Raw genomic sequence first — 57671 nt, 5'->3', positions numbered from 1 at the left:
CCTCACCGGGTGCCGCCCTGGAAGGCGCTGGCAGCCAGGTCTCCAGGTGCGCCTGGATCTGCTCGGTGACCTCCTGGGCCGGGCGGCCGGCGTCCACCAGCACGAAACTCGGGTATTCGGGCAGGGCCCGGTAGGCGGTGTCAGCCGCGGTCAGCCAGCCCATCGTCTCGTGATCGGTGCCGCGTTCCTCGATGCGCCGGTAGGCCTCCGCCGGGTCCACGGCCAGCAGGAAGGTCACCTGCGGCGTCGGAAAGAGCCGGTAGCCGGCCCGTGCGAGCCGTTCCCAGCGTTGCCCACCGTGGGCCCGGATGCTCGCGTACTGGCAGGCCGAGTAGCGGTCCATCACCGCCGTCCGGCCGGTGAGCAGACAGCTGATCAGGGCTACGGCGATGGCGAGCCAGCGCAGCACGGACTCCACCGCCAGCACACCGTCGCGCCCGACCAGCCGCTGGGCGTCGGGCCGCCCGAGCCGGTTGGCGAGCCGGCCGAGCCAACGACGGCCGCTGGCGTTGCGGCGGTATTTCGCCGGGCGGCCGGCCGCGTTCAGCGCGTCGGCCAGTCGGTGAGCCTGAGTGGTCTTGCCCGAGCCGTCGATGCCGATGAGGGCGACAGTGCGCAACCGGGCCCTGCGTCGTCGCATCCCCGATGATCTGGCCACCCTCGACAGGTTATCCGACCCGCGCACCCGGCCCGTGAGGTATGTGATGGTTTATCCCTGTTGACACCCGACCGGGACACCCGCAGGTGTGGCCGACCGGAATGCCGGGTACCGGAGTTCGTATCCAACCGCCGGTCCACCAACACGACGACGGGAGAACCAGATGGCTGAGCGCGGAGACGAGAGTCTGGTGCACACCCTCAAGAAGGTCGCCGCCGTGCTCAAGCAGTCCGAGATCCCGTTCGCCCTGGGCGGCAGCTTCGCCGTCTACGCCCACGGGGGCCACTCCAGCGAGCACGACGTCGACTTCCTGATCCGGGAGGTCGACGTGGAGAAGGCACTGGAGGCCCTGGTCGCCGCCGGGTTCGTCGCCGAGCGCCCCCCGGAGGACTGGCTGGTCAAGGTCTTCGACGACGGCCGGATGGTGGACCTGATCCACCGGCCGATCGAGACACCGGTGACGGAGGAGACGTTCGCCGACACGGTCATCCGGCCGGTGGACGCGATCCAGATGCCGGTCCTGTCCGCCTCCCAGCTGATGGTGCACAAACTGCTCAGCTTCTCCCAGCACTACTGCGACTTCGCCCGCGGCCTGCCGCTGGCCCGCTCCCTGCGGGAGCAGATCGACTGGGAGCGGGTACGCAAGGAGACGGAGCACTCGCCGTACGCCGAGGCGTTCCTGGTGCTGCTGGACCGGCTGGAGGTGGTGCCGGCCGCCGGCACCCCGACCGGAGAGGGGACATCGTGACCCACCAACGCGACATTGGTGCCGGGCCACCGGACGAGTACGTCGAGGCGGAGATCCAAAGGCTCCTCGCCGAGGACCCCGCCGTCGCCGAACAGGGGATCACCGTGGTGCGGCGGGAACGCGCCATCGTGCTCTACGGCGAGGTGGAGAGCCCACACCGACGCGAGGAGATCCTGCGCCGGGTGTCCGAGCGCTTCCCGGACGTCCCGATCACCAGCGACATCGGGGTGATCCGCGTCGAGGCGCCCACGGAGATCGAGCAACTGCCCTGAGGGAGGTTCCATGGTGATCCGGATCGCCGCCGTGGGCGACGTACATCTGGACGAGGACGTGGTCGGTCGGTTCCGTCCCGCGTTGGAGGAGTTGCCGGAGTGTGCCGACGTGCTGCTGCTGGCCGGGGACCTGACCCGGCACGGCACCGAGGCCGAGGCGCGCTGCGTGGCGGAGGAGTTCGGTGGGTTGGCCGTGCCGGTGGTGACCGTGCTGGGCAACCACGACCACCAGTGTGACCAGGTGCCGCAGGTGGTGAAGGTCCTCGAGGACGCGGGCATCACCGTGCTGGAAGGCAACGGCGTCGTGCTGGACTGCGCCGGCGGTCGGCTCGGCATCGCCGGCGTCAAGGGCTTCGGCGGCGGGTTCGCCGGGCGGTGCGCCAGCGACTTCGGCGAGCCGGAGATGAAGGCGTTCGTCCGGACCACCAACGAGAGCGCCGAGGCTCTCGGCACGGCGCTCCGTTCGCTGGACTGCGACATGCTGGTCGCGCTCACCCACTACTCCCCGGTGCCGGACACGCTGGCCGGTGAACCGCTGGAGATCTACCCGTTCCTCGGCTCGTACCAGTTGGGGCAGGCGATCGACTCGGCGCCCACGGCGCTGGCCCTGCACGGGCACGCGCACGCCGGCACCGAGCGCGGCACGACCCCCGGCGGCGTACGCGTCCGCAACGTCGCGCACCCGGTGATCAAGCAGGCGTACAGCGTCTTCCACGTCGGCGATCAACTCGACACCGACCAGGTTTCCCCGATCGGCCAGTCGGGTAGTCAGAGGTCATGGAGCTGATTCTCTGGATTCTCGCAGTCGTACTCGTGGTCGCCGGCATCCTCGCGCTGTTCCGCCGGCAGATCCTGTGGGGCATCGTCCTCATCGTTGTCGGGCTGTTGGTCGGCCCGGGTGGTGTCAGCATCTTCAATTAGCGTGCGTACCTCCTAAAAAAACCGGGACCCGCCGGGGTCGCCGCGACCGGAGCTCCGTCCTCCCGACAGGAGCACCGGCCGGGGCGATCCCGGCGCTTTCTTGTGGGCGCTCCCGCCCCCTGATGACGGTGCCGGATGACTTGTGCGCCCTACCGCCGGTTTGACCTGACGCTGGATGGAAATTATCTCGACCATGGAGACATCCCAGGACGCGTCGAGGACCTCCGGCCGGCGGCGGTGGTGGGCTCTCGTGGGCTTCGCGGCGGCCGTCTTCGTCGCGGCCGCGATCGGCGGTCTGGGGGTGCAGGGCACCACCGGCGAGTACGCGAGCCTCCAGCAGCCCAGCTGGGCACCGCCCTCATGGCTGTTCGGCCCGGTCTGGTCGCTGCTCTACGCACTGATCGCGGTGGCCGCCTGGCTGGTGTGGCAGCGGGTCGGCTTCGGCCCCGCCCTCTGGGCGTGGACCGCCCAACTGGTGCTCAACGCCATCTGGACCCCGCTGTTCTTCGGCGCGGGGCGATATGGGCTGGCGTTCGCCGAGATCGTGGTGATGTGGCTGGCGATCGGGCTCACCGTGGTGCTGTTCGCCAGGGTGTCGCGGGTGGCGGCGGCGCTGCTGCTGCCCTACTGGGCCTGGGTCACCTTCGCCGCCGCCCTGAACCTGTCGATCTGGCAGCTGAACTCCTGACCTGACCGGTCCCCGACGGCGGCGCCCGCCGGGGACCGTGGCCGTCCCCGGGTCAGCAGCGGGGCACGCCGGGGATGTATCCGTCGGACCCGGTGTACACGTACGCGTCGGCGATGAACCGACCGCTGCCGATCCGGTCCCAGATCGAGCTGGTGCCGTACGTGCCGGTGACCGTGGTGCCGCTGGTCTGGCAGGCGATGGTCACCCGCGTGCCGTCGGCGACAGTGCCCACCGAGGCGTACCCGGTGCCGGGGCCGGAGCGGACGGTCAACGGGGTGCCGCTGGTGTCGACAGTGCCGTTGCCGCCGCCCGAGGAGCACCCGTTGTTGCTGGTGTAGGTCTTGGTGCCCCAGTACAGGGCGAGGGTGCCGTTGAAGCGCACCTTGATGTCGGCGCCGTCGAGGCGCTGCTCGTAGTGCAGGTGCGGGCCGGTCGACCCGCCGGTGGTGCCGACCCAGCCGAGCACCTTGCCGTAGCCGACCGTCTGCCCGACGGAGACGTTGAAGCCGTTGAGGTGGGCGTAGTAGGTGCTGTAACCGCCCCCGTGGTTGATCCGGACGTATTTGCCGTAGCTGGTGCCACCGAGGTCGGTCACGCGGTCGACGGTGCCGGGCGCGCTCGCCACCACCGGGTCGCCCTGATCGTCGGTGCGGTTGAAGTCGACGGCGTTCGCCGGGCTGTGACCCGATCGGGTCTGCCCGGACCAGGACTGGCCGCACGGGAACGGCACCTTGAAGGTCGGCGCGGCCAGCGCCGGGCTGGCCGGCGCCAGGACTCCTCCGACGAGCACACCCGCCACCAGCAGGCTGATCCACCGCTTTCGCATACAGCTCCTCCTATGTCGAAAACCTTCGATGGGGTGGCCCTAGCCTGACAGATATCGTCAATCTTCGAAAGAGTCGGGGATCCGCCGCGGGAGCGCGCCCACGAGGCAGCCCGCAGGTTTCCGGATTGTTACTCGCTCGTGTCTGACAGGGGGTGGACCGGACCGGATGCAAGCGCTTACATGTGTGCACGCCCAATCGGACCGGCGACGGGTCACCAGCACGACCGCGCCGGCTAGGAAGGAGGACGGCATGGCGGTCTTTACCAGACCACGCCAGGCCTTCGTGATCGCCGGCGTACTCGGGCTGGCGCTCAGCGCCACCGCCTGCGGTACCGGCGACGACAAGAAGAGCAACAACGCGGGCTCCGCGGAGTGCGCCGCATACGACAAGTACGAGGGCCACGACGGCAAGAAGGTCTCGATCTACGCGTCCATCCGTGACGCCGAGGCGGACCTGCTCGAGCGCTCCTGGTCGGACTTCACCAAGTGCACCGGCATCGAGATCGACTACGAGGGCAGCGGCGAGTTCGAGGCGCAGCTCCCGGTCCGGGTCGACGGTGGCAACGCCCCCGACATCGCCTTCGTGCCGCAGCCCGGCCTCGTGAAGCGTTTCGCGGACGCCGGCAAGCTGAAGTCCCTGAGCGCCGACACCAAGGCCCTCGCCGAGCAGAACATGCCGGCCGACTGGCTGAAGTACGGCACCGTCAACGGGACGCTCTACGGCGTGCCGCTCGGCGCCAACGTCAAGTCCTTCGTGTGGTACTCGCCGAAGACGTTCAAGGAGAAGGGCTGGGAGGTTCCGACCACCTGGGACCAGCTCATCGCCCTGAGCGACAAGATCGCCGCCAGTGGCATGAAGCCGTGGTGCGCGGGCGTCGAGTCCGGTGACGCCACCGGCTGGCCGGCCACCGACTGGATCGAAGACGTGATCCTGCGGACCCAGGGCCCCGAGGTCTACGACCAGTGGACCACCCACGGGATCCCGTTCAACGACCCGAAGATCGTCGACGCGGTCGACCGCGCCGGCACCATCCTCAAGAACGACAAGTACATGAACGGCGGCTTCGGCGGCGTCAAGAGCATCACCACCACCTCCTTCCAGGAGGCGGGCGTGCCGGTCACCAACGGCAAGTGCGCGATGCACCGGCAGGCGTCGTTCTACGCCAACCAGTTCCCCGAGGGCACCAAGGTGGCTGCGGACGGCGACGCGTTCGCCTTCTACTTCCCGGCCATCGACCCCGCCAAGGGCAAGCCGGTGCTGGGCGCGGGCGAGTTCGTCGTCGGCTACGCCGACCGTCCCGAGGTCCAGGCGGTGCAGACCTACCTGGCTTCGGCTGAGTACGTCAACAGCCGCGCGAAGCTCGGCAACTGGGTCACGGCGAACAACAAGCTGGACATCGCCAACGTGGCCAGCCCGATCGACAAGCTCTCCGTCCAGATCCTCCAGGACAAGAGCGGCACCTTCCGCTTCGACGGTTCCGACCTGATGCCGGCAGCCGTCGGCGCGGGAACGTTCTGGAAGGGCATGGTCGAGTGGCTGAACGGCAAGGCGACCGCCCCGGTGCTCCAGGGCATCGAGAGCAGCTGGCCTAAGTGATCCCGGCGGTGGACCCGAGAGGGAGGGTTGATGGAGTTCGACTTCGCCGATCAGCAGCCGAAGCTCCTCATGCTGATGTACGGGCTGGTCGCCTTCGTCGTGGTGGTGGGCGGTCTGCTCCTGCTGCTCGACGTGGTGCCGGCCTGGTTCGCCCGGCGACGGGAGGCACAACTCGTCGCCGTCTCGGCGAGTGGAGCTCCACTCCCCCGCCGAACCAAGCCGCGGGAGGGGCTCTTCGCGCTCTTCTTCCTGCTGCCGACGCTGCTGCTGCTCACCATCGGCCTGGTCGTGCCAGCCATCCGCACCACGGTGCTCTCCCTGATGAACAGGGACAGCACCGAGTGGGTGGGGTTGGACAACTTCGGCTGGATGTTCTCCGACGACGCGATCGTCCGGGTCCTGATCAACACCCTGATCTGGGTGCTCCTGGTCCCCCTGGTGGCGACCGGGTTCGGCCTCATCTACGCCGTACTCGTGGACAAGGCCCGGTTCGAGTCCGTGGCCAAGTCACTGATCTTCCTGCCGATGGCCATCTCCTTCGTGGGCGCCAGCATCATCTGGAAGTTCGTCTACGCCTACCGAGGTGAGGGCGACCAGATCGGTCTGCTCAACCAGATCGTGGTCAGCCTCGGCGGTGAGCCCAAGCAGTGGCTGCTCGAATCGCCACTGAACACGCTGCTGCTCATCGTCATCATGATCTGGATCCAGGCCGGTTTCGCCATGGTGGTGCTCTCCGCCGCGATCAAGGCGATCCCCGGCGACATCGTCGAAGCCGCCCGGCTCGACGGGGTCAGCCCGTGGCAGATGTTCTGGCAGATCACCATGCCGAGCATCCGACCGGCGCTGATCGTCGTGATGGTGACCCTCACGATCGCCACGCTCAAGGTCTTCGACATCGTCCGGACCTCGACGAACGGCAACTACGACACCAGCGTGATCGCCAACGAGATGTACAACCAGGCGTTCCGGTACAGCGAGAACGGGCGGGGTTCCGCACTCGCGGTCTTCCTCTTCATCCTGGTCATCCCGGTCGTGATCTACCAGATCCGTAACCTCCGTCAACAGCGGGAGGGCTGAGATGACCACCGCAACGCCAACTGTCGCCGCTGGCACCCAGAAGACCGACGGCACCCCGACCACCACTGGCGGACGGGTCCGCAAGCGGCTGAACAGCCGCACCGCCACCCTCGTCTCAGTCATCATCGCGGTGGCCTGGACCATTCCGACCTTCGGCCTGCTCGTCTCCTCACTCCGACCGGAAGACGAGATCAAGACCACCGGCTGGTGGACGGCCTTCACCAACCCGCAGTTCACGTTCGACAACTACCAGCAGGTCCTGTTCGGGCGGTCGTCGTCCTCCGGGCAGCTCGCCGGGTCCTTCATCAACTCCCTGGCGATCACCATCCCGTCGGTGCTCTTCCCGCTCGCCTTCGCCTGCCTGGCCGCGTACGCGCTGGCCTGGATCAACTTCCGCGGCCGGGACTGGGTCTACATCGCGATCTTCGCGTTGCAGATCGTGCCGCTGCAGATGGCCCTGGTGCCGCTGCTGAGGTTCTTCTCCACCGGGGTCAGCCTCGGCGGCGTCACCCTGATGCCGGCCTGGGACCTGGTCGACGAGCAGAAGTTCGCCCAGGTGTGGTTCGCGCACACCTGCTTCGCGCTTCCGTTCGCCGTCTTCCTGCTGCACAACTTCATCTCGCAACTGCCGGGTGACCTGATGGAGGCGGCCCGCGTCGACGGGGCCACCCACCCGAAGATCTTCCGCACCATCGTGCTGCCGCTGATCACCCCGGCACTCGCGGCGTTCGGCATCTTCCAGTTCCTCTGGGTCTGGAACGACCTGCTGGTCGCGCTGATCTTCGCCGGCGGCAGCAACGAGACCGCCCCGCTCACCGTCCGGCTCGCCGAGATGGCCGGCACCCGGGGCAACGAGTGGCAGCGCCTGACCGCCGGCGCGTTCGTCAGCATCGTCGTACCGCTCATTGTTTTCCTGTCCCTGCAGCGCTTCTTCGTGCGAGGTCTGCTCGCCGGCAGCGTCAAGGGCTGACCCGCTTGCCCGCCGCCGCCTGGCCCCTCGGGCGGCGGCGGGCGCTCCGGGCACCGAGCGGGGGAACCGTGACGAGGATTGATGATGTGGCCCGGCTGGCCGGAGTGTCCACGGCCACCGTCTCGCGGGCCCTGCGCGGGTTGCCGACGGTCTCGGCCGCCACCCGACGCCGGGTGCTCGCCGCCGCCGAGCAGCTCGACTACGAGGTCTCACCGAGCGCGTCCCGGCTGGCCGGGGGCCGGACCGGCACGGTCGCGGTGGTGGTCCCCCGAATCACCCGCTGGTTCTTCAGCACCATCGTCGAGGCGGTCGAGGAATACCTCCACCAGTCCGGCTACGACCTGCTGCTCTACAACCTGGGCGGCCGGGAGCAGGTCCGCCAACGGGTCCTGCGTACGGCCAACCTGCACAAGCGGGTCGACGCCATCATGCTGGTCGCCACGCCACTGCGGCCGGCCGACATGACCGCGCTGGCCGCCCTGGAACTCCCCGGGGTGACCATCAGCTCGGGAAGCAGGGTGCCCAACTGGCCCTGCGTCCGCATCGACGACGTGGCCGCCGCCCGGGCCGCCACCCGGCACCTGCTCGACCTCGGGCACCACCGCATCGCGCACATCTCCGGTGACCCGGACGACGAGCTGGCCTTCACCACCCACCTCGACCGCCGCCGGGGCTACCAGGCGGCACTGCGCGCCGCCGGTCTGCGGCTCGACCCGACCCTGGACGTCGAATCCACGTTCACCATCGACGGCGGCACCCGGGCCACCGAGGAGCTGCTGGCCCGCGGCGAGCCGCCGACCGCGATCGTCGCCGCCTGCGACGAGATGGCGATGGGCGCGATGACCGCGCTGCGCGACGCCGGACTGCGGGTGCCGCAGGACGTCAGCGTCATCGGCATCGACGACCACGACCTGGCCGGCGTGCTCGGGCTCAGCACCATCGCCCAACCCGCCGCCGAGCAGGGCAGACTGGCCGCACGGATGTTGCTCGACCCGCTCGAAGCCCGACCTCCGGGCCCACTCCTGGGTCACCAGGGCACCGACGGCGCCACGCCGGTGATCCTGCCCACTCGGCTGGTGGTCCGGGACTCGACCGCACCACCCCGGGCACACTGAAGAACTTCAACCATCGCCGCCGGCCGGTGGCTGGCGGCGATGCGGCCGGCAGGAGCACCGCCGGCAGTCCACCCACAGCTCGACACGGGAGAAGACTCTGAACACCGATCCGACGCAGCAGACCCCCTCCGGTCACCCGATCACCGGCTGGTGGACCGAGGCGACCATCTACCAGATCTATCCCCGCTCGTTCGCCGACTCGGACGGGGACGGCATCGGTGACCTACCCGGCATCACCGCCCGCCTCGACCACCTCGTCGAGCTGGGCGTGGACGCGGTGTGGCTCTCCCCGTTCTACCCGTCGCCGCAGGCCGACGCCGGCTACGACGTGGCCGACTACCGCGACATCGACCCGCTGTTCGGCACCCTCGCCGACGCGGACAAGCTGATCGCCGAGGCCCGGTCCCGCAGCCTGCGGGTGATCGTGGACCTGGTGCCGAACCACACCTCGTCCGCGCACCGCTGGTTCCAGGCCGCCCTGCCCGCCGCGCCCGGCAGCCCGGAGCGGGCCCGGTACATCTTCCGGGACGGCCTCGGCCCGACCGGTGACCAGCCGCCGAACGACTGGCAGAGCGTCTTCGGCGGCCCGGCCTGGACCCGGACGGTCGACCCGGACGGCAAACCCGGCCAGTGGTACCTGCACCTGTTCGACACCGGCCAGCCGGACCTCAACTGGGACAACCCGGAGGTCCACGCGGAGTTCCTGGACGTCCTGCGGTTCTGGCTGGACCGTGGCGTGGACGGCTTCCGGGTCGACGTGGCACACGGCCTGATCAAGCAGGCCGACCTGGCCGACTGGCAGGAGCCGCAGGAGATTCTCTCCGGCAACGAGATCGACAAGCCGCGCCCGCCGATGTGGGACCAGGACGGCGTGCACGAGATCTACCGGCAGTGGCGGCAGGTCCTGGACAGCTACCCGGGCGAGCGGGTGCTCGTCGCCGAGGCGTGGGTGGAGCCGGCCGAGCGGCTGGCCCGCTACGTCCGCCCGGACGAGATGCACCAGGCGTTCAACTTCGAGTACCTGCTGGCCGCGTGGACCGCACCGGCCCAGTACGCGGTGATCACCCGCTCGTTGGAGGCGACCGACTCGGTCGGCGCGCCGACCACCTGGGTGCTGTCCAACCACGACGTGGTCCGGCACGCCTCCCGGCTCGGCCTGCCGGTGGGCGGCGGCCGGCCCAACGGCATCGGCACCGGCGACCCGCAGCCGGACGCGGCCCTCGGCCTGCGCCGGGCCCGCGCAGCCACCCTGCTGATGCTCGCTCTTCCTGGCTCGGCGTACCTCTACCAGGGCGAGGAACTGGGGCTGCCCGAGCACACCACGCTGCCCGACGAGGCCCGGCAGGACCCGACCTGGGAGCGCAGCGGGCACACCCAGCGTGGCCGGGACGGCTGCCGGGTGCCGATTCCGTGGGAGGCCGACGCCCCGTCGTACGGTTTCGGGCCCACCGACGCGAGCTGGCTGCCGCAGCCCGCGCTCTGGGCGGAGTACGCGCTGGACCGCCAGCGCGACGTGCCCGGCTCCACGTACGAGCTGTACCGCGCGGCGCTGCGGCTGCGCCGCGAGCACGGGCTGGGTCGCGGCACCCTGGAGTGGGTGTCCTCGGGCGACGAGACGCTGACCTTCCGCAACGGTGAGCTGACCGTGCTGACCAACTTCGGTGCGGCCCCGGTGCCGCTGCCGACCGGTGCCGAGGTGCTAGCCACCAGCGCACCCCTGAACGACGACAACGCGGTCCCGACCGACGTGACGGTCTGGCTGCGCTGACCCTGACCCGAGTCCGTGAGGGGCCAACATCAGGGATGTTGGCCCCTCACGCTCGCCCGAGGCAGCACTTTCGGAGATGTTGCGCGGATCAGGGCGGGCGTGCGGGCGGGGCGGGCGGTGGGGGCGGCGCACGCGGGTCAGAGGCGGTCGGCGCGGGTGTGCAGCAGGTCGTGCACGTTGTCGATGTCCTCGGGTGAGGTCCGCGAGGCGAGCCAGTACATGACACCGGTGGGGATGAAGAAGAGCTGGAACGCGGCCAGCCCGACGGCGAAGTTCAACGGCGGCGGGAATGCCGCTCGCAGCCCCTGGAACGCCACCCCGACCAGCCCGTTGCCGGCCGCGCGACCAACCCCGTTGACCAGGTTGCCCAGGCTGTAGACCGTGCCCCGGTGCTCGGGTGGGTTGACGTCGGCGATCAGCGCGAACCAGTTCGGCGAGTTGGCCGAGGTCAGCGCGAGCGCGACGATCGCGGTGAGCAGGCTCAGCCCCACCGACGGCTCGGTGAAGACGCTGGCCAGCACCGCGCCGACGACCGCGCCGCCACTCGCGCCGTCCGGCACGTCGATGGTCACCGGGACGAAGAACAACACCAGGTAGAACGGCAGCGCCGCGAGGATGCCGACCGCGGCGACCAGGGCCCGCCCTCTCGGCGTACGCCGCTGTGCCGCGTCGCCGATCAGGCCGCCCACGATGGAGAGCACCCCGCCGAGCTGGAACAGTGTGGCGAAGACGCTGCCCACGACCACCGCTGTCGACGTCGAATATCCCTGGGCCTCGGCCCGTTCGGCGAAGAGCACCGGCAGCCAGACCAGCGAGCCGAAGGCGGCCTGCGCGGTAAGGCCCTGCAGGATCAGCCACCGGTTGGTCCGTCGGGCCAGGATGCGCGGTAGGTCGGCGCGGCTGATCCGATAGTCGTACTCGGCGCCGGCGTCCAGCCTGCCAGCCAGTTCCGGCTCGCTCTGGCCACGGCGGACGTCGTACGTGAACAGGTACGCGAGGGTGGCCGCCAGGCCGACGCCGGTCAGGAGCAGGAACGGTCGCCGCCAGTCAGCCGCCCCGAGCAGCCCGCCGAGGAGCGTGCCGGCCAGGGTGCCGATCCCCTGGGACAGCCCCCAGAAGCTCATCACCAACCCCCGCCGGGTCGGTGAGATCAGGTCGGTGACCACCGAGAAGCCGACCGAGCCGACCGCACCGAGGCCGACCGCCGCGACCAGTTGTGCGGCGAGGAACGTGAGGTAGCCGCCGGCGAGCGCGCTGCCGCCGGTGCCCGCCGCCCAGAGCAGCGTGCCCACCATGAGCAGCGGCTTGCGGTTGGTCCGGTCGCCGACGTACGCCCAGCCGACCGCCGCCACGGCGCTGACCAGGAAGCTGACCGCGGTGACCAGACCGAGCAGCCGCCCCGACACGGAGAACGCGTCGGAGATCGGGCCGTACAGCGGCGGCACCAGCCCGATCGCCACGTTGTCCAGGGAGGCGAGCAGCACGAACACGACGACGCTGTACAGCCGGTGTGCCGGGCCACCGCCCCGGCCAGGCGGGCGTGGGCCGGACTGCGCCCGCCCCTGGCCGGGCCCGCCACTGGTCACCGTCATGACCGGCAGCCAACCAGACTCCGTCGAGCAGGTCGTCACGCGGGTGGGTGCCGGTCACCGTCGACCGGCACCCACCCACGTCGATCCCGACGGTCAGCGCCGGTCGAGAACCAGTCCGCGAGCCGCGGCGTACTGCTCACGCACCGCGGGGACGGGCTCGGCGGCGTACTCCTCGGTGCCCTCGACCGCCCAGACCGGCGGCGTGGGACCGCCCAGGGCGACCCAGGCGGCCTGCCGGGCGGCGCCGTCGGCGACGTACTCCCCGGCGGGCGGGACGACGACCGGGCAGCCGAAGACCTGCGGCGCGATCCGACGGACCGCGGCCGACCTGGCTCCGCCGCCGACCAGGATGACCCGGCGGGCGGTGGCACCCTGCGCGGTCAGCGCGTCCAGGCCGTCGGCGAGGGCGCAGAGCATGCCCTCCACGGCGGCCCGGGCCAGGTGCGCGGGGGTCGACGTGCGCAGGGTCAGGCCGTGCACAGCGCCGGTGGCGAGCGGACGGTTCGGCGTTCGCTCACCCTCCAGGTAGGGCACCATGACCAGCCCGTCCGCACCGGCTGGCGCGGAGAGCGCCAGCTCGGCCAGCTCGTCCAGGCTGACCCCGAGCATCGCGGCGGCGGCGTCCAGCACCCGGGCCGCGTTGAGCGTGGCGACCAGCGGCAGGAAGCGACCGGACGCGTCGGCGAAGCCCGCCACCGCACCGCTCTCGTCGGCGGCCGGCACGTCGGCGACGCTGAACACGGTGCCGGAGGTGCCGATCGAGACGATCACGTCACCGGGCCCGGCGCCGACGCCGAGCGCGGCGGCGGCGTTGTCCCCGGTGCCCGCGCCGAGCAGCGCGCCGCCCGGCCCACCCAGCACGTCGGACAGCTTTCCCGCCGACTCCGCCGGACCGAGCACCTCGGGCAGCACCAACCGCCGGCCGAAGCCCCGCTCCAGCAGGTCCAGTCGGTACTGCCCGGTGGCCGGCGACCAGTAGCTGGTGCCGCTGGCGTCACCCCGGTCGGTACGCAGCGCGTCCAGCCCCGGTGCGCCGGCCAGCCGCCAGGTCAGCCAGTCGTGCGGCAGGCAGACGGCCGCCACCTGGGCTGCCCGCTCCGGCTCGTGTGTGGCCAGCCAGCGCAGCTTGGTGAGGGTGAAGCTGGCCACCGGCACGCTTCCGGTGGCCTCGGCCCAGAACCGACGCCCGGCCGCGCCGCCGCCGGCCTCCTCGACGAGGTCGGCGGCGGCGTCGGCGGATCGGGTGTCGTTCCACAGCAGCGCCGGGCGGACCACCCGGCCGTCCTCGTCGAGGCACACCATGCCGTGCTGCTGGCCGGCGACCGAGATCGCGGCCACGTCGGCCAGCCCACCGGCCTGGTCGGCGGCACTACGCAGTGCCTGCCACCAGGCTTCCGGGTCGACCTCGGTGCCATCCGGGTGCGGCGCCCGGCCCTGCCGGAGCAGGGCACCGGTCTCCGCGTCCCGGATGACCACCTTGCAGGACTGGGTGGACGAGTCGACGCCTGCGACCAACGGCATGGCGGGGCCTCAGCGGGCGCCGAGCAGGTGCTCGACGGCGAGCTGGTTGAGCCGGACGAAGGCGTAGCCCCGGGCGGCCACCGCGTCGACGTCGACATCCTCGAACGCGGACCGGTCGGCCAGGAACTCGTCGTAGCTCTCGCCCGCGCCGAGCGTCGGCGTGTTCAGCTCGCCGACCTTGCTGGCGGCAAGTGCCTCGACGACCTCGGGGTCGGCGCGGAACGCCGCTGCCCGCTCCTTGAGCAGCAGGTAGGTGCTCATGTTGGCCGCCGCCGAGGCCCAGACACCGTCCATGTCCTCGGTGCGGGAGGGCTTGTAGTCGAAGTGCCGGGGGCCGTCGTAGGTAGGCCCGCCGTTCGGGCCGCCGTTCTCCAGGAGGTCCACCAGGGCGAACGCGTTCATCAGGTCACCGTGACCGAAGACCAGGTCCTGGTCGTACTTGATGCCACGCTGGCCGTTGAGGTCCAGGTGGAACAGCTTGCCCTGCCAGAGCGCCTGGGCGATGCCGTGGGCGTAGTTGAGCCCGGCCATCTGCTCGTGACCGACCTCCGGGTTGAGGCCCACCATCTCCGGGTGCGCCAGCTGGGAGATGAAACCGAGCGCGTGCCCGATGGTCGGCAGCAGGATGTCTCCGCGCGGCTCGTTGGGCTTGGGCTCCAGGGCGAACCGCAGGTTGTAGCCCTTGTCGATGACGTACTGGGTGAGCAGGTCCACCGCCTCGCGGTAGCGGTCCAGCGCGGCGCGGACGTCCTTGGCGACGTCGTACTCGGAGCCCTCGCGGCCACCCCACATGACGAAGGTGCTCGCGCCCAGCTCGGCGGCCAGGTCGACGTTGCGCAGCACCTTGCGCAGCGCGTACCGGCGGACGTCGCGGTCGTTGCTGGTGAAACCGCCGTCCTTGAAGATCGGGTGGGTGAAGAGGTTGGTGGTGACCATGGGAACCACGAGGCCGGTCTCGTCGAGAGCCTTGCGGAACCGGGCGATGTGCTGGTCACGGGTGGCGGCGTCGGCGCCGAACGGGATCAGGTCGTCGTCGTGGAAGGTGATGCCGTACGCGCCCAGCTCGGCGAGCCGGTGCACCGCCTCGACCGCGTCGAGCTCGGGGCGCGTCGCGTCACCGAACGGGTCGCGGGCCTGCCATCCGACGGTCCAGAGCCCGAAGGAGAACTTGTCGGCGGGAGTGGGACGGGGTGCCATGAGCGACCTCCGGGTGGTGGTGTTGTCCGCTATTTGTTCAGCCATTGAATTATTTGCTCGCCCTATGGCACTGTCAAGGGGTGAGCCTCACCCACGCCCCGGCCGGCGCAGTCCGTCAGGGCAGTCTGCGCGAGCTCAACCTCGCCCTGGTGCTCGGCCGCATCGCCGCAGCCCACCGTCCTCCGTCCCGGGCCGACCTGGCAACAGCGACCGGCCTGACCAGGGCCACCGTCTCCGCGGTGGTCGAGGACCTGCTCGCCGGCCACCTGGTCAGCGAATCCGACCCGGCGCCCCGCTCCGGCGCCGGCCGTCCGGCACGCGGGCTGGTCCTGGCCGACCAGGGGCCGGCCGGGCTCGGCCTGGAGGTCAACGTCGACTACCTGGCGGTGTGCGTGGTGGACCTCGCCGGCCAGGTCCGCCATCGCACCGTGCACCGGGCCGACCTGCGCCCGGTGGCCCCCGCCGACGCGCTGGCCCAGCTGGTCGAGATGGCCGTGGCGGCCCGCGACGACGCCACCGAGCGGGGCCTCACCCTGGTCGGGGCCGCGCTCGCGGTGCCCGGCCTGGTGGACGACGCCGGGATGGTCCGGCTCGCGCCCAACCTCGGCTGGCGCGACGTGCCCGTCCCCGCACTGCTCGCCGAGCATCCGCCGCTGGTCGAGCAGGTGCCCGGCGTGCCCGTCCTGGTCGTGGACAACGAGGCCAACCTCGCCGCGCTCGGTGAGCTGCACTCCCGGCCACCCGGCCCGTCCAGCTTCCTGCACATCTCCGGAGAGGTGGGCATCGGCGCCGGCATCGTGCTGGACGGGGCGCTGTTCCGCGGCGTGCGCGGTTGGAGCGGTGAGATCGGGCACCTTCCGGTCCACCCCGAGGGCCGTCCGTGCCGCTGCGGCGGGCAGGGCTGCCTGGAGCAGTACGCCGGCCAGGAGGCGATCGTGACCGCTGCCGGGCTGGCCCGGGCGGAGCTTCCGGCGGACACCGCGACGGCGCGGCTGGCCGAGCTGGCCGAGGCCGGCAACGCCGACGCGCTCCGGGCGCTGCACGACGCCGGAACGGCGCTCGGCGTCGCGGTGGCCGGCGTCGTGAACCTGCTCGACCTGGACACCGTGGTGCTCGGCGGCGGGTACGCGGCGCTCGCGCCCTGGCTGTGCCCTCCCGTGCTCGCCGAGATCGCCAGCCGGGTGCTGACCGCCGCCTGGTCGCCGGTCACGGTCCGGCCGTCGACGCTCGGCGCGGAGGCCGCCGCGGTGGGTGCCGCCGGCTCGGTGGTCCGCCGGATCGTCGCCCAGCCCGCCGGGTGGCTGGCCCGCTCCGGCTGATCGACACTGCGCGCTGGGCGTCTGTCGGTGCGGATCGGTATCCTTGCCCCTCAGCAACGATGCCGTGTGAGGAGTCGAGAAGCAGCATGCGCACGAGTCGTCAGACGCGAGCCGGCGTGCGGCGGTGACCACGACCCGGCAACCCAGCGGCACTCCGCTGCCAGCCGACCCGCCGTTGGCCCGCGAGCTGCTCGACGGTCTCGCCGAGGCGGTCCTCACGACGGACGAGACCGGCCGGGTCACCCTGCTCAACGCCATGGCGGCGGAGCTGCTCCCGGAGATCACCGTCGGCACCGAGCTGTCCCGCTGCCCGGTGGCGGCCCTGGCCCGGGCGGTCGCCAGCGACGCCGACCACTTCGACGCCGACCACCGGGGCCGACGACTGCGCGGTGCCCGGCGACAGCTCGCCGGCTCCCGCTTCGCGTGGTACGTGCGCGACGCCACCGAGGAGCACGCCCGCGCCGACGCCCTGCTCGCCGAACGCTCCCGCACCGCCTTCCTCGCCCAGGCCGGCAGCCGGCTCGGGCTGTCCCTGCACCGGGACCAGGTGCTCCTGGCAACCACCACCCTCGCGGTTCCCTACCTGGCCGACGTCGCCGTGGCCCTGCCCCGACCGGCCGCGCCGGCCGAGCCGCACGCCCGCTGGATCCGGTACGCCGACGGCGAGCCCGCCCCGGTCAGCGGGCTGGCCCCGGCGACGCTGACCGACACCGTGCCCGGGCTCGCCGAGGCGCTGACCGGCGACCTCACCGAGCCGAGCCGTTGGCGCGACACCGAGCTCGCCGACCTGGCCGCCATGCTGCCGCCCGGGTTCGGCCACCCCGGCATGGTGCTGGTCAGCCCGATGCTCGGCGCCGAAGGGTCGGTCGGCGCTCTGCTGCTCGTCCGACGGGCCGGGCGGGCCGACTTCGACCCGCGCGACATCGAGCTTGCCCGGGAGTTCGCCGCCCGGGCGGGTGCCGCGCTGGCCACGGCCGACCTCCATGGCGAGCAGGCCCATCTGGCCCGGGTCCTGCAGGCCAGCCTGCTTCCGCCCGAGCTGCCCTCAGTGCCCGGCGTGACCCTGGCCGGCGGCTACCGGGCCGCCGGAGACAGCCTGCGCATCGGAGGCGACTTCTACGAGGTGTTCCCGCACCCGCGCGGCGCCCTGTTCGCGCTCGGCGACGTGTGCGGCAGGGGCGTGGGCGCAGCCGTGCTGACCGGCCGGGTCCGCCAGTCGTTGCAGACGCTGCGGCTTGTCGAGCAGCGCCCGCTGGAGCTGATCGACCTGCTCAACCGGGCGTTGTTCGATGCGCCGGACGCGGCGCGGCGCAGTCAGCTCACCACTCTGCTGCTCGGTTCCCTCCAGCGCGCGCCCGACGGGGTGGACATCCGGATCGCCGGCGGGGGCCACCCGGCACCGCTGCTGGTCACCACGGACGGCACTGTCACCCCGGTCCCGGTCGGTGGCATGCCGGTCGGGGCGCTGACGGCCCCACGGTTCGCCGAGACCCGGGTGCACCTCGACCCCGGCGACCTGCTGCTGGCGTACACCGATGGGGTGACCGAGGCGCGCGGGCCCCGCGACGGGGTGATGTTCGGTGAGGCCCGGCTGCGTGCGGCGGTCGCGGCGGCGGCCGGGCAGCCGCCGGCGGCGCTGATCGACCGGGTGCTCGGGGCGGTCGACGACTGGTTGGACGGGCAGGCCCACGACGACGTCGCGATGCTGGCCGTCTGTGCGTCGGTGCCGGCGTGAGTGGGCCCGGCCGGAATGTGCGCGACCCGCTCACGGCCGCACCAGCCCGCAGCGGCGCGATCAGGCGGTTCGCGCCACCGGTGGGCCGCCGGCCGGCCAGTCCCGGGTGGGGCCGACCGAGCGTTCCTGGTCACCCGACGAGCCGGCCCAGGCCCCACGGGTCTGCAGGCCCGGATCAGTGGGCAGAGACCGGCCACCTGGCCGGTCCGGGCCCGGCCAACCCTCCTGCTCCGCCGGCTCGCCCAGTGCCGACGTGGCGTGCGCCTGCTGACGGCGACCGACCTCGTCGAATTCCCGCATCCCGCGCAGCAGCGCGTCGCGACCCTCCGGGCTCATCCCCGCCAGCACGGCCCCGAGCTGTTCCTGACGATCCGCCCGCAGCTCGGCGAGGAGCCGGCGGGCCTCCGGGGTGAGGTGCAGCGAGATCTCCCGCCGGTCGAAGCGGCCCGGCTCGCGCTCCAGCATGCCGGCGGCGACCAGCCGGTCGCAGAGGCGACTGGCTGAGCTGAGCAACATGTCGAGCTGGGTGGCGAGCCGACGCAGGTTGATCCCGTCGGACTGTTCCACCACCATCACGGCCCGTAGCTGGGCGCCGGAGACACGACTGGCGGTCCCCTCCCGGGCAGATTCCCAGATGCCCAGCAGGCTTGCGGCCACCGCGTCCAGCGCGGCAGCCATACTCGTCTCGGGGTCCGTCGGACCGCTCACATCGGCCATGGTGGGCCGAGAATACTCCGAACCCGCTGGTGGTCGAGCTTTAGCAAGGGAGCGACGATGAGCGAACCGGTCAGTCAGGCACGGCGCGCCCTGAACCAGACACCGGCCGACCGGCTCGTCATTGGCGTCGGCGAGGTGCTCGGCCGGTCGTACGGGATCACCGACGTCGAGCTGTACCAGGTCGACTACCGGCTCGCGGAGCTCCTGCCGCTCGGCGACGGTGAGCCGATCGACAGCCCCGGGCACCCCGCCTGGCGGGCCTTCGACCACCAGTCACCGATACTCACCGACGGCAACGGGTGGTTCCCGGTCACCATGCGTGGCGAGCGCCGGGGGGTGCTGTGCCTGTCGCCCGTCCCGGACGACCCGGACGTCCTCGCCGCGCTCGCTGAGATCGCCACGGCGCTCGCCCACGAGGTGGCGGCGGTATCCGCCGGCACCGACGTCTACCGGGCGGCGCGGCGCAGCCAGCGCCTCACCCTGGCCGCCGAGATGCAGTGGGACCTGCTTCCCGGCCGCAGCCGGATCCGACCCTCGTTCAGCCTGGCCGGGCAGTTGGAGCCGGCGTACACGGTGCGCGGCGACAGCTTCGACTGGTCCGACGACGGAGAGCGGCTCTGGCTGGCCACCATCAACGGCACCGGTGAGGGCGTCGCCGCCTCCCTGCTCACCTCGTTGGCCACCCATGCGCTGCGCAACGCGCGCCGGGCCGGGCTGAGCCTGGCCGACCAGGCCGCCCTCGCCGACCAGGCCATCTACGACCTGCACCGGGGCGAGCAGCACCTCTCCGCGTTGCTGATGGAGCTGGACCTGCGCTCCGGGACGATGGCCGTCGTCGACGCGGGCTCACCCCGACTGGTCCTGCTGCGCGGCGGGGACGTCACCGAGCAGCCCCTGGAGGCGCAGTTCCCGCTCGGCATGTTCGAGGCGACCGACTACCACGAGCAGAAGTTCCCGCTGGAGCGCGACGACCGGCTCTTCGTCGTCAGCGACGGAGTGCTGGAGGCCACCGGGCAGCACATGCGCTACGGCGAGACGGCACTGGACCGGTTCCTGCGCCGGACGGGGCCGATGGCGCCACTGGACGCCGTCCGGTCGCTGATCGGTGACCTGCGCGCGTTCGTGGCCGGTGACCTGGTCGACGACGCGGTGGTCGTCTGCCTGGACTGGTACGGCCCGCAACCCTGACCGGCGCGGTCAGTACGCCCCGCGGCCGTTCAGCACCGCTCCGAAGGTCTTCCAGAGGATGGTGAGGTCGGCGGCGAGGGACCAGTTCTCCACGTAGTAGAGATCGAGCCGGATGCCGTCCTCCCAGCTCAGATCCGAGCGACCGCTGACCTGCCAGAGGCCGGTCATGCCCGGCTTGACCAGCAGCCGCCGGGCCACGTCGCCGTCGTAGCGGGCCACCTCCGAGGGCAGCGGCGGGCGGGGCCCGACCATGCTCATCTGGCCCAACAGCACGTTGACGAGCTGCGGCAGCTCGTCCAGGGACCACTTGCGCAGCAACCGGCCCACCCGGGTGACCCGGGGATCGTGGCGCATCTTGAACATCAGGCCGTCGGTCTCGTTGCGAGCGGTCAGCTCGGCGAGCATGGCGTCGGCGTTGACCACCATGGTGCGGAACTTGAACACGCCGAACTCCTGCCCGCCCCGGCCGACGCGGACCTGCCGGAACAGCACCGGACCCCGACTGTCCACCTTGATGGCCAGGGCGATGAACGCGATCAGCGGCAGCAGCAGCGCCAACGCCAGCGACGAGACGGACCGGTCGACGAGACCCTTCACCAGCTTGCGTGCCCCGCGGAACTCGGGGGCCTCGACGTGGATCAGCGGCAGGCCGGCGACCGGGCGGGTGTGGATCCGCGGGCCGGCGACGTCGGTCAGCGCGGGCGCCACGACGAGGTCGACGCCGGTCCCCTCCAGCTGCCAGCCGAGGCGACGCAGTCGGGTCGCGGTCAGCTCGCCCGACGCGGTCACCGCGACGGTGTCCGCGCCGATCGCGGTGGCCGCCTCCGGGATGCCCCGGAAGGACCCCACCACCGGCACGTCGCCCAACCTCTGCGCCACCGGTGCGAGCAACGCGTCCGGGATGCACGCCCCGACCACCTGGTAACCGGCGTACGGCTCGCGGCGCAACGTGTGCACCAACTCCAACACGTGGGCGGTGTCGCCGACCACCAGCACCTTGCGGGACCACCCGGCGCCCAGTGAGCGGGCCCGGTGCAGGCGCTTACGGGCGGCGAACCGCGCCACCTCCAGCCCGACGGTGCCCACGGCGAAGGAGATTCCGAGGAAACCCCGGGACACGCCGAAATCGGCGATGTAGCCGACGATGGCGATCGCACCGGCCAGGCGCAGGCTGGCGGAGCTGACCCGCCGGTACTCGTCCGCCCCGTAGCCGATCACCCGGTCGTCGTAGCAGCCGAGAAACTTGAGCGAGATCAGCCAGGCCAGCACCAGCCCGGGGGCGACCAACACGTACGGGACGTCCGAGCCGGTCGGCTCGTCGTCGCCGAAACGGGTGACGTAGCCGACGAGCAGCGCGATGATGAGGATGGTGGTGTCCAGCACCACCAGAACCCGGACGTAGGACCGTTCGTCGGCGCGCGCCACCAGACCAGCAGGACGGCCTTTCGGCCCCGCCGACGTGGCGGGGGTCAACAGTGTCGCCGCGGTCACCGGCCCTCCCACTCTGTTCAGGATGGCCCCGGCCGACGGGTCGGTCCGGAGGCGGACCGACTATGCCGGAACAGTCGACATCCTGCCTTGACAACTATGACGGCCGATTGCTTCGGACGTATTGCCGTCACTTTTCTTCAACACGGTGGCCAAAAAGGCCTGCCACACCGGATCGACGGTACGGCAGGCCCTCTGGCGTCTGAGCGCCGGCTCAGCGCGGTGCCGGCGGACGCCGGGCGATGGCGCTGAGGAAGATGCTGCCGATCTCGCTCGGGTCCTTGGTGACGAAGACGTCGCCGCCGGTCACCTTCGTGATCGACTCCAGCTCGGCCTTGCTGACGCCCTCGCCGATGCCGATCATGATGACCTGGACCGGCCGCTCCGGGTCGGCGATTTCCTTGAGCTTGGCGAGCAGCTGCTGCTGGTTGAGGCCGTTGTCGTCCTCGTTCTTGCCATCGGTGAACAGCACGATCGAGTTGACCCGGCCGGGCTGCCAGTCCTCCTGCACGGCCTGGTACGCGGCCAGCATCGTGTCGTAGAGGCCGGTGTCGCCGCTGGAGGGCCTGATGGTGGCGAGCGCCCCCTCCAGCTGGGCCCGCTGACCGGAGAGCGGTCCGATCGGGATCAGCTGTCGGTAGTCCCGGTTGCCGACCAGCTTCGTGGAGAAGGTCCACAGGCCGATCGACCAGGAGTCGTCGAAGAGGCCGAGGCCGCGGCGTGCCGCGTCCACGGTGACCTCCTCCCGGCTCCGGTTGCTGGCGGAGGGCACCGGCTCCTTCATCGAGCCGGAGACGTCGATGACGGCCAGCATCCGACCGGACTGGGTGGCGATCGACCAGCTGGAGACGACCCGCTGGATCGCAGCCGGGTCGAGGCCACCCGCGGCGGTGCCGCCGTTGGCCGGTGCGGTCGGCGCGCCGCCGGACGGGCTGGGGGCACCCTGCGGCGCCTTGAAGCCCTCACCCCAGTTGCCGTCCGGCGCGCGCAGCGACTGCGCGGCGAGCCGGTTGCGGAAGGTGGGGCTGGTGAGCAGCTCGAACAGCACCCGGGCCGCCGACGCCTTGCTCGGCTCGATGCCGGGCAGCACCGCGTACGGGTAGTCCAGCGGCATCGGCGCCGGCTCCATGTAGAGCGCGGCGAGCGGCACCGGTGGCTTCTTGCTGTTGTAGGCGATCACGTCTTCTTCGGACAGGGCCGCCGCGCCGAGACCGCTGGCGATGGAGGTCGCGTCGTTGGCGGTCGGGAAGCGGGCCAGCAGGTCGTTGCGGAGCGAGGAGCGCCCGGTGGCCAGTGCGCGGAGCGCGCCGACGGTGTTGCGCTGGGCGTCGGCTCCGCCAGCGCCGTTGGCTGCCGCCGTGAGCGACATCAGGCCGGACAGGCCTGCCGCGTCCCGGGTCGGCTCGACGATCCCGGTCCGCAGCGGCGCGCTCGTGTTGTTGACCTGCTTGAGCAGGTCGGTCCAGTTGAACTTCTTGTCCGGCCAGCCCAGCCGGGTCGCGATCGGCTCGGGCATCGCCACGACGATGGGGCTGCGCGCGATGGACGCGCCGTTGGTCGGAGCGAACGCCGTCGCGTCCTTCTTCAAGCGCAGCAACCAGGTCGAGGAGTCGGGCACCCAGACGTCAGGGCTGACGGCGGTGCCGCTGGCCTGCCCCACACCGGCCAGGACCGCACCGTGCTTCGCCGCCACCACCGCGGCCACGTCCACCGGGTCGGAGGCGGAGACGTCCACCCGGATGCAGGTGGGGCCTACCGCGGCGCCGTCCTTGACCCACTGCGACGCGGCGGCGTCCACAGCGGGGGCCAGCTCGGAGGCGACCGCCACGGCGAGCCGGATCTCGCCCGAGCAGTCGGGCTGGATCAACTCCCGATAGCCGAACCACACACCGGTCGTGACGACGAGCACCGTCGCCGTCGCGGCGGCGGCTGCTAGGTGGAGTTTCGAACGCATGCGATGGCGGCCTGCTGACACGGTGACCATCTTGCGTACAAGGTGCCCTCTCTGCCACATCCGTTCGGACTAAAGTTACGCAGGAGAAACAGTTGACCTCCATTTAGCAACACAGAGTGATGCACCGGCCCCGGGGCGTTGCCTAATCGGTGCCGCCCTCGCGTTTCGGCGGCGCAGATTCAGGGCAGCACGCACGTCGGGCTCGGCACCAGCACCGGTTCCCCGACCGCCTCCGGGACGCCGGTTTCGAAATCTCGCCGCAAAACGCGCACCATGTCTGCCCGCTCGTCGGCGACATAGACGTGCTCGCCGATCAGCGCGAAGTGCCGGGGCCACTCGCCACCGGTGTCCACTTCAGCCACCAGCTCGGGCAGATCCCCGGCCAGGGTGAAGACCGCCAGGGTCCCCACCCCCCGGTTGGCGACATAGAGGAAGCGACCGTCCGGGGCCACCGCGACCTCCGACGGCTGGACATGACCGGACCGCTCGCTGGCCTCGACCCGACCGCGCTGGTGCAACGCGCCGTCGTCGGTGAGCTCGTACGCGGTGACCGAGGCGTCCAGCTCACCGACGAGGTAGCAACGTCGTCCGTCCGGGTGTCGGGCCAGGTGCCGGGGCCCGGTGCCGGGTGCCGTACGGATGCGCGGTCCACGGGGCACCAGGCGCCCGCTCGCGTCGTCCAGGTCGTAGCGGTAGACCGAGTCGGTGCCGAGGTCCACAGCGAGGAGAGGCGCCCGGCCGGCACCCGGCGAGACCATGTGGGCGTGCGCGCCGTCCTGGCGCTCCGGGTCGGGGCCGTGCCCCTCGTGCACCACCAGGTCGGTGCGCTCGCCGGGCACGCCCTGCGCGTCGAGGGGGAAGACCGCGACGCTGCCGCTGCCGTAGTTGGCCGCCACCAGGTGACCGCCGTCGGGCAGCACCGCCAGGTGACAGGGCTCCGCACCGCCGGTCGACCGGCTGCCGAGCGGGTCCAGTCTGCCCTCCGACCCGACCCGCCAGGCGCTGACCTCGCCGTCGGTCAGCTCGTTGACCGCGTAGAGCACCGGGTGGGTGGGATGCCGCGCCAGGAAGGAGGGGGACGCGGTCACCGCAACCGTGCCGAGCGGGGTCAGCGCCCCCGTCGTCGGGTCGCGGTGTGCCGCGACGATGCCGCTGCCCCGCCCACCGCTCTGCGCGGTGTAACCCCCGATGTGGACGATCTCACCCTGACCACTCACGTCCGACTCCTCCGCTGGCGTCCCCCGCTGATCCAATCAGAGGCTGCCCGCGTTGCCCGGCCCTTAACCGGCTTTCCGGCCCGGATCTCAGGCCGTGGGCACCGGCTCCCCACGCTGCCGGGCCACATGCTCGACCAGAGAGATCAACACCATCTTTCCGGACTGCCGGTCCCGGGCGTCGCAGAGCACCATCGGCACATCCGGGTCCAGGTCGAGCGCCCGGCGTACGGTCTCCAGGTTGAACCTGCGCGAGTCGTCGAAGCAGTTCACGCCCACCACGAACGGGATGCCCCGCTGCTCGAAGTAGTCGATGGAGGGGAAGCAGTCCGCCAATCGACGGGTGTCGGCGAGCACCACCGCCCCGAGCGCACCGAAGGCCAGCTCGTCCCAGAGGAACCAGAACCGGTCCTGACCGGGGGTGCCGAACAGGTAGACCTGGAGGTCCTCGTTGATGGTGATCCGGCCGAAGTCCATCGCCACAGTGGTCGTCGACTTGCCCTCCACCCCGGAGATGTCGTCGGTGCCGATCCCGGCGCCGGTCAACACCTCCTCGGTCTGCAACGGGCGGACCTCGCTCAGGGCGCTCACCAATGTCGTCTTGCCAGCGCCGAAGCCTCCCGCGATGAGGATCTTCAGTGCCAGCGGGATCGTGGTGCTGGTGCCCACATGGTCATAGCGCACGGAGTCCACTGACCACCGCCTTGAGGATGTCGTCGTCGGGAAGGATGCCGGCGGCCGGCGGCTCGTGCACCGCGACCAGGCCTTCAGTCAGGAGATCACCGAGCAGGACCCGGACCACACCGACCGCGAGGTCCAGCTCGGCTGCCAACTCGGCCACCGACACCGGTTGGCGGGACAACGCGATCAGCCGTCGATGCTCCGGGAGCAGGTGCGGACGGCTCGCCGCGTCGACGTCCGAGCCGGCCAGCACGAACGCGACCAGGTTGAAACCGTCGACGGCGGAGCGTACCCGCCCTCGGGTGAGGGTGTACGGCCGCACCACCGGGCCGGCGTCGCTGTCCAGCCACTCGTGCTGCGGCCCGGGCGGCTCAGTCCGCATCACCGGTTCCCACCGACGATCGGGCCGGCGCGGCGAGGCTCTCCCCCACCCGGATGACCAGCATCGCCATCTCGTACGCGACCAGCCCGATATCCGCGTCGGCGTCACTCACCACCGCCAGGCAGGCTCCCTGCCCGGCGGCGGTGACGAAGAGGTACGCCGCCTCCATCTCCACCACGGTCTGGCGGACCGGGCCGCCGCCCACGTGTCGGCTGGCGCCTCGGGCCAGGCTGGAGAAGCCGGCGGCTAGGGCACAGAGGTGCTCTGCGTCGGAGCGCTCCAACTCGGCCGAGCAGCCGAGCAGCAGACCGTCGGCGGACAGCACCACCGCCTCCCGGGCGGCCGGGACCCGTTGCACCAGCTCGTCGAGCAACCAGTCGAGGCCGGCGCTCTGCTTCGTCGAATGCCGCACTAGGCGTCCCTCTCAGTCGCGGTTGGGGAGTTCGGCGGTCGTCGCCGGGTCGGTGGGGTCAGCCGTGGCCTCCGGGCCGTTCGGCGCCGCCGGGGTGATCACGGTGGCGCGTCCGCGTGCCGTGCCGGCCTGGAGGGCGGCCATCACTCGGCGGACCTCCTCCGGGGATCGGGGCGAGGGGGTGTCGCTGACGGTCGACCGGGGCTGGGCGACGGGAGCCTGGCGTCGCACCCGGCGGGGCAGGCCGTCCAGCCCGTCGTCGGTCGTCGCGGGGGTGGATTCCGGCCCCGCGTCGCCGGTCCCGTTCGGCGCGGACGGGTCCGAGGTCGACGCCCCGATGGCAGGCGCCAGGCCGCCTGCGGCAGCACCCCCGCCGGAGGCGGCCGGCGTCGCGACGGCGGCCGGAGCGGGCGGGGACTTGGCGGCGGGCGTGGACGTGGACGGGCGGGTGCGTGCGCGGGGCACGCTGCCCCGGCGTACCGGGCGCGCCAGCCGTCGGCCCGCGTCGGCCGAGGCGGCACCCAGGGTGGCCGGGTCGGGGCCGGCCGGAGGCTCGGCGGTGACGAGGTCGGTGGGGATCAGCACCACAGCGGTCATTCCACCCTTGCCGGAGGGCCGCAACCGCACCCGTACGTGGTGGCGGGCCGCCAGCCGGGCCACCACGAACAGGCCGAGTCGTGCGCTCTGCGCCGGATCGAACTCGGGTGAGCTGGCGAGTCGGATGTTGGCGGTTTCCAGCGCCGCTTCGGACATGCCCAGCCCCTGGTCGGTGATCTCCAGGGCGTACCCGTTGGCCACCTGCTCCCCGACGACGGTGACCCGGGTGTCCGGCGGGGAGAAGGCGGTGGCGTTCTCGACCAGCTCGGCGATCAGGTGGATGACGTCGCCGACGGCCCGGCCCAGCACTCCGGCCGGCTGCACGGCGGTGATGTCCACCCGGTCGTACGCCTCGACCTCGGAGATCGCGCCGCGGATCAGGTCGACCATCGCGACGGGGTTTCGCCACCCGCGGCCGGGCGCGGAGCCGGCGAGGATGACCAGGTCCTCGGCGTGCCGGCGGAGTCGGGTCGCCAGGTGGTCGACCTGGAACAGCTCAGCCAACTCGTCCGGGTCCTCCGCGCGCCGCTCCATCCGGTCGAGCAGGTGCAGCTGACGGTGCACCAGGCTCTGGCTCCGTCGGGCGATGTTGAGGAAGACCTCGTTGAGCCCGCGACGCAGGGTGACCTCGTCCACCGCGGCCTGGACGGCGGTGCGCTGCACCTCGGTGAAGGCGCGCCCGACCTCGCCGATCTCGTCGTTGCCGTATTCCAGCGGTGGCGCCTCCCGGGCGACGTCGACCTGCTCACCTCTGCGCAGTCGGGCCACCACGTCCGGCAGCCGGTGCTCGGCCAGCTCCAGCGCGGCGGTGCGGACGCCGCTGAGCCGTCGGACCAGGGTGCGGCCGACCCGCACCGCCACCAGCACCGAGATCACCACGGCGGCGAGTCCGAGCACCCCGGCGGCGGCCAGCCGGATCAGGATCCGGACCGCCATCGGCACCGAACGGTCGGTGAGACCGTCGGCCTCGGCCAGTTCGAAGTCACGCAGCTGCTGCTGCACGGCGTCGTGGCTGGCCTGCCAGGACGCCGCGTCCACCGGCGGCCGGCCGGGCCGGTTGGCCGCGACCAATGCGTCCTGCATGGCGCGCAGACTGGTGAACGCCGGGCTCTCGGTCAGTCGCTGGTACGCGACGCGCCCGGCCTCGGGCAGGTCGGCCACGGCGCTCTCGGTGAGCCACCGCTGGTTGCCGATGGACTGCACGAGCTGGGCGTGTTCCCCGTCGGCGAAGCGGCCGACGGTCAGTACGCCGGCCAGCATGGCGTCGGTCTGGCCGAGCAGCTCCCGGGATCGGCCCAGCGCGGTGAGCGCCAGCGCCTGCCGGTTGAGGTCGGGATCGGACAGGGTGGCCATCGCGGAGAACGCCTGGAAGGCCGCTGTGACCATGCCGCTGTAGAGACCGATCGCGCCGGGGCGGTCCATCATCCGGTCGTCGATGAAGTCCCGGCCGGTCGGCAGCGCCGCCAGAGCGGTGACCAGCCGGTCGACGCGGTCCTCCAGCAGGTCGTCGGCGGCGTCGCGCAGCGCCTCTCCGTCGACCCGGCGGCGCAGCTCGGCGACCGCGCGATCGGTGCGCTGACGTTGCTCGGCCAGGGCCGGCAGATCGGCGCTGCCAGCGAGCTGCACCACCGAGAGGCGGCGTTCCCGCTGCAACTCGGTGACCACCGCCTCGCCGGGGCGGCCCAGGTCGTACAGCAGGGTGCGGGCGGAGAGCAGATTGAGGGCCGGCCCGAAGGTCAACGTGGTCGCGAAGATCCACAACGCCAGGAGCGCGCTCACCGGCGCGACGACCAGGGCGGTCAGCTTCGAGCGGATCGGCCAGTCGCGGGTTCTCATCAGACCTCGCCCGTACAGGGGTGGCAGGAGGGGTGCCGGCACCGCCGGGCAACGCGTCGGCCGGTTGCGTGCCCGGCGTCGACGTCGGGCACCAGCGCGGGCGCCTTGGGCAGGATACGTAATCAGGGGCGGTTGCACTACCGCCCGTCGCCTCGGGATCGACGCTCCGAGACGCGCGGCGTCGAGATCGACGCTCCGAGACGCGCCGCGTCGGAGGCTGTGCCCTGCGGGCAGACGGCGAACGCCCCGCTGGCGGACCGGCGGGGCGTTCGTCGTGCTGGGGGCGGGTCAGGCGTTGTCGGCGATGCCGAGGCCCTCGGCGACCCGCCGGCCGTAGGCGTCGTCGCACTGGCTGAAGTGCCAGACCATCTTCTCCTGGATCTGCTTGTCGCACTGACCCAACAGGTTGATCATGTTTTTCACCAGGTCGTCGCGCTCCCACTGCGGCATGGTGCGGAAGCGCTCACCGGCCTGGGCGTAGTTGTTCTGCCGCTCGATCGGCGCCCGCATGACCCGGCCCGAGACGAACGGCTGGTATTCCCGGTACGACTCGTCAGCCTGCTGCAGACCGGCCACCGAGGACGGCTCGAAGTTGATGTGAGGGTTGCCGCCCCGGCTGTCCACCCCGTACGCCATCTGACCACCGTCCTGATTGGTGTTCACCTGGACGTCCTCGCGGGGGGCGTTGATCGGCAACTGGAGGTAGTTCGGGCCGACCCGGTAACGCTGGGTGTCCGAGTAGGAGAAGGTGCGCCCGACCAGCATCTTGTCGTCGGAGAAGTCGAGGCCGTCGACCAGCACGCCGGTGCCGAACGCGATCTGCTCGTTCTCGTTGTGGAAGTTGCCGACGTTGCGGTTGAGGGTCATCAGGCCGACCGGAAGCAGCGGGAACACGTCCTCGGGCCAGGTCTTGGTGTCGTCCAACGGGTCGAAGTCCAGCTCCGGGTGCTCGTCGTCGCTCATGAGCTGGACGTTCAGCTCCCACTGCGGGTATTCGCCGCGCTCGATCGCCTCGTAGAGGTCCTTGGAGGCGTGGCCCAACTCGCGCGCCTGGATGGCGGCGGCGTGCTCCTCGGTCAGCGACTCGATGCCCTGCCGCGACTTCCAGTGGTACTTGACCAGCACGCCCTCGCCCGCGGCGTTGACCATGCGGTACGTGTTCACGCCGAAGCCGTCCTGCGTCCGGTAGTTGGCCGGGATGCCGCGCGGGCTGAACAGCCAGGTCAGCATGTGCATCGACTCGGGAGTGTTGGACATGAAGTCGAAGATCCGGTTCGGCTCCTGCCGGAAGGTCACCGGGTCCGGCTTCAGCGAGTGGATGACGTCGGGGAACTTGATCGCGTCCCGGATGAAGAAGACCGGCAGGTTGTTGCCGACGAGGTCCCAGTTGCCGTCCTCGGTGCGGAACTTGACGGCGAAGCCACGCGGGTCGCGGGTGGCCTCGGAGGAGTCCCGACCGCCGATGACGGTGGAGAAGCGGAGACTGACCGGGGTCTTCGTGCCCCGGGCCTGGAACAGCTTGGCCCGGGTGTAGGTCGCGGCCGGCTCGTCGCCGATCGTCCCGTACGCCTCGAACTCGCCGTGCGCGACGAAACCGCGCGCGTGCACCACCCGCTCGGGGATCCGTTCCCGGTCGAAGTGGCTGATCTTCTCCAGGAAGTGGTAGTTCTCCAGCGTCGCGGGCCCCCGGGAGCCAACCGTCCGCTGCTGCTGGTTGTTGTGCACGGGGTGACCCTGCCGGGTGGTGAGGATCGGCTTGCTGGTCTGTGGGTGCATCACCCCACCCAACCGCCTTTTCTGGAATGAGTCAAGTTTCAGCGGGACGGTGAGCTGCGTCTCTCGTCAGGAAAGTGTCCCGAATCGGGATTGGCGATCAGTGTGCGGAGGGAATACCAGGAGACGAAGGAGGAGCCCATGTCGCCCACTCAGGTAATCGTCATCGTGCTCGTCGTCCTGGTGCTCGTCGCGGCGGCCGCCGTGGCCGTGCGGCAGCTCGGCCGTCGTCGCGCGCTGCGCAGCAAGTTCGGGCCGGAGTACGACCGGGTGGTGGCGGAGCAGGACAGCCGGTCCGCCGCGGAGCGCGAACTGCGCGATCGGGAACGCCGGCACGCCGAGCTCTCGCTCACCCCGCTCAGCCCGGAGTCCCGGGCCCGCTACAGCGCCGCCTGGGAGGAACTCCAGGTCCGCTTCATCGACTCACCCGGCGAGACCGTCGGCGACGCGGACGAACTGGTCACCCGGCTCATCGAGGAGCAGGGCTACCCGACCGGCGACTTCTCCGACCAGATCGCCCACCTCTCCGTCGAGCACGCCCGCACGCTGAGCAACTACCGGGACGCGCACGACATCCACCTGCGCAACACCCGAGGCGAGGCCAGCACCGAGGAGCTCCGGCAGGCGGTCGTCCACTACCGGGCACTCTTCGCCGACCTGCTCGGCGAGGAACCGCTCGGGCAGCACACGCCCGACCAGCCCCACCACCCGGACCACGACGCCACGAGCCGCTGAGGAGGCCACCGATGCGCCAGGATGAGCAACAGGTGAGCAACGACCATCCGGAGGCCGTCCGGTCCGCACCCGTGCCGGTACCCCCGGCCGGCGACCGGACCAACCGCTCCGACGCCCCGGAAGACGCCGTCGACGAGCGGGACACCTTCGACGAGCAGACCACCGACCCGGACCGGACGAACGGCACCGAACGGGATGCCGCATACGACCCGGTCGACGACGAGCGGGCCGACGACGTCGACCCGCGTCAGCGGCGGGACGACCGGTCCACCGACGAGGGCGGTTTCCACGAGCCGGGGCCGCTGCCGACGACGTTCGGCGCCACCACGGTGGCCGACGCGGTCGCCGCCTCCGCGCTGGCCAGCCCGCGCCCGCAGGACCAGCCGGACCCCCGGGCCGAGCGGACCGCCCAGCCGGGCGACGGCGCCGAGGACGGTGAGCGTGAGGGCCTGCGCGCCGACCCCACCGCAGAGCTGCACCGCCGCGACACCGATGTCGACGACGACGCGGACCTCGACGACCGCGCCGACGCGGACACCTCCGCGCGGACCTTCGTAGCGCCGGGGAGCACGGACGGCGCCCCCGAGCGGCGCGACGACCTGACCGGCGACCCGGACGTCACGGCCGGCTACGGCAGCGCCACGCCGGAGATGGTCGACCCGGACGCGGACGGCGAACCGGTCACCACCGACGGCACCAGCACCTCGCTGGAGTCCGCCGGGACGTCGCAGCCCGCTGGGTCGACGGTCGCGGCGGGGGCGGCCACGCTCCTGGACACGGACACCGCGCAGGGCTTCCGGGACCGCTGGCGGGACGTGCAGCTGCGCTTCGTCGACGATCCGCAGGCCGCAGCCGGCGAGGCGCAGTCGCTGGTGGAGGAGGCCATCCAGGCCCTCTCCTCGGCACTGGCCGCGCAGAAGACCACGCTGGGCGGGTGGCAGGACGCCGGCTCGGCCGACACCGAGCAACTGCGGATGGCGGTACGCAACTACCGGGACTTCCTGGACCGCGTACTGGGTCGCTGAGTCTCACGACCGACAAGGGGGCGCTCCGGCCGGATGGCCGGGGCGCCCCCTGTCGTCGGCAGCCTGCCGGACCGCCCGAACGAACCCGAACACACCGGATCCCTACAGGGGGATTGAAACCGCCCGTCCGGGGTAATACGGCGCGCGCGTACAGCCAGCGCGGACGTCGGCACGAGGGGTGACGGGATGGACGGCGACGGTCTCCGGCTCAACATGAACGGCCTGGACTACCTGATTCTGGCGCTGTACTTCGTCACCGTCCTCGGGGTCGGCTTCGCCGCTCGCCGGGCGATCCGGACCAGCGTCGACTTCTTCCTCTCCGGCCGTTCCCTGCCGGCCTGGGTCACCGGTCTCGCCTTCGTCTCGGCGAACCTGGGCGCGTTGGAGATCATCGGAATGGCCGCAAACGGGGCCCAGTACGGTGTGATGACGGTCCACTACTACTGGATCGGTGCCGTCCCGGCCATGGTCTTCCTGGGCATCGTGATGATGCCCTTCTACTACGGTTCCAAGGTCCGCAGCGTGCCGGAATACCTGCGGTTGCGGTTCAACCGCCCCACCCACCTGCTCAACGCGCTCAGCTTCGCCGTCGCCCAGGTGCTGATCGCCGGTGTCAACCTCTACGCGCTGGCCCTCGTCATGCAGGCGCTGCTCGGCTGGCCGCTCTGGACGGCGATCGTGGTCGGCGCGGCGATCGTGCTGGCGTACATCACCATCGGTGGCCTGTCCGGGGCGATCTACAACGAGGTGCTCCAGTTCTTCGTCATCCTGGCCGGTCTCATCCCGGTCACCGTGATCGGCCTGGTCAAGGTCGGCGGGTGGAACGGTCTGATGGACGCGGTCGGCGACACCAAACTCGGCGAGGCGGGCCTGCACGCGTGGCAGGACACCGGCAGCACCGCCAACCCGCTGGGCGCGCACTGGATCGGCATCGTCTTCGGCCTGGGCTTCGTCCTGTCGTTCGGCTACTGGACGACGAACTTCGCCGAGGTGCAGCGGGCCCTCTCGGCCAAGAACATGAGCGCCGCCCGGCGTACGCCGGTCATCGCCGCGTACCCGAAGCTGTTCATCCCCCTGGTCACGATCATCCCCGGTCTGGTGGCCCTGGTGACGGTGAAGGGGCTCGGCGCGGAGAGCGGCGACCTCCAGTACAACAACGCCATCCCGCTGCTGATGCGCGACCTGCTCCCCAACGGCGTGCTCGGGGTCGCGGTCACCGGCCTGCTCGCCTCGTTCATGGCTGGCATGGCGGCCAACGTGAGCGGCTTCAACACCGTCTTCACCTACGACATCTGGCAGGCGTACATCCGCCGTGACCGGTCGGACGAGTACTACCTGCGGATCGGCCGGTGGGCGACGGTCGGCGCCGTGGTGATCGGGATCGGCACCGCGTTCATCGCGGCCGGGTTCAGCAACATCATGAACTACATCCAGGCGCTCTTCTCCGTCTTCAACGCGCCGCTGTTCGCCACCTTCATCATCGGCATGTTCTGGAAGCGGATGACCGCGCTGGCCGGCTTCTGGTCGCTGTTGCTGGGCACCCTGGTGTCGCTGAGCCTCTACCTGCTCTACAAGGGCGGAGTGATCGATTTCAACTCCGACCTGGAGGAGAGCTTCTGGGGTGCCGGCCTCGCCTTCGTCACGGCGGTGGTGGTCGCCGCGATCATCACCCCGCTCACCGCGCCCAAGCGGGACGAGGAACTGCGCGGGCTGGTCTACGGGATGGGCGGCATCGACCTGAAGGGCGACGTGCTCGCCGGCGACGCCGTCTGGTACCGCTCCCCCGTGCTCCTCGGCGTGATCGCGGTCGCGCTGGCCGCCCTCTTCTACATCCCGGTCTTCTAGAAAGGGGTCGGCAGATGGACAACCACAGCCAGCCGGCACAGGACCCGCTGATCGACGAGTCGGAGGCGGAGCAACGGCGGTCCGCCGCGGCCCGGCTGTTCGACATCCGCCGGGTGATCGGTGGTCTCTTCGTGGCGTACGGGATCATCGTGACGCTGATCGGCATCTTCGACAGCCGGGCCGAGATCGACAAGGCCGAGGGTGTGCGGATCAACCTGTGGGCCGGGCTGTCGATGCTCGTCTTCGGCCTGCTCATGCTGCTCTGGCAGTGGCTGCGTCCCGCGGACCCGCCGGCCCCGAACGAGCAGCCCCCCGGGAGCTGACCCCTGGCCGCACGGCCTGACCGCACGGCATGAGCACGGCCCGGCCTGACCTCCGGGCCGTGCGGCATGAGCGCGGCACGAAGGGGTACGCGAGGGAATCCAGGCACCGTGTCGGACCCAGGAGGCAGCACCATGACCGATCGCGATCGCCAACCGCCGCTAGAGGACAGCCCGGAGGTGGCCTCGGCGGTGGATGATGACATCACCGTCTCGCAGTTTCGGACCGGAGGTGGGCCCGACCGGGACACTCCGGGCTTCGCCGAGCCCCGCAGCCGACCCGACGACCTCGCTCCGGACACCGACGAGCTGATCGGCGACCCGTACGCCGCCGGCACCGGGGCGACCGGGACGGGCACCGGCGCTGGCGGGGACAACATCCGCACCGGGAGCGAGCAGCCCTGGGAGCCGGAGGACCTGGTGATGGCCCGCGGGCAGGACCTCACGCCGGAAAACCTGGAGAAGGCCCGCCGTGACCTGGCCGAGCAGGGCCGGGCGGCGATCGAGCGCACCGTGCCCTGATCGGCAAGGGGGGGGTCCCCGGCCCGACCAGAACGGTCGGACCGGGGACCCGGGGGGAACCTGCCGCCGGCAGTGCCTCACCAACTGCCGGCGGCCGGTGGGTGTGAAGCGTTCCGGTCAGAGAGCCGGGTACGCGTTGCGCATGAGCTCCTGGAACTGGGCGGAGAACCACGCACCGGAGATCGGCGCGTCCGGCAGAGCCCCGGACGGGTTGTTGCCGTTGCGGGCGTTACCGCCGTACGTCGGGTCGCACATCCGGTCGAAGCCCTTGCCCTCGTTGTTCGGGATCTCCTTGCTGGAGCCGTCCGACTCACCCGGCGGCTTCACCCAGACGTAGGCGTCGATGCCCGTCGCCGGGTTGGCCCGCGGCCGCTCGCCGAGGCCGGCGCCGGCCTGGTTGCACCAGTTGCCGAGGTGGGCCCGACGGTCGATGCGGCCTCCGTTGACGTACGTGTCGACGCTGGTCGTGGCGCCCGGCCCGGTGGGCCGCGCGGAGCCGCCCCACCCGTTGCGGGAGGTGTCGATCAGCATGCCGATGTTGGAGTTGAAGCCGACCGAGACCAGCTTCGTGCGGAACGCCTGGGCGAAGGACAGCTCGTCGACGTAGAAGTTCCAGTCGACCCACTTGGACTGCCGCACCGTCTGACCGTTCACGTTGTCCGTGACCTTGAAGTACGGCTCAGTCAGCGCCGAGTAGTTGGCGGTGTTGGTGATGAACCCGTGCACGTTGTTGACAGTGCTGCCGGAGGCCACCGCGGCGGTCTTCAGGATGTCGGCGGTCGGGCCGAAGTTGGAGTCCCAACCGAGCCAGCCGTGGTGGCCGGCGTCGATGTAGTTGTAGACGTTGCCGATCGCGCCCAGCTTGGCGAGGGCGTAGCCGACACCGTTGACGTACGCGCCGTTGGCCTTGACCGTGTCGCACATGACAGTGCCGCCAGGCTGACCGGACGTGTTGGTGACCAGGTTCGGCAGCGAGTCGATCTCGATGACGTTGATGATCCGCAGGCTGCTGTACTTCGACTCACCCTGGATCGCGGCGATCGGGTCGATGTACTGGGCCTTGTACTTGGGCAGCTCGTCCGGGCCCAGCTCACCGTTGGAGGCGAGCGCGGAGCAGTCCCGGCCGGGCAGGTTGTAGATCACGAACTGGATGTAGCCGGCGCCCTGACGCAGCGCCTCGTCCAGGTGCTCACGCACGCCGAAGGCGCCGTTGGAGCTGCTGTCCGGCGTGCCGTTGATCGCGGCGATCCGGTCCAGCCAGACGGCGGTGGGGTTGTTGGAGACCCGGCTTCCGCCGGCCTCGGCGTCCGCCTTGGCCTTCCACTCCGGGTTCACGTAGCCGCGCGCCCCGGCGTAGGGGTTGTCGACCTTGGTGCCGGGCGGCGGCGTGGTGGGCGGCGGGTCGGTGGGCGGAGGGTCGGTGGGCGGAGGCGTGGTCGGCGGGGGCGTGGTCGGCGGGGTGGTGCCACCGTTGCAGACCACGCCGTTCAGGGTGAACGAGGTCGGCTTCGGGTTGCTGCCGCTCCACGCGCCGTTGAAGCCGATGCTCGTCGACGCGCCGGTGGCGAGGGTGCCGTTGTAGGACAGGCTCTTGGCGGTGACCTGGCTGCCGGACTGGGTGAACTCCGCCGACCAGCCCTGCTGCACGCGCTGGCTGGAGTTGGGGAAGGTCCAGCCCAGCGTCCAGCCGTTGAGCGGGTCACCGACGTTCTTGATGGTGACGCTGGCGGTGAAGCCGCCGGGCCACTCGTTGCTCGTGTAGGCGATGTCGCACTGAGTCGCGGCCTGCGCCGCGGTGACCGGAATCGTCACCAACCCGCCGGCGACCAGGACACCCGCGCCGGCGAGCGCCATGGTCCGGCGTGGGCCGGACAGCCTTCTCCACACATTCATGCCACTGATCTCCTTGGGCGAGACCGGGCCCGCGTACGGCCCGGCGAGACGGCCCGGCGGGCGTCCTGCACGGACGGCCTCCGGCGCCAACGGGAATCTTTGGGGGGCGCCCGACCCGGACGGGCGATGGTGGTGGTGGTGCGCGGCCGATGCGTCGGCCGGTCGATCGGCGGCGGGACGTCGCCCGGTGAACCGGTGCCCTCGACTCCCAGCCTGCGCGGTGTGGCTCACCTCACCGCGTTGGACGATTCTCGCATGGGAGCGCTTCCATGGCAATGGCTCGATGCGTTGCGCGCGCCGGCCGTCCCTCGACCCGTTTCGGACGACACCCCCGAGTGCGCTCGGGCAGCACGTTGCGGACCGGAGCCGCCGCGACCGGGATGACCGGCGCGGGTCGGGCACGGGGAGGCCGGAACGCCGTGCGCCGCACGCAAGGGCTCCCCCCACCTGAGACGACACTGAGCGCGGCGAAAGCCGCGTAGCACCCCTTCACCTCTTACCTGGATCAAAGGTCAAAACGCGAATCTTTCACTTCATAAGTCATGAAACCGTCTAACGTCGGTCTTAGCTCGGTTGTCGCCGGGCACAGGACAACAGGGATGGAGTGACGCAGGTCATGGCTAAGAAGATGCTCGGGAAGGTCGTTGCGGGAGCCGCGCTCGGCGGTGCATCGCTCCTGGTGTTCGCGCCGGGGATCGCGTTCGCGGACGGCCACGACGACGCCAAGGACCGCGACGGCAAGGTCTACGCCAAGCCGCACGTCGTCAAGGCTGGCGAAGAGGTCAAGCTCCTCGAGATCTGCCCGGATCGGCAGGAGCACGCGTACGTGTGGTCCAAGGTCACCGGCAAGGTCAAGCTCAAGCCGGCCCACGAAGACCGGGGCGAGGACCGCGAGTGGCGCGAGGAGGAGAACTCCTCGGACCACGACAAGGGCAAGGACGAGCACGGCAAGGACGACAAGGGCAAGGACCACGAGGGCAAGGACGAAAACGGCAAGGACGAAAACGGCAAGGACGAGCACGGCAAGGACGACAAGGGCAAGGACCACGAGGGCAAGGACGAGCACGGCAAGGGCGAAGAGGGCAAGGGCGAAGACGGCAAGGACAAGCCGCAGCCGCCCGCCGACGGCGCCCAGCCCGGTGGCCAGGGTGGCGGCGCTGCCGCCGACGCCTACGGCGACGAGGGCAGCAAGGACTGGAAGGGCGAGGAGCACGGCCAGGACGCGGACGACAGCCGCGACAAGAAGGACTGGGACTCCAAGGACGAAGGCAAGAAGGACTGGGAGTCCAAGGACGAGCACGGCTCCGGCGAATACGGCTCGGACAAGGGCTGGGAGTCCAAGGACGAGCACGGCTCCGACGAATACGGCTCCGACAAGGGCTGGGAGTCCAAGGACGAGCACGGCTCCGACGAGTACGGCTCGGACAAGGGCTGGGAGTCCAAGGACGAGCACGGCTCCGACGAATACGGCTCGGACAAGGGCTGGGAGTCCAAGGACGAGCACGGCTCCGACGAATACGGCTCCGACAAGGGCTGGGAGTCCAAGGACGAGCACGGCTCCGACGAGTACGGCTCCGACAAGGGCTGGGAGTCCAAGGACGAGCACGGCGGTTACGGCTCGGAAGAGGGCCGTTCCGACGAGCGCGACTGGGACAAGGAGCGCGAGTTCGTCTACTACGGCGAGGCCAAGGTCGACAAGGACGCGAAGCCGGGTCGCTACGAGCTCAAGGGCTCGTGCGGCGAGGGTGAGCTCGTCGTGCTGCCGCACGGCGGTGTCGACGGTGGTGACGGTGGCGCCAGCACCGGCACCGACCGTGGCCTGGCCACCGGCGGGGCGGGCCTGCTCGGCGCTGCCGCGCTGGGCGGGATCGTGCTGATGCGTCGCCGGCGGACCGATGGTTCGCTCGTCTGACGTGACGACGACACGGGCCGGCGGCCGTCACGGGAGACCGTGGCGTGCCGCCGGCGCGGCCGTCGTCGTCACCATGGCCATGATTGGCGCCGGGATGATCGGCGCCAGTCTGAAGGACACACCCGCTCCCCGACCGCCGCAGCCGTTGGCTCAGGCCGGTCCCGAGGTCACCGGGTCGGCGAGCACCACCGACGACGCCCCGCCGGTCGACGGGCAGCCGGTCGGAGACGCGCCGGCGGGACTGGCCCGTTCGGCGCCGACCAGCATCGAGATCCCCCGGATCGGTGTCGACGCAACGATCATGTCGTTGGGCACCAACCCGGACGGCACCGTCCAGGTCCCTCCGCTCGACCAGGCCGACAAGGCCGGTTGGTACGAGCCGGGTGCGAGTCCCGGCGAGACGGGCAACGCGGTCATCGTCGGGCATGTGGACTCGGCGGTGCTCGGTCCGGCCGTCTTCTTCGACCTCGGCGCGCTCACCCCCGGTGACACCGTCACCGTGCGCCGGGCCGACGGGGTGCCGGCCACCTTCACCGTCGACTCGGTGAAGTCGTACCCGAAGACAGCCTTCCCCACCGAGTTGGTGTACGGGCCCAGCGACCGGCCTGGCCTGCGGGTGGTCACCTGCGGCGGTCAGTTCGACGCGGTCGCCAAGAGCTACCCGGACAACATCGTCGTCTTCGCCAGCCTGGTGGCCTGAGCGGGGACGAAACGAAACGCGGTCCGGCCGGTCGGGGTCACCCGATCGACCGGACCGCGTCCGGTGTGCCTGACTCAGGCGGCCGCGGAGGTCCGCACCAGGGTGCGGATCTGGCGCAGCAGCACCGAGAGGGCGGCGAGGTCCGCCCGCGACTCGTCGAACTCCCCCATCGCCCGTCGAGCGCGGTGGATCGAGGTGGCGTTCGACTGCTCCCACTGCTGCACCCGCTCGTGCGGCGGCAGGTCGCCCGGGGTGGAGTCCAGCACCTCAGCGGTGAGCGCGGCCAGCGCGGCGTACAGGTCGTAACGCAGCGCCATCCGGGCCAGCGTCTGCCAGCGGTCCTCCCGCGGCAGCAGGGAGATCTTCGACAGCAGCGAGTCCACCCGGAACAGGTCGGACAGCACGAAGTAGACCGAGGCCACCTCGCCGACGTCCCGTCCGCTGACGTTCGCGGTCTCCACCACGTCCATCAGACCGAAGCTGTACATCAGTCGGGTCGCCCGCTCGGCCAGCTCGCGGGGCAGCCCACGCTCGGTCATCGAGTCCATGTGCGAGGCGATGCCCTGCCGCTCGTCGCCGTAGAACAGGTCCTCCAGACCCGGGAGCAGTCGGGTCACCCCGTCCCGCAGCCGGGCGATCTCGGCCGGCACGTCGATCGGCGAGCGGCGGTTGGAGACCAGCCACCGCACCGCCCGGTCGAGCAGCCGGCGGGTGTCCAGGTAGACGCTGGTCTGCAACTCGGGTGCGACCTTGTTGTCCAGCGCCTCCACCGCGTCCCACAGGTCCCGCAGGCCGAACACCTCGCTGACCACCACGTACGCACGGATCACGTCCGCCGCGCTGGCCGCGGTCTCCTCGACCACCCGGAAGATGAACGAGATGCCACCCCGGTTGATCGCCTCGTTGACGAGCACTGTGGTGACGATGTCCCGGCGCAGCCGGTGCCGGCCCATCCGGTCGGCGAACCGTTCGCGCATCGGCGTCGGGAAGTAGTTGACCAGGACCTCGGTCGTCCACTCCTCGTCGGCCAGCCCTTCGGTGAGGATCTCCCGCTCCAGGACGATCTTCACGTACGCGAGCAGCACCGCGAACTCCGGCGCGGTCAGGCCCGATTCGCTGCGGACCGCCAGCTCCTCGTCCGGAGGAAGCGCCTCCAGCGCCCGGTCCAACCCGCCCGACCGCTCCAACTCGTTGATCATCCGGCGGTGCACCGGCAGCAGGGAGGCGGCCTGGGCCTGGGCGTTGTTGATCGCCCGCGCCTGGTCGTAGTTGTCCCTCAGCACCAGCTCGGCGACCTCGTCGGTCATCCCGGCCAGCAGCTCGTCCCGCTCGGCCGTGGTCAACTCGCCGTCGGCCACTGCGGTGTTCAGCAGGATCTTGATGTTCACCTCGTGGTCGGAGGTGTCCACCCCGGCCGCGTTGTCGATGAAGTCCGTGTAGATCCGGCCACCGGTCAACGCGTACTCGATCCGGCCGAGCTGGGTCCAGCCCAGGTTGCCGCCCTCGCCCGCCACCCGGCAGCGCAGGCTGCGCCCGTCCACCCGGATCGCGTCGTTGGACTTGTCGCCCACCTCGGCGTTGGTCTGGGTGGACGCCTTGACGTAGGTGCCGATGCCGCCGTTCCAGAAGAGATCCACCGGGGCGGTCACGATCGCCTTCATCAACTCCTGCGGCGACAGCTGCGTGACGTCGTCGTCCAGGCCGATCGCCGCCCGGACCTGCGGCGTGATCGGGATGGACTTGGCGGTACGCGGGAAGATGCCGCCGCCTGCCGAGATCAGCTCCGGGTTGTAGTCCTCCCACGACGAGCGGGGCAGATCGAACAGCCGCCGCCGCTCCGCGTACGAGGTGGCCGCGTCCGGGTCCGGGTCGAGGAAGATGTGCCGGTGGTCGAAGGCGGCCACCAGGCGGATGTGCTCGGAGAGCAGCATCCCGTTACCGAACACGTCACCGGACATGTCGCCGACGCCGACCACCGTGAAGTCCTGGGTCTGGGTGTCCAGGCCCAGCTCCCGGAAGTGCCGCTTGACCGACTCCCAGGCGCCCCGGGCGGTGATGCCCATCTTCTTGTGGTCGTAGCCCGCCGAACCACCGGAGGCGAACGCGTCGCCCATCCAGAAGTTGTGGGTCCTGGAGATCTCGTTGGCGACGTCGGAGAACGTCGCCGTGCCCTTGTCGGCGGCCACCACCAGGTACGGGTCGTCGCCGTCGTGCCGGACCACGTCCACGGGGGGCACGATCTGCCCACTGACGATGTTGTCGGTGACGTCCAGCATCGCGCCGACGAACTCCTGGTAGCAGGCGACCGCCTCGTCCCGGTCACCCGGCTTCTGCTTCAGCACGAAGCCGCCCTTGGCACCCACCGGCACGATCACGGTGTTCTTCACCATCTGCGCCTTGACCAGGCCGAGCACCTCGGTCCGGAAGTCCTCCCGACGGTCGGACCAGCGCAACCCGCCCCGGGCCACCGGCCCGAACCGCAGGTGCACACCCTCGAAGCGGGGCGAGTAGACGAAGATCTCGAACTTCGGTCGCGGCGCCGGCAGGTCCGGAATGGCCTGCGGGTCGAGCTTGAACGCCACGTACGCCTTCGGCCGCCCGTCGGCACGCTTCTGGTAGAAGCTGGTCCGCAGGGTCGCCTCGATCAACGTCAGGTACGAGCGCAGGATCCGATCCTGGTCGAGGCTGGCCACGTCGTCCAGCGCCTCCCGGATCATCTCCACCAGCTCACCGCTGCGCTGCTGCCGCTGCTCGGTCGTCTGCTCGCCCGGCGCGAACCGGGTCTCGAACAGATCCACCAGCAACGCGGCGATCTTCGGGTACGCGACGAAGGTCTGCTCCATGTAGTCCTGCGAGAAGACCGTGCCGGCCTGCCGCAGGTACTTCGCGTACGCCCGCAGCACCACCACCTGCCGCCAGGTCAGCCCGCCGCGCAGCACCAGCTCGTTGAACCGGTCCACCTCGGCCTCGCCGCGCCACGCCGCCGCGAAGGCGTTCTCCACGTGTGGGCGCACCTCGGACAGCTCGTGGTGCCCCTCGGGCAGCAGGAGGCCGAAGTCGTACAGGTAGACCCGACCGTCGATCCGGTCCACCTCGTACGGGTGCTCGTCGACCACTCGTACGCCGAGTGAGTGCAGCACCGGCAGCACGGCGGAGAGCATCATCGGTTCGCCGTACCGGTAGACCTTGAACCGGACGTCCATGGCCTCGGCGAGGTCCGCACCGGGCACCCGGGTGCCCGGCCGGGGCGCGAGCTGCTTGCGGAACAGGTGCATCTCCAGCTGGCCGGGCTCCTCCAGCAGCTCCAGCTTCGCCAGGTCCTTCATCGCCTCGTACGGCGTGTGCCCGTCCTTGTAGCCCTCCGGGAACGCGTCGGCGTACCGGGTGAACAGGTGCTTGGCCTGCTCGTCGCCGAGCTTGCGCTCCAGCACCAGCCGGTAGTCGTCGTCCCAGAGCCGGGTCGCGTCGGCCAGTTCCTCGGCCAACAGATCGGCGTCGATGTCGCTGGGCGGCCGGGTCGGGTCGGTGCGGACGATGAAGTGCACCCGGGCCAGCATCGACTCGGTGACCCGAGTGGTGTAGTCCACCCCGACACCGTTCAGCTCGCGCAGCAGGATGTCCTGCATGCGAAGTCGGTTCTGCGTGGTGAACCGGTCCCGGGGCAGGTAGATCAGGCAGGAGATGAACCGCCCGTACGCGTCCCGGCGCAGGAAGACCCGCAGCTGCCGGCGGCCCGCCATCCGCAGCACACCGACCACCGCGTGGTACAGGTCGTCGGTCTTGATCTGGAACAGCTCGTCGCGCGGGTACGTCTCCAGGATCTGGATCAGATCCTTGCCGGAGTGGCTGCGCTGACTCAGGCCGGAGCGGTCCAGCACCTCGGCGACCTTGCGGCGTACGACCGGCAGCTCGCGGACGCTGGTCCGGTACGCGGCCGTGGAGAACAGGCCCAGGAACCGCCGCTCGCCGATCACCTCGCCGTCCGAGTTGAAGATCTTGAAGCCGATGTAGTCGAGGTAGGCCGAGCGGTGCACGGTGGCCCGCGAGTTGGCCTTGGTGATGATGAGCAGGCGCTTCTCCAGCACCTTCTCGTGCGCCTCGGGCGTCATCGACGACAACGACCGCGGGTCCGGCGAATCCGAGCGCAGGATGCCCAGCCCGGTGCCGAGCACCGCCTCCAACGCCTTGCCGTCCACCGGGTCGGTGGCGTCACCCCCGGGGGCGTCCACCAGGCGGTACTCCCGGTAGCCGAGGAACGTGAAGTGGTCGTGGGCGAGCCACCGCAGCAGCTCCACCGAGTCCGTGATGTCCTTTTCCGGCACCGGTGGGCGATTGTCCGAGGTGCGGGCCGAGGCGAGGTCGTCGGCGAGCGCGAGGGCCCGCTGACGCATCTTCGGCCAGTCCTCGACAGCCTCCCGCACATCGGTGAGCACCCGCTGCAACTCGCGACGCAGCCGGTCCCGCTCGGCCGCGTCCCGGACCGGGTCGATCTCGATCCGCATCCAGCTCTCGATGATGTCGCCGGAGATCGCGTCATCCGGCTCCACGTCCGCGGAGACCTCGGTGAGCCGCCCCAGCGGCTCACGCCGGACCACCACGAGCGGGTGCACCAGCAGGTGCACGTCGAGGTGGTACGAGTTGAGCAGCGCGGTGACCGAGTCGACCAGGAACGGCATGTCGTCAGTGACGATCTCGACGACGGTGTGGTGCTGGTCCGCGTGCGGTTCGTGGATCCGCAGCTTCAACTCGCCGGGAACCCGCTGCTGGGCGAGGTCCCGGTGTGCCCGGGCCGCGTCGAGCATCTCCTCTGCCGTGAAACCGACCAGTTCCTCGTCCGGGGCGAACCGCCAGAAACGGCCGACAAGTGTCGCCGCGTCGTGGTCGTCCCCGGCGAGCGCGACAGCCTGGGCCACCAGGCGCTCCGCGTTGGGAACTGGTTCGTCGAGCTCGGCGTCCTCCACGTCGTCGGCCAACGCCTCGGTCGGCAGGCCCAGATCGTAGATGGTGTCGATGCTCGACCCGGTCAGCCCGGTGACTCCCGTGTCGAGCCGGCCGTAGCCGTCCCCGTCGGTCGCCGAATCGAAGCTGTCATCGTCCCGGCCGGAGTCATCCTGCCGGAGGTCGGGTTCCGGTTTGATCGCCGGACGCCGGTCCATCGGTGCCACTCCCCTCGACCCACCGCGTTGTGGGTCACTCTGCCGCCCAGCCTAGGCCCTGCCGTTCTTCGCCTTCGTCGGCGGACCACTGGCCAGACGTCCGGATCGGGACTTTGTCCTTTCACCCGTTGCGGGTCCGAGGTTGGCCGGCTGCGGGATACCCCGCCACGCGATGTTCATCACACGGGCGGGGCCCGTCTTTACCCGCGCTCGCACGCCTGGGGGACGTTGGGGACGGCGTTGGCGTACTACCGTGCGGGGGCAGTCTGAGATCGGAAGGACAAGCTCCATGCCCTTGTCGTACCCCCGGCCCCACCGGCCGAACCGCGCCCGCCGCCTGACCGCCGCCCTCACCACGGCGCTGCTCACGGCCGGTGTTCTCGCCGGCTGCTCGGGTGACGACGGGCCGCAGAGCACCGTCGACGCCTTCCTCAGCGGTTGGCGCAGCGGCGATCTCCAGGCGGTCGGCATGATCGACCCGACCGGCAACAAGCTGCCCTCGGCCGAGGTGACTCGCGAGATCAAGGAGCTCTCCGGCGAGCTGGCGGCCACCCCGCCCACGCTGAAGCGGCGCGGCGAGCCGAAGGTCACGAAGGACATCGCGACCGCGACGGTCCAGGTGGAGTGGAACCTGCCCGGTCAGACCCGCTGGGCGTACGACCGGGAGTTACGCCTCGCGCACGGCGATGACGACCAGTGGCAGGTGATCTGGGAGCCCAGTGTGGTGCACGAGCAGCTCACCAAGGGTGACCGGTTGGCGCTGCGCCGCGACGCCGGTGCCCGGGCCGCGGTGTTGGACGCCGCCGGGCAACCGCTCGTGACTCCGCGCCCGGTGGTCCGGGTGGGCGTGCAGCCCGACGGGGTCACCGACATCAAGAAGCTGGTCAAGGACCTCGACGGGGCGTTCAGGGCGATCCGCCCGGCGCTGGTCCCCGCCGTCGACCTGGCCGACCTGCCCGAGCGGGTCGCCAAGGCCGAGCCGGGTGCCTTCGTCGAGGTGGTGTCGCTGCGCGAGGAGGCGTACCGCCAGATCAAGCCCCGGATCTACGACCTGGACGGCACCAAGTTCATCTCCGCCAAGGTCGACCTGGCGCCGACCCGGGAGTTCGCCCGGGCGGTGCTCGGCACTGTCGACCCGGCGCAGGCGGACGACCTCACCGCACACCCGGACCGGTACGTCGCCGGTGACCTGGTCGGGCACGGCGGGTTGCAGGGCCGCTACGACGAACGGCTGCGCGGCGCGCCCGGGCTGACCGTGGTGGTCGAGCGGCCGGCCGAGGGCGGCAAACTGGAGTCCACCGGCACTGAGCTTTTCCGTCGGGAGCCGCAGCCCGGCCAGACGCTGAAGACCACGCTGGACGTCGCCGCCCAGAACGCGGCCGACGGGGCGCTGCGCGCCGAGTCCCGCCGCTCCGCCCTGGTGGCTCTCCGGATCAGCGATGGCGCGGTGCTCGCCGCAGCGAACGGCCCCGGGCCGGCCGGGGAAAACCTGGCCTTCACCGCCCAGGTGCCACCGGGTTCCACGTTCAAGGTGGTCAGCACGCTGGGCCTGCTGGACCGGGGCGCTGTCACTCTGGACGGGCCGGTGGCCTGCCCGAAGACCTTCACCGTCGATGGTCGGTCCTTCAAGAACTCCGACAACTTCGAGCTGGGCTCGGTGCCGTTCCGCACCGACTTCGCCAAGTCCTGCAACACGGCGTTCGCCTCGCTGGCCCCGAAGCTCGGCGGCGACGGGCTGGCCGCTGCCGGCCGCGCGTTGGGCCTGGAGGGTCAATGGGACCTCGGCACCGACGCCTTCACCGGCAAGGTGTCCACGGGCGGCAGCCCGGCCGAGCAGGCCGCGGCATCGTTCGGGCAGGGCACCACGCTGGTCAGCCCGCTGGCCATGGCCGGTGCCACCGCCGCCGTCGCCCGAGGCCGGTTCGAGCAGCCGAAGCTCCTGCTCGACCCGGCGCCGGCCAAGCCGGCCGTGGCGGGTGAACAGCTCAAGCCGGAATCGGTCGCGGCGCTGCGTTCGATGATGCGCGAGGTGGTCACCAGCGGCACCGGCAGCGCGCTCAAGGATGTGCCGGGCGAGGTGTACGGCAAGACCGGCACCGCCGAGTACGACGACAACCCGGCCCACACCCACGCCTGGTTCGTGGGTTGGCGGGGCGACGTGGCGTTCGCCGTGTTCGTGGAGAAGGGCGGGGCCAGCACGGCCTCGGCCGTCCCGATCGCCGAGCGCTTCCTCCGCGCCCTCCCACAGTCCTGACACCCGCGCGACGAGCGCACCCGCAGCGAGCGGTCCCCGCACCACGAAGGCGTTGATCCACTCGGTTTCACGGAAACTGCGGTGTCCGAGCCACCTGGATACCGCGACTTCCGTGAAACCGAGTCGATCACGGCCCGGAGGGGCCGCCAGACGGGTCAGGCCGTGTCGGCTTTGTGGTGGTCCGAGGGGTCCTGGGCCGGTGCGGAAGGTCGCCGCAGCAGGCCTGGGCCGGCCGACGCGGGCGGACCGACCGGCTCCGGTTCGACCAGCTCCCGCTCGACCGGCTCCCGCTCGACCGGCTCCCGCTCGACCAACTCCCGCTCGAACGTGGCGGCGATGTCCGCTGCGACGCTCGACTGCTCGGAGCGGGCCTGACCGTTGGTGACTGCTGGTTCCGTCTCGGCCACGATGTCATGCGGCGTTGTGCCCCCGAAGAAGCGGCCGTCGGAAGAACCAACGCCGGCAGACCCGAAGCCCGAGGGTGCGTCGCCGGCAGACCCGAGATCGGAGGGTCCGGCCTCCGCGAGCGACCTGGCGTCGACGGACGGGTCCCACGGGGCAACGTCGGCGAACGACTCCTCGCCATGAATCGCGCTCGGCAGCGCATCGAGCCGCTCGGCAGCAACGAGCTGATCGAACCGCTCGCCCCGCTCCAGCCCATCAGGGCGCGCACCACGAACGAGCCCATCGAGCTGGTCGGCACGGTCCGGCCCGTCGAGCCGCTGGGAGCGGTCAGGTCGTTCGGTGGTACCCGGGGTCCGGCCGTTGCCGCGCCGGGGGCCGGGGGTCGGCCGGACCGAGAGCAGTCGGGGCGGCACCGCTTCCGGTGCGCTGACCGGAGCCAGGCCGGCGACCACGGTGTTGACGATCTCGGCAGCGTACGAGCCGTCCGGGTCGTAGTCGGGGTCGAAGACGGTCAGCTCCACGCCGAGGCAGTGCGGGGTGTCGACCAGGCCGGCGAGCAGGATCTCCAGCTCGGCGAAGGCGATGCCACCCGGGTCGGGAGCGTCCACGGCGGGCATCACCGCGGGGTCGAGCACGTCCACGTCGATGTGCACCCAGTAGCCCGCGCAGTCGGCGAGCTGCTCGTGCGCCCACTGGGCCGTGCGGGCGGCGCCTTCGGCGCGCAGCGCGGGGACCGGCCGGGTGGTGATCCCGGCGGCCTGGAGGTCGAGCCGGTATTCGTCCTGCGCGCGGATGCCGAGCACCACCACGTCGATGTCGCGGAAGTAGGGTCGGCGGCCCTCCAGGGCGGCCAGGTCGGCCTGCCCACGCCCGGTGACGAGGGCAAGGTCCTCACCGGCGGCCGCGCCGACGTAGGAGGCGTTGCCGGGGTGCCGGAAGTCGGAGTGCCCGTCGACGAAGACCAGCCCGATCCGCCCGCCGACGGCCTCACCGAGGCGGTGCATGGCCAGCGCCGAGCCGAGCAGCACCGAGCAGTCGCCGCCCAGCACCACCGGGAACTCCCCCCGGTCGATGATCGAGCCGATCCGTTCGGCGAGCGCCAGCGAGTAGTCGGCGATCTCCCGGGCGTGGCACACGCCGTCGCCGGGCCGCCAGTCGCCCGGGTCGTACCGGGGTGGGGTGATGCAGCCGGCGTCGCGGGCGCGCAGCCGGGCCAGCAGGTCGTGGTCGCGCAGCGCGCCGGGCGCCTTGCCGCAACCGGGGACCGACGTGGACGTCGGTGGCCGCAGGCCAAGGTTTGTCGGCGCGTCGAGGACGGCGATCCGGCGCATCATGAGCTCCCGTCCTCGGTGGTCGGGCGGGCCGGCCGGAACGCCGGCCCGCGCTGGCGTGCTACGAACTCAGAACAGGGCGCTGGCCAGGGCCCGGCGTGCCGAGGCGACCGCCGGATCGTCTGGGCCAGCGATGGAGAAGAGCGAGACCAGGTGCTGGCGGACGGTCTCGCGGTCCTCGCCGGCGGTGCGCCGGACCAGACCGACGAGCCGGGCGTACGCCTGCTCGGCCAGGCCGCTGAGCACCTCGATGTCGGCGGCCAGCAGCTGGGCGGCCACGTCGTCGGGGGCGCTGTCGGCGGCGGCCATCGCGGTGGTGGGGTCTGCGCCGGCCACCCGGCGGGCCACCCCGACCTGGGCCAGCCCCGCGGTGGCAGCGGCGTCCGCGGGCGCGTCGGCCAGGATCTTCCTGTACGCCTGCTCGGCGGCGTCCAGATCCCCGCTCATCAGCGCGTCGTCCGCCTCGTCGAGGCGGGGGTCCTCCGGCTCGGCCACGGCCACGCCGCCGGCCTTGAGGACGGCCTGGAGCCACTGCCGAAGCTGCGCCTCGGGCACGACCCCGGAGAAGGCGTCGACGGGCTGCCCGCCGACGACCGCGTAGACCATGGGGATGCCCTGGACCCGGAACATCTGGGCGATTCGCGGGTTTTCCTGCACGTCGACCCGTGCCAGCACCCAGGTGCCGTCGCCCTCGGCGTTCAGCCGTTCCAGCACCGGGGCGAACTCGTCGCTCTCCGGGAAGCCGGCGGCGCCGAAGAACACGACGACGGGCATGGCCATCGACCGTTCGAGCACGTCGGACTGGATTGTCGCCTCGGTGACGTCCACGATGGCGGTGTTACCGCCTGCGGTGGGCGCGCCCGGGGCGCCGTTGGACAGGCCGCCCTGCGGGGGCGTGCCGGGGCGGGGACTTGCTGGTGCGGGGCCACGCAGCGTGCTGAGGTCGACCGCGCCGCGGGTGAAGATCGACGAGGTGATCCGTGGGTCGCTCATGGTTACCTAGTCTCGCACGTGAGCCCCCGATCTCAGCTCACCCGCAACCCCGACGTTGCAACTCTCACGCCCCACCCCCACCCCCGGCGATCGGCCATTTCTGCCGCCCGGAAGCGGGCAGCGGATGCGTGATCGACGGGGGTGGTGGTATGGGTCAGAAGCGGGCGGGTTCGCGGTAGGTGCCCCATTCGGCGCGGAGCGCGTCGCAGATCTCCCCCAGGGTCGCTTCGGCGCGGACCGCGTCGAGCATGGCGGGGATCATGTTCTCGTCGGTGCGGCTGGCGTCGACCATCCGGGCCACCGCCGCACGGACAGCCGACTCGTCCCGGGCGCCCTTGCGCTCGGCGAGCACCCGGCGCTGCTCCAGCTCCACCTCGTGCGAGATGCGCAGGATCTCCAGCTCCTTGGCGACCGTGCCGGTGTGGCAGTTGACCCCGACGATCTTCTTGTCGCCCTTTTCGAGGGCCTGCTGGTAGACGAAGGCCGACTCGGCGATGTGCCCGGTGAACCAGCCGTCCTCGATGCCGCGCAGGATGCCCGAGGTCATCGGGCCGATCTGGTGCGGCCCGTCCCCGCCGAGCTGCCGGATCCGGGCGAAGATCTCCTCCGCCTCGGCCTCGATCTTGTCGGTCAGTGCCTCGACGTACCAGGAGCCGCCGAGCGGGTCGGCCACGTTGACCACACCGGTCTCCTCCATCAGCACCTGCTGCGTACGCAGGGCGATCTCGGCGGACTCGTCGGTGGGCAGCGCCAGGGTCTCGTCCAGCGCGTTGGTGTGCAACGAGTTGGTGCCGCCGAGCACCGCCGCGAGGGCCTCGACGGCGGTGCGTACGACGTTGTTGACCGGCTGCTGCGCGGTCAGCGACACACCGGCGGTCTGCGTGTGGAATCGCAGCCAGAGGGCCTTCTCGCTGGTCGCGCCGTAGACGTCGCGCAGCCAGCGGGCCCAGATCCGGCGGGCGGCCCGGAACTTCGCGATCTCCTCGAAGAAGTCGAGGTGCGAGTCGAAGAAGAAGCTCAGCCCGGGCGCGAAGACGTTCACGTCCAGCCCGCGCGAGAGACCCAGCTCCACGTAGCCGAAACCGTCGGCCAGGGTGTACGCCAGCTCCTGCGCGGCGGTCGAGCCGGCCTCACGGATGTGGTAGCCGGAGACCGACAGCGGCTTGTAGCGCGGGATCTCGGCGGCGCAGTATTCCATCAGGTCGCCGATCAGGCGCAGGTGCGGCTCCGGGTCGAAGAGCCACTCCTTCTGCGCGATGTACTCCTTGAAGATGTCGGTCTGCAGTGTGCCGTCCAGCTTGGACAGGTCGGCGCCCTGCCGCTCGGCGGCGACCAGGTACATGCAGAACACCGGCACGGCCGGGCCGGAGATGGTCATCGAGGTGGTGACGTCGGCCAGGTCGATGCCGTCGAAGAGCGCCTGCATGTCGGTGGCGGTGTCGATGGCGACGCCGCAGTGACCGACCTCGCCGAGCGCCTGTGGGTCGTCCGAGTCGCGGCCCATCAGCGTCGGCATGTCGAACGCGACCGAGAGGCCGCCGCCGCCGGCGCCGAGGATCATCTTGTAACGCTCGTTGGTCTGCTGGGCGTTGCCGAAGCCGGCGAACTGCCGGATCGTCCAGGTCCGTCCGCGGTATCCGGTCGGATACAGACCCCGGGTGTACGGATATTCGCCCGGCCAGCCGATCCGTTCGAAGCCGGGATAGGTGGCGCCCTCCGGCGGCCCGTAGACCGGTTCCACCGGCATGCCGGAAAGCGTGGTGAAGTCGGCGTCCCGCTTGCGCGCGGCGTCGTAGCGGGCCTGCCAGCGCGCGCGTCCGGCGTCGATCTCGTCGGCGTCCATGAGCAGGGCTCCTCCTCGGTTCCTCGACAGCACGTCGAGTGTAAGGCCCTCACCTGAACGATCGCTAAGTCACGTCGTACCGACGGGTAACGTGCGCTGGGCCGACTCCGGAGCGGCGGCAGGCCGAGTGCGTGGATCGCCGGCGTCCAACTCTCGCCCGGTTTCGGTGCGGCGGTGGCCGTTGCCACCGCCGCACCGGCACGAGGGGACCCCGATGGCACGACGGACGTCTGTCATTCCCCGACGACGGGCACCTGCCGCCCACCGCCACCCGAGGTCACGAGACTGATCTCAGTAACGGGTCTTCACGAGGAACTGGTAACCAACCACCACGGTGCCGCTGTTGTTGTACATCGGCCAGCACTGCTGGGGCGACGTCCACGACGAGACGTACGTCGGCCGGGCCGCCTTGCACGCCGACATCGTCGGGTACATCGGGCTGTTGTAGTCCGCAAGAGCGGGCGACGCGGTGCCCAGCACGATGCCGCCGGCCAGGGCGGCAGCAGCAATGAGGGTGCGGCGGCGCGGACGACGCAGAATCTTCGGCATCTTTACTCCATTCCGGTGGACCCTCCACTGAGGATCTTGACGTCAGGAGCTTAGGGCACCCACCGGAGCGCGCTCAGGTCAGACCGTCGAAGCCGAGGGTGCACCCATCGCCACGTCGTCGACCCGGATGTTGATCTCGTCGACTCGCAGCCCGTACGCCTCGACCGCCTCGGTCACCCTCGCCCGGACCGCGTCGGTCACCTCCGGCACCGGACGGCCAGCGTCGATCACGATGACCAGGTTGATCACCGCCGCACCGTTGGTGACGTGCGCCGAGCAGCCGCGCCGGGCGTCGCCCACCTGGTCGAGCCCGATCTTGTCGAGCACCGTGTTGAAGAACCGGGCCACGTCGCCGCCCAGCTCGGCCACCCCGGGCACCGCTCGGGCGGCGGCCGCCGCGATCTTCTCCACCACCTCGTCGGAGACGTGCGTGCTCCCGCCCGCCACCGCGTCCGGGGTCACCGACAGCTCCTGGGTCGCGTCGTCAGCCATGCTCTCCCACCCACCCGTCACACCGGCCCCGCGCCGGCGGCGTGGGGGCCGTGCGAGCGTACTAGGGCGAGGTCCGCTGTGGACGCCCGGTCGGTGCGGCACGCCCCGTTCGCTATCTTGCCCAGATGACATCGATCCTTGCCGCCGGCCTCGTGGGCTCGGCGGTGGTCCTGCTGGTCGCGGTGTGGCTGATCCGGGTCTACAACAAGCTGGTCCGCATGCGCAACCAGGTCGATGCGTCCTGGTCCCAGATCGACGTGCAGCTCAAGCGACGGCACGACCTGGTCCCGAACCTTGTCGAGACCGTCAAGGGATACGCGTCGCACGAGCGCGGCACCCTGGACGCCGTGGTGGCGGCACGCGGGGTGGCGATCGCGCACAGTGGCGGCGACGCGGGGCGGGCCGACGCCGAGAACGCGCTGAGCCGGGCTCTGGGTCGTCTCGTCGCCCTCGCCGAGGCATATCCGCAGCTGCGGGCGAGCGAGAATTTCGCGGCGATGCAGAGCGAGGTGGCCACCACCGAGGACAAGATCGCCTACTCACGGCAGTTCCTGACGTACGCCGTCCAGCAGTACAACACGGCGATCGAGAGCTTCCCCACGAACCTGGTCGCCGGCATGCTCGGCTTCCATCGGCGTGAGTTGTTCACCGTGGCCGACTCCGACCGTGCAGTGATCGCGATCGGTTTCTAGGCCGTGCCCGACCTCCTCCTCGCCGGTGCCAGTCTCGGGCTCTGGCTCCTCGCGTACGCGGCTTGCCGGGTCGCCACCCGCCCAGTGCCGCCTGCCGCCCTACCGGCCACCATGGATCTCGGCCCGGAGCCGCCCGCCGTGGCGGGCTTGCTGGTCAACGGCGGGTCGACTCATGCGGGCGCAGCGGGTTCGACGCTGCTCGACCTGGCCGCGGCCGGCTACTACGAGCTGCGACAGCCGGACGCCGACCCCTATGGGACCACCATCCATCTCGCCGGGGAGCATCCCGACGAGGGCGGCCTACGGCCGTACGAACGGCAGGTGCTGGCGCGGGTTCGCGAGCTCGCCGTCGACGGTGTGGTGCCGCTGACGGCGTTGACCTTCCGGGACGACGACGAGTCCAGGACCTGGAACAGCCGGCTGCGCGCCGCCGTGGTCGCCGATGCCCGCGCGGCCGGGCTGTCGCAACGCCGATTCGGGCCGACGATGATGACCGCGCTGTACCTCGGGGCACTCGCGGTCGGCGTGGTCTGCGGCCTCGTGGCTGTGCACCGCACCCACCTCCGCTGGACGTTCCTCGTCTCCCTCACCGTCGCCGCTGTGCTCGCGGGCCTGGTGCAGCGCATCGGCGAGCGCGCCACTCCGGCCGGGTCGGAAGCCACCGCCCGCTGGCTCGGGGTGCGGTCCTGGCTGCGAAACCACCAGCAGTTCGCCGAGCTGCCGCCGTCGGCGGTGGCGATCTGGGACCGCTACCTCGCGTACGGCGCCGCGCTGGGCGTGACCCGGCAGGCCAGCGACGTCCTCGACCTCAGCGCCGGTGTCCGGCGCAACCTCTGGTCGACCTACCAGGGCGGTTGTCGCAGGATCCGGGTGCGCTATCCGCGAGGACGGCCCTGGTACGGCAGCGGCACCCCAGCCCTGTTCCTCCAGGCGCTGCTGGTCGTGCTGGCGGGAACGCTCGTGCTGATCGTGGCCGGCCACGCGGGCTGGTACGCGCTGCCGGGGTACGTGCTGCTCACCGGCGGCGCTTACCTGCTGATCCGCACGCTGGTGGACCGGACGCGGTCCGTGACCATCACCGGCCGGGTGCTCGCGCTCCACCTGCGGCGGGCGCAGGACAGCCCACGAATGAGCCACCTCGTGATCGACGACGGGACCGCCGACGAGACCACCGCCTGGGCGCTGCCCCACGAGTGGGGCGACCGCTGGCGGCAGGGCGACGTCGTGACGATCACCGTTCGGCCGTGGAGCCGACGCGTCATCGCGGTCAGCGCGCACGCACCGGCAGACCCGGGCCCCCGGCCGTCGGCCGGACCCGACAGCGAACTGACCGGCCCGTTGGTCACCGACGTCTTCGGGGAGGTACGCCATGTGCGGGCCGGGCCGCTTCCGGTGTCCGTCGAGGACGTCGCGCGGTTCGTCGGTCAACCCGTACGCGTGGAACGCCGCCCGCAGCGCGTCGACTTCCGCTCCGAGCTCGACGACTCCACTGTGCTGCGGGCCGCGTGGGCGGACGGTACGGCGGGACGGATCGCGTGGCGGGCCAACGCGCGCGGTGTCGCCACCCCGCTGCCGGGCATCGGCGACGAGGCGTACGCCAGCGGCAACCGGGTGGTGATGCGCGTCGGCGACACCACGCTGGTCCTCACCGCGCTCGGCGGCGGGCGGGTGGGCGCCCCGCACCTTCCGTGGCTGCTCAGCAGGTGTGAACGGGACGCCCTCACACGCACCTGACTGCCAGCACCTCGCCGGACGTCGCCGGGACGCGACCCGCCGGGTCGTTTCGGCTCAGCAGACCGCGCGAGACGGCGACCAACGAGCGGGCGGGTCAGCGGGCGAGCTGGGCGAGCAGGGTATCCGCCGCCGCGTACGGATCGAGGCCGCCCTCGGCCACCTTCGCGGCGAGCGTGGCCAGCTCCGTACCGTCGCGTAGGGAGCCGATCCGGGCCCGGAGGATGCCGAGCGCGATGGCCTCGACCTCGGCGGCGGCCCGCGCCTCCTGGCGGCGGCGCAGCTCGCCGTGCTCGACCAGCCAGCCCCGGTGCTTGTCGATGGCGGCGGCGATGTCGTCGATGCCCTCGCCCCGCGAAGCGACCGCGCGGACCACCTGCGGCCGCCACTGCCCGGGGCCGCGCTCACCGAGCGCGATCATGCCCTGGATGTCGCGAACGGTGGCGTCGACGCCGTCGCGGTCGGCCTTGTTGACCACGAAGACGTCGGCGATCTCCAGGATGCCGGCCTTGACCGCCTGGATCGCGTCGCCCATCCCGGGTGCGAGCAGCACCAGCGTGGTGTCGGCCAGCGACGCCACCTCGACCTCGGCCTGCCCGACGCCGACGGTCTCCACCAGCACCACGTCGCAGCCGGCGCCCTCCAGCACCCGGACCGCCTGCGGCGTCGCCGCGGACAACCCGCCGAGATGCCCCCGGCTGGACATGGACCGGATGTAGACGCCCGGGTCGGTGGCGTGGTCCTGCATCCGCACGCGGTCGCCGAGGATCGCGCCGCCGGTGAACGGGCTGGACGGGTCCACCGCCAGCACGCCGACCCGGTGCCCGCGTGCGCGCAGTGAGCGGACCAGCTCGTTCGTGGTGGTCGACTTGCCCACCCCGGGTGAGCCGGTCAACCCGACCACCTGGGCCTGCCCGGCGTACGGCGCCAGCGCCGCGGCGACCGCCGGCAGCAGCGGGTCGCCGTTCTCCACCAATGTGATCAACCGGGCCACCGCGCGGGGGTCGCCCGCGCGGGCCCGCTCGACCAGCTGCGGTACGTCCCGACTGCGGCGCACCGACGTGCTGCCAGCTGCCGGGACCTGCTCGGCCGCCTCGCTCACAGTGCCGTCTTCGTTCGCGACTGCGGTGCTCGCAGAACCGGCTCGCTCCTCGCGCTCACCGGTCCGCCGCTGCGCTTCCCGGCACGTGGATGATCAGCGCGTCGCCCTGGCCACCGCCGCCGCAGAGGGCAGCCGCGCCGGTGCCGCCACCGCGTCGCTTCAGCTCCAGGGCGAGGGTGAGGACGAGACGCGCGCCGGACATGCCGATCGGGTGCCCCAGCGCGATCGCGCCGCCGTTGACGTTGACCTTGTCCGGGCTGATCCCGAGGTCCCGGGTGGACTGCACGCCGACCTGGGCGAACGCCTCGTTGATCTCGATGAGGTCCAGGTCCGCGACGCTCAGGCCGCCCTTCTTCAGGGCGTGGTTGATCGCGTTGGACGGCTGCGAGTGCAGGGAGTTGTCCGGGCCCGCCACGTTGCCGTGCGCACCGATCTCGGCCAGCCAGGTCAGCCCCAGCTCGATGGCCTTGGCCTTGCTCATCACGAGCACGGCGGCGGCGCCGTCGGAGATCGGCGACGAGCTGCCGGCGGTGATGGTGCCGTCCTTGGCGAAGGCGGGGCGCAGCTTGGCCAACGACTCGACTGTGGTGTTCGGGCGGATGCCCTCGTCCTCGCTGATGACCAGCGGGTCACCCTTGCGCTGCGGGATCACCACCGGGGCGATCTCGTCGGCGAAGTGGCCGTTCTTCTGCGCGGCGGCGGCCCGCTGGTGGCTGGCGGCGGCGAAGGCGTCCTGCTCTTCGCGGGTGATGCCGTGCCTGGTGCCGAGGCGCTCGGTCGACTCACCCATCGAGCAGCAGTCCCAGGCGTCGCTGAGCCCGTCGTGTGCCATGTGGTCCTTGACCACCACGTCGCCGTACTTGTAGCCGGTGCGCTGGCCCATCAGCAGGTGCGGGGCGTTGGTCATCGACTCCATGCCGCCAGCCACCACGATGTCGAACTCGCCGGCACGGATCAGCTGGTCGGCCAGGGCGATCGCGTCCAGGCCGGAGAGGCAGACCTTGTTGATGGTCAGCGCCGGCACCGACATCGGCACGCCAGCCTCGACTGCCGCCTGCCGCGCCGGGATCTGACCGGCGCCGGCCTGGAGCACCTGCCCCATGATCACGTACTGGACCTGGTCCGGGCTGACGCCGGCCCGCTCCAGCGCCGCCTTGATGGCGATCCCGCCGAGCTTCGTGGCCGGAAGGTCCTTGAGGTTGCCCAGCAGCCGCCCCATCGGGGTCCGCGCGCCGCTGATGATCACCGAAGCCATGCCTGCCTCCGAAGGGGGTGCCGAGCTGTTCGAGGGGGGTGCCGAGCTGTACGCCTTAACGCTTGTTCGGCCAGACTAACGCCATGACTGAGAACTCCCCCGCCGAGCCCGGTGAGGACTACGTCACGGACATCGGGCTTCGCAAGATTGACCACGTCGGGATCGCGGTCGCCGACCTGGACGCCGCGATCGACTTCTACCAGCGGACGTTCGGGATGCGCTGCGTACACGTCGAGACCAACGCCGAGCAGGGCGTGCGGGAAGCGATGCTGTCCGTCGGCCCCACCATCGAGGGCGGCTGCGTGCAGTTGCTCGCCCCGCTGACGCCGGAGTCGACGATCGCCAAGTTCCTGGACCGCAACGGGCCGGGCGTGCAGCAGGTCGCGTACACCGTGGCTGACATCGACAAGGCCTGCGCGGCACTGCGCGAGCGGGGAATGCGGCTGCTCTTCGAGACCCCGAGACGCGGCACCGCGAACAGCCGCATCAACTTCGTACACCCGAAGGACGCCGGCGGCGTCCTGGTGGAACTGGTGGAACCCGCCCCCACCCCCCACTGACCCCCTACCCCACCTCCCCCTGCCCCCGCACGCCCCGTTGATCAAGAGGTTTGCGTCATCCTGCGGCTCGCGGGTGACCGAAAGCTCTTGATCAACGGGGCGTGCGCTTG

At 71.1% G+C, this 57671-nt stretch carries 46 protein-coding genes and 1 pseudogene (1 of these 47 running past the window's edge); 24 read left to right on the top strand and 23 right to left on the bottom strand.

The window, feature by feature from the left end; genetic code table 11:
* A protein-coding gene (locus KBX46_RS27730) for a thymidylate kinase (RefSeq protein WP_210794911.1) crosses the window boundary here: on the bottom strand, nucleotides 1–640 show its 5' portion. The gene continues 32 nt to the left of window position 1, outside the view; only the first 640 of its 672 coding nucleotides appear in the window; its start codon is at nucleotides 638–640; the stop codon falls past the left edge of the window.
* A gap of 181 nt (nucleotides 641–821) precedes the next feature.
* Here KBX46_RS27730 and KBX46_RS27725 point away from each other — a divergent pair, with 181 nt between their 5' ends.
* From KBX46_RS27725 to KBX46_RS27705, 5 genes are all read left to right on the top strand, one after another.
* Nucleotides 822–1406, top strand: coding sequence for a nucleotidyltransferase (locus tag KBX46_RS27725; RefSeq protein WP_088949846.1), 585 nt, complete (start codon nucleotides 822–824; stop codon nucleotides 1404–1406).
* Complete coding sequence (locus KBX46_RS27720) at nucleotides 1403–1678, top strand: hypothetical protein (protein WP_088949847.1); 276 nt, start codon at nucleotides 1403–1405, stop codon at nucleotides 1676–1678. Before KBX46_RS27725 ends, KBX46_RS27720 begins: the two co-directional genes overlap by 4 nt.
* Nucleotides 1679–1688: 10 nt before the next feature.
* Nucleotides 1689–2465 carry a metallophosphoesterase gene (locus KBX46_RS27715; protein WP_088949848.1) on the top strand — a complete coding sequence of 259 codons (777 nt, stop codon included), beginning with the start codon at nucleotides 1689–1691 and terminating at the stop codon, nucleotides 2463–2465.
* Nucleotides 2456–2599, top strand: coding sequence for a GPGG-motif small membrane protein (locus tag KBX46_RS27710; protein WP_007464364.1), 144 nt, complete (start codon nucleotides 2456–2458; stop codon nucleotides 2597–2599). The genes KBX46_RS27715 and KBX46_RS27710 overlap by 10 nt, the downstream gene beginning before the upstream one ends.
* Before the next feature lie 193 nt (nucleotides 2600–2792).
* Nucleotides 2793–3287, top strand: a complete 495-nt coding sequence (locus KBX46_RS27705; RefSeq protein ID WP_210794846.1) for a TspO/MBR family protein — start codon at nucleotides 2793–2795, stop codon at nucleotides 3285–3287.
* A gap of 52 nt (nucleotides 3288–3339) precedes the next feature.
* On the opposite strand, the gene KBX46_RS27700 is transcribed toward KBX46_RS27705, so the two are convergent.
* Complete coding sequence (locus KBX46_RS27700) at nucleotides 3340–4113, bottom strand: M23 family metallopeptidase (protein WP_088949850.1); 774 nt, start codon at nucleotides 4111–4113, stop codon at nucleotides 3340–3342.
* Between the two features lie 250 nt (nucleotides 4114–4363).
* Between KBX46_RS27700 and KBX46_RS27695 the strand changes: the two genes are divergently transcribed.
* The 5 genes from KBX46_RS27695 to KBX46_RS27675 all read left to right on the top strand — a co-directional run bounded on the left by KBX46_RS27695 (nucleotide 4364) and on the right by KBX46_RS27675 (nucleotide 10640).
* Nucleotides 4364–5710, top strand: a complete 1347-nt coding sequence (locus KBX46_RS27695; RefSeq protein ID WP_088949851.1) for an ABC transporter substrate-binding protein — start codon at nucleotides 4364–4366, stop codon at nucleotides 5708–5710.
* Between the two features lie 30 nt (nucleotides 5711–5740).
* Nucleotides 5741–6787: a carbohydrate ABC transporter permease gene (locus tag KBX46_RS27690; protein WP_210794844.1), complete on the top strand. Its 1047-nt coding sequence runs from the start codon at nucleotides 5741–5743 to the stop codon at nucleotides 6785–6787.
* 1 nt (nucleotide 6788) lies between these two features.
* Nucleotides 6789–7757 carry a carbohydrate ABC transporter permease gene (locus tag KBX46_RS27685; protein ID WP_210794840.1) on the top strand — a complete coding sequence of 323 codons (969 nt, stop codon included), beginning with the start codon at nucleotides 6789–6791 and terminating at the stop codon, nucleotides 7755–7757.
* A gap of 68 nt (nucleotides 7758–7825) precedes the next feature.
* Nucleotides 7826–8872, top strand: coding sequence for a LacI family DNA-binding transcriptional regulator (locus tag KBX46_RS27680; protein ID WP_210794838.1), 1047 nt, complete (start codon nucleotides 7826–7828; stop codon nucleotides 8870–8872).
* A gap of 97 nt (nucleotides 8873–8969) precedes the next feature.
* Complete coding sequence (locus tag KBX46_RS27675; RefSeq protein WP_210794909.1) at nucleotides 8970–10640, top strand: glycoside hydrolase family 13 protein; 1671 nt, start codon at nucleotides 8970–8972, stop codon at nucleotides 10638–10640.
* A 137-nt stretch (nucleotides 10641–10777) separates the two neighbouring features.
* On the opposite strand, the gene KBX46_RS27670 is transcribed toward KBX46_RS27675, so the two are convergent.
* The 3 genes from KBX46_RS27670 to xylA all read right to left on the bottom strand — a co-directional run bounded on the left by KBX46_RS27670 (nucleotide 10778) and on the right by xylA (nucleotide 14950).
* The gene (locus tag KBX46_RS27670) at nucleotides 10778–12232 is read right to left on the bottom strand and encodes an MFS transporter (protein WP_247668291.1); all 1455 of its coding nucleotides are present in this window, start codon (nucleotides 12230–12232) and stop codon (nucleotides 10778–10780) included.
* A 93-nt stretch (nucleotides 12233–12325) separates the two neighbouring features.
* Nucleotides 12326–13753 (bottom strand): xylulokinase, encoded by a 1428-nt coding sequence (gene xylB, locus KBX46_RS27665; protein ID WP_099848106.1) that lies wholly within the window; start codon nucleotides 13751–13753, stop codon nucleotides 12326–12328.
* A 9-nt stretch (nucleotides 13754–13762) separates the two neighbouring features.
* Nucleotides 13763–14950, bottom strand: a complete 1188-nt coding sequence (gene xylA / locus KBX46_RS27660; protein WP_088949857.1) for a xylose isomerase — start codon at nucleotides 14948–14950, stop codon at nucleotides 13763–13765.
* An 80-nt stretch (nucleotides 14951–15030) separates the two neighbouring features.
* On the opposite strand from xylA, the gene KBX46_RS27655 reads away from it, so the two are divergent.
* Both KBX46_RS27655 and KBX46_RS27650 read left to right on the top strand, forming a co-directional pair.
* Entirely contained in the window at nucleotides 15031–16269 is a 1239-nt protein-coding gene (locus tag KBX46_RS27655) for an ROK family transcriptional regulator (protein ID WP_210794836.1), read from the top strand.
* A gap of 124 nt (nucleotides 16270–16393) precedes the next feature.
* The gene (locus KBX46_RS27650) at nucleotides 16394–18004 is read left to right on the top strand and encodes a PP2C family protein-serine/threonine phosphatase (protein WP_210794834.1); all 1611 of its coding nucleotides are present in this window, start codon (nucleotides 16394–16396) and stop codon (nucleotides 18002–18004) included.
* 60 nt (nucleotides 18005–18064) lie between these two features.
* Here the strand turns inward: KBX46_RS27650 and KBX46_RS27645 are convergent, their stop codons facing one another.
* Complete coding sequence (locus KBX46_RS27645; RefSeq protein ID WP_231927130.1) at nucleotides 18065–18712, bottom strand: MarR family winged helix-turn-helix transcriptional regulator; 648 nt, start codon at nucleotides 18710–18712, stop codon at nucleotides 18065–18067.
* A 66-nt stretch (nucleotides 18713–18778) separates the two neighbouring features.
* On the opposite strand from KBX46_RS27645, the gene KBX46_RS27640 reads away from it, so the two are divergent.
* Nucleotides 18779–19909: a PP2C family protein-serine/threonine phosphatase gene (locus tag KBX46_RS27640; RefSeq protein WP_210794832.1), complete on the top strand. Its 1131-nt coding sequence runs from the start codon at nucleotides 18779–18781 to the stop codon at nucleotides 19907–19909.
* Nucleotides 19910–19918: 9 nt separating this feature from the next.
* Here the strand turns inward: KBX46_RS27640 and KBX46_RS27635 are convergent, their stop codons facing one another.
* The 8 genes from KBX46_RS27635 to KBX46_RS27600 all read right to left on the bottom strand — a co-directional run bounded on the left by KBX46_RS27635 (nucleotide 19919) and on the right by KBX46_RS27600 (nucleotide 30249).
* Entirely contained in the window at nucleotides 19919–21400 is a 1482-nt protein-coding gene (locus KBX46_RS27635; RefSeq protein WP_088951978.1) for a sugar transferase, read from the bottom strand.
* Between the two features lie 211 nt (nucleotides 21401–21611).
* Nucleotides 21612–23372: a substrate-binding domain-containing protein gene (locus KBX46_RS27630; RefSeq protein ID WP_210794830.1), complete on the bottom strand. Its 1761-nt coding sequence runs from the start codon at nucleotides 23370–23372 to the stop codon at nucleotides 21612–21614.
* A 158-nt stretch (nucleotides 23373–23530) separates the two neighbouring features.
* Nucleotides 23531–24568, bottom strand: a complete 1038-nt coding sequence (locus tag KBX46_RS27625; RefSeq protein WP_210794828.1) for a lactonase family protein — start codon at nucleotides 24566–24568, stop codon at nucleotides 23531–23533.
* An 87-nt stretch (nucleotides 24569–24655) separates the two neighbouring features.
* Nucleotides 24656–25258 carry an ATP/GTP-binding protein gene (locus KBX46_RS27620; RefSeq protein ID WP_099848118.1) on the bottom strand — a complete coding sequence of 201 codons (603 nt, stop codon included), beginning with the start codon at nucleotides 25256–25258 and terminating at the stop codon, nucleotides 24656–24658.
* Nucleotides 25239–25628 carry a DUF742 domain-containing protein gene (locus tag KBX46_RS27615; RefSeq protein WP_210794826.1) on the bottom strand — a complete coding sequence of 130 codons (390 nt, stop codon included), beginning with the start codon at nucleotides 25626–25628 and terminating at the stop codon, nucleotides 25239–25241. The genes KBX46_RS27620 and KBX46_RS27615 overlap by 20 nt, the downstream gene beginning before the upstream one ends.
* Entirely contained in the window at nucleotides 25618–26040 is a 423-nt protein-coding gene (locus tag KBX46_RS27610; RefSeq protein ID WP_210794824.1) for a roadblock/LC7 domain-containing protein, read from the bottom strand. Before KBX46_RS27610 ends, KBX46_RS27615 begins: the two co-directional genes overlap by 11 nt.
* Before the next feature lie 12 nt (nucleotides 26041–26052).
* Nucleotides 26053–28473, bottom strand: coding sequence for a nitrate- and nitrite sensing domain-containing protein (locus tag KBX46_RS27605; RefSeq protein WP_210794822.1), 2421 nt, complete (start codon nucleotides 28471–28473; stop codon nucleotides 26053–26055).
* A gap of 288 nt (nucleotides 28474–28761) precedes the next feature.
* Entirely contained in the window at nucleotides 28762–30249 is a 1488-nt protein-coding gene (locus KBX46_RS27600) for a catalase (protein WP_210794820.1), read from the bottom strand.
* A 138-nt stretch (nucleotides 30250–30387) separates the two neighbouring features.
* On the opposite strand from KBX46_RS27600, the gene KBX46_RS27595 reads away from it, so the two are divergent.
* From KBX46_RS27595 to KBX46_RS27575, 5 genes are all read left to right on the top strand, one after another.
* On the top strand, nucleotides 30388–30981 hold the full coding sequence (locus KBX46_RS27595; protein ID WP_099848125.1) for a hypothetical protein: 594 nt from the start codon (nucleotides 30388–30390) through the stop codon (nucleotides 30979–30981).
* An 11-nt stretch (nucleotides 30982–30992) separates the two neighbouring features.
* Nucleotides 30993–32006 carry a hypothetical protein gene (locus tag KBX46_RS27590; RefSeq protein WP_210794818.1) on the top strand — a complete coding sequence of 338 codons (1014 nt, stop codon included), beginning with the start codon at nucleotides 30993–30995 and terminating at the stop codon, nucleotides 32004–32006.
* A gap of 186 nt (nucleotides 32007–32192) precedes the next feature.
* The gene (locus tag KBX46_RS27585; protein ID WP_210794816.1) at nucleotides 32193–33851 is read left to right on the top strand and encodes a sodium:solute symporter family protein; all 1659 of its coding nucleotides are present in this window, start codon (nucleotides 32193–32195) and stop codon (nucleotides 33849–33851) included.
* A gap of 14 nt (nucleotides 33852–33865) precedes the next feature.
* On the top strand, nucleotides 33866–34174 hold the full coding sequence (locus tag KBX46_RS27580; protein WP_088949870.1) for a hypothetical protein: 309 nt from the start codon (nucleotides 33866–33868) through the stop codon (nucleotides 34172–34174).
* A 132-nt stretch (nucleotides 34175–34306) separates the two neighbouring features.
* The gene (locus KBX46_RS27575; protein WP_088949871.1) at nucleotides 34307–34693 is read left to right on the top strand and encodes a hypothetical protein; all 387 of its coding nucleotides are present in this window, start codon (nucleotides 34307–34309) and stop codon (nucleotides 34691–34693) included.
* A 117-nt stretch (nucleotides 34694–34810) separates the two neighbouring features.
* Here the strand turns inward: KBX46_RS27575 and KBX46_RS27570 are convergent, their stop codons facing one another.
* Entirely contained in the window at nucleotides 34811–36586 is a 1776-nt protein-coding gene (locus tag KBX46_RS27570; protein ID WP_088949872.1) for a glycoside hydrolase family 6 protein, read from the bottom strand.
* A gap of 616 nt (nucleotides 36587–37202) precedes the next feature.
* Here KBX46_RS27570 and KBX46_RS27565 point away from each other — a divergent pair.
* Both KBX46_RS27565 and KBX46_RS27560 read left to right on the top strand, forming a co-directional pair.
* Complete coding sequence (locus KBX46_RS27565) at nucleotides 37203–38498, top strand: hypothetical protein (RefSeq protein ID WP_210794814.1); 1296 nt, start codon at nucleotides 37203–37205, stop codon at nucleotides 38496–38498.
* A 1-nt stretch (nucleotide 38499) separates the two neighbouring features.
* Nucleotides 38500–39198, top strand: coding sequence for a class F sortase (locus tag KBX46_RS27560; protein WP_210794812.1), 699 nt, complete (start codon nucleotides 38500–38502; stop codon nucleotides 39196–39198).
* Between the two features lie 74 nt (nucleotides 39199–39272).
* On the opposite strand, the gene KBX46_RS27555 is transcribed toward KBX46_RS27560, so the two are convergent.
* Nucleotides 39273–44354, bottom strand: a complete 5082-nt coding sequence (locus KBX46_RS27555) for an NAD-glutamate dehydrogenase (protein WP_210794810.1) — start codon at nucleotides 44352–44354, stop codon at nucleotides 39273–39275.
* A gap of 289 nt (nucleotides 44355–44643) precedes the next feature.
* On the opposite strand from KBX46_RS27555, the gene KBX46_RS27550 reads away from it, so the two are divergent.
* A complete protein-coding gene (locus KBX46_RS27550) occupies nucleotides 44644–46608 on the top strand; it encodes a penicillin-binding transpeptidase domain-containing protein (protein ID WP_210794808.1) in 1965 nt (654 codons plus the stop codon).
* 731 nt (nucleotides 46609–47339) lie between these two features.
* Here KBX46_RS27550 and KBX46_RS32745 read toward each other — a convergent pair.
* The 5 genes and pseudogenes from KBX46_RS32745 to KBX46_RS27525 all read right to left on the bottom strand — a co-directional run.
* A pseudogene (locus KBX46_RS32745) lies at nucleotides 47340–48347 on the bottom strand (arginase family protein); the annotation flags it as partial.
* A 66-nt stretch (nucleotides 48348–48413) separates the two neighbouring features.
* Nucleotides 48414–49337 carry a tetratricopeptide repeat protein gene (locus tag KBX46_RS27540; protein WP_210794804.1) on the bottom strand — a complete coding sequence of 308 codons (924 nt, stop codon included), beginning with the start codon at nucleotides 49335–49337 and terminating at the stop codon, nucleotides 48414–48416.
* 154 nt (nucleotides 49338–49491) lie between these two features.
* A complete protein-coding gene (locus KBX46_RS27535) occupies nucleotides 49492–51180 on the bottom strand; it encodes a methylmalonyl-CoA mutase (protein WP_088949878.1) in 1689 nt (562 codons plus the stop codon).
* Between the two features lie 291 nt (nucleotides 51181–51471).
* Nucleotides 51472–51729 (bottom strand): hypothetical protein, encoded by a 258-nt coding sequence (locus KBX46_RS27530; RefSeq protein ID WP_088949879.1) that lies wholly within the window; start codon nucleotides 51727–51729, stop codon nucleotides 51472–51474.
* Nucleotides 51730–51807: 78 nt separating this feature from the next.
* The gene (locus KBX46_RS27525; RefSeq protein WP_141910914.1) at nucleotides 51808–52221 is read right to left on the bottom strand and encodes an Asp23/Gls24 family envelope stress response protein; all 414 of its coding nucleotides are present in this window, start codon (nucleotides 52219–52221) and stop codon (nucleotides 51808–51810) included.
* Between the two features lie 125 nt (nucleotides 52222–52346).
* Here KBX46_RS27525 and KBX46_RS27520 point away from each other — a divergent pair, with 125 nt between their 5' ends.
* Both KBX46_RS27520 and KBX46_RS27515 read left to right on the top strand, forming a co-directional pair.
* Nucleotides 52347–52913, top strand: coding sequence for a LemA family protein (locus KBX46_RS27520; RefSeq protein WP_210794802.1), 567 nt, complete (start codon nucleotides 52347–52349; stop codon nucleotides 52911–52913).
* Nucleotides 52914–52916: 3 nt separating this feature from the next.
* Nucleotides 52917–54647 carry a DUF2207 domain-containing protein gene (locus tag KBX46_RS27515; protein WP_210794800.1) on the top strand — a complete coding sequence of 577 codons (1731 nt, stop codon included), beginning with the start codon at nucleotides 52917–52919 and terminating at the stop codon, nucleotides 54645–54647.
* A 94-nt stretch (nucleotides 54648–54741) separates the two neighbouring features.
* Here the strand turns inward: KBX46_RS27515 and meaB are convergent, their stop codons facing one another.
* Both meaB and KBX46_RS27505 read right to left on the bottom strand, forming a co-directional pair.
* Nucleotides 54742–55746 carry a methylmalonyl Co-A mutase-associated GTPase MeaB gene (gene meaB / locus KBX46_RS27510; RefSeq protein WP_088949883.1) on the bottom strand — a complete coding sequence of 335 codons (1005 nt, stop codon included), beginning with the start codon at nucleotides 55744–55746 and terminating at the stop codon, nucleotides 54742–54744.
* Between the two features lie 55 nt (nucleotides 55747–55801).
* A complete protein-coding gene (locus KBX46_RS27505) occupies nucleotides 55802–57001 on the bottom strand; it encodes an acetyl-CoA C-acetyltransferase (protein ID WP_141910917.1) in 1200 nt (399 codons plus the stop codon).
* Nucleotides 57002–57084: 83 nt separating this feature from the next.
* On the opposite strand from KBX46_RS27505, the gene mce reads away from it, so the two are divergent.
* On the top strand, nucleotides 57085–57561 hold the full coding sequence (gene mce / locus KBX46_RS27500; RefSeq protein ID WP_210794797.1) for a methylmalonyl-CoA epimerase: 477 nt from the start codon (nucleotides 57085–57087) through the stop codon (nucleotides 57559–57561).
* Nucleotides 57562–57671: the final 110 nt, after the last annotated feature.

Origin of the sequence: Micromonospora sp. C81, assembly GCF_018070425.1 — a bacterium.
Lineage (GTDB): Bacteria > Actinomycetota > Actinomycetes > Mycobacteriales > Micromonosporaceae > Micromonospora > Micromonospora zamorensis.
This window is presented reverse-complemented; position numbering and strand designations above follow the sequence as displayed.

What these genes read in the sequence shown, in the direction of transcription:
- KBX46_RS27725 (WP_088949846.1), top strand. Translation starts at nt 822, where the DNA reads ATGGCTGAGCGCGGAGACGAGAGTCTGGTGCACACCCTCAAGAAGGTC.
- KBX46_RS27715 (WP_088949848.1), top strand. Translation starts at nt 1,689, where the DNA reads ATGGTGATCCGGATCGCCGCCGTGGGCGACGTACATCTGGACGAGGAC.
- KBX46_RS27710 (WP_007464364.1), top strand. Translation starts at nt 2,456, where the DNA reads ATGGAGCTGATTCTCTGGATTCTCGCAGTCGTACTCGTGGTCGCCGGC.
- KBX46_RS27705 (WP_210794846.1), top strand. Translation starts at nt 2,793, where the DNA reads ATGGAGACATCCCAGGACGCGTCGAGGACCTCCGGCCGGCGGCGGTGG.
- KBX46_RS27700 (WP_088949850.1), bottom strand. Translation starts at nt 4,113, where the DNA reads ATGCGAAAGCGGTGGATCAGCCTGCTGGTGGCGGGTGTGCTCGTCGGA.
- KBX46_RS27695 (WP_088949851.1), top strand. Translation starts at nt 4,364, where the DNA reads ATGGCGGTCTTTACCAGACCACGCCAGGCCTTCGTGATCGCCGGCGTA.
- KBX46_RS27690 (WP_210794844.1), top strand. Translation starts at nt 5,741, where the DNA reads ATGGAGTTCGACTTCGCCGATCAGCAGCCGAAGCTCCTCATGCTGATG.
- KBX46_RS27685 (WP_210794840.1), top strand. Translation starts at nt 6,789, where the DNA reads ATGACCACCGCAACGCCAACTGTCGCCGCTGGCACCCAGAAGACCGAC.
- KBX46_RS27670 (WP_247668291.1), bottom strand. Translation starts at nt 12,232, where the DNA reads ATGACGGTGACCAGTGGCGGGCCCGGCCAGGGGCGGGCGCAGTCCGGC.
- xylB (WP_099848106.1), bottom strand. Translation starts at nt 13,753, where the DNA reads ATGCCGTTGGTCGCAGGCGTCGACTCGTCCACCCAGTCCTGCAAGGTG.
- xylA (WP_088949857.1), bottom strand. Translation starts at nt 14,950, where the DNA reads ATGGCACCCCGTCCCACTCCCGCCGACAAGTTCTCCTTCGGGCTCTGG.
- KBX46_RS27640 (WP_210794832.1), top strand. Translation starts at nt 18,779, where the DNA reads ATGAGCGAACCGGTCAGTCAGGCACGGCGCGCCCTGAACCAGACACCG.
- KBX46_RS27615 (WP_210794826.1), bottom strand. Translation starts at nt 25,628, where the DNA reads ATGCGGACTGAGCCGCCCGGGCCGCAGCACGAGTGGCTGGACAGCGAC.
- KBX46_RS27605 (WP_210794822.1), bottom strand. Translation starts at nt 28,473, where the DNA reads ATGAGAACCCGCGACTGGCCGATCCGCTCGAAGCTGACCGCCCTGGTC.
- KBX46_RS27600 (WP_210794820.1), bottom strand. Translation starts at nt 30,249, where the DNA reads ATGCACCCACAGACCAGCAAGCCGATCCTCACCACCCGGCAGGGTCAC.
- KBX46_RS27595 (WP_099848125.1), top strand. Translation starts at nt 30,388, where the DNA reads ATGTCGCCCACTCAGGTAATCGTCATCGTGCTCGTCGTCCTGGTGCTC.
- KBX46_RS27590 (WP_210794818.1), top strand. Translation starts at nt 30,993, where the DNA reads ATGCGCCAGGATGAGCAACAGGTGAGCAACGACCATCCGGAGGCCGTC.
- KBX46_RS27585 (WP_210794816.1), top strand. Translation starts at nt 32,193, where the DNA reads ATGGACGGCGACGGTCTCCGGCTCAACATGAACGGCCTGGACTACCTG.
- KBX46_RS27580 (WP_088949870.1), top strand. Translation starts at nt 33,866, where the DNA reads ATGGACAACCACAGCCAGCCGGCACAGGACCCGCTGATCGACGAGTCG.
- KBX46_RS27575 (WP_088949871.1), top strand. Translation starts at nt 34,307, where the DNA reads ATGACCGATCGCGATCGCCAACCGCCGCTAGAGGACAGCCCGGAGGTG.
- KBX46_RS27570 (WP_088949872.1), bottom strand. Translation starts at nt 36,586, where the DNA reads ATGAATGTGTGGAGAAGGCTGTCCGGCCCACGCCGGACCATGGCGCTC.
- KBX46_RS27565 (WP_210794814.1), top strand. Translation starts at nt 37,203, where the DNA reads ATGGCTAAGAAGATGCTCGGGAAGGTCGTTGCGGGAGCCGCGCTCGGC.
- KBX46_RS27555 (WP_210794810.1), bottom strand. Translation starts at nt 44,354, where the DNA reads ATGGACCGGCGTCCGGCGATCAAACCGGAACCCGACCTCCGGCAGGAT.
- KBX46_RS27550 (WP_210794808.1), top strand. Translation starts at nt 44,644, where the DNA reads ATGCCCTTGTCGTACCCCCGGCCCCACCGGCCGAACCGCGCCCGCCGC.
- KBX46_RS27540 (WP_210794804.1), bottom strand. Translation starts at nt 49,337, where the DNA reads ATGAGCGACCCACGGATCACCTCGTCGATCTTCACCCGCGGCGCGGTC.
- KBX46_RS27535 (WP_088949878.1), bottom strand. Translation starts at nt 51,180, where the DNA reads ATGGACGCCGACGAGATCGACGCCGGACGCGCGCGCTGGCAGGCCCGC.
- KBX46_RS27530 (WP_088949879.1), bottom strand. Translation starts at nt 51,729, where the DNA reads ATGCCGAAGATTCTGCGTCGTCCGCGCCGCCGCACCCTCATTGCTGCT.
- KBX46_RS27525 (WP_141910914.1), bottom strand. Translation starts at nt 52,221, where the DNA reads ATGGCTGACGACGCGACCCAGGAGCTGTCGGTGACCCCGGACGCGGTG.
- KBX46_RS27520 (WP_210794802.1), top strand. Translation starts at nt 52,347, where the DNA reads ATGACATCGATCCTTGCCGCCGGCCTCGTGGGCTCGGCGGTGGTCCTG.
- KBX46_RS27505 (WP_141910917.1), bottom strand. Translation starts at nt 57,001, where the DNA reads ATGGCTTCGGTGATCATCAGCGGCGCGCGGACCCCGATGGGGCGGCTG.
- mce (WP_210794797.1), top strand. Translation starts at nt 57,085, where the DNA reads ATGACTGAGAACTCCCCCGCCGAGCCCGGTGAGGACTACGTCACGGAC.